Origin of the sequence: Variovorax sp. E3 (genome assembly GCF_016082275.1) — a bacterium.
GTDB lineage: Bacteria > Pseudomonadota > Gammaproteobacteria > Burkholderiales > Burkholderiaceae_C > Variovorax.
On sequence record NZ_MOWM01000044.1, the window covers coordinates 1 to 50,174 of the forward strand.

Genomic DNA, 50,174 nt, shown 5'->3' on the forward strand with positions numbered 1-50,174 from the left:
GGTGCTGGTGCTGGCGCCGGGGCGGGTGCGGGTGCAGGAATCGGCGCGGGCGCCGCAACGGCAGGCGCTTCCTCGACCGCCGGCTTCGAGCCGAACCAGCTCGAAGGCGAGAACACCGAGCGCGTCGGCGCGGGCTCCGGGGCGGGCGCTGGCGCAGCCGCCGGAGGGGGCGCCGGCGCGACCGGGGCATCGGCAGGCGGTTTTTTCTTGAAGAAACTGAACATCAGGAGCTTTTTACAATCCGACCCATTCTATGAAACACCTCCCGCCACGCCGTGCTGCGTCTGGTGCGGTGCTGGCGATGGCGCTTCTGGCGCCGTGGGCCATGCCTGCGCAGGCCCAGACCACCCCGCCTTCCGCCGCCGCAGCCGCGGCGCCCGGCCCCCAGCAATTCACGTTGGCCAACGGCATGACGCTGATCGTCCAGCCCGACCGGCGCTCGCCCACGGCGGTGCAGATGGTCTGGGTCCGGGTCGGCTCCATGGACGAGGTCGACGGCACGTCCGGTGTCGCACATGCGCTCGAACACATGATGTTCAAGGGCACCAAGGACATCAAGCCCGGCGAGTTCTCGCGCCGCGTGGCGGCGCTGGGCGGCCAGGAAAACGCCTTCACCACCCGCGACTACACCGGCTACTACCAGCAGATTCCGGTCGGCAGCCTCGAGCAGGTGATGAAGCTCGAGTCCGACCGCTTCGCCAACAACCAGTGGCCCGACGACGAGTTCAAGCGCGAGATCGAGGTCGTCAAGGAAGAGCGCCGCCTGCGCACCGAAGACCAGCCGCGCGCGCTGCTCGGCGAGCAGCAGAATGCCGCCGTCTTCATCGCCTCGCCCTACCACCGCCCCGTGGTCGGCTGGATGAGCGACCTCGACGCCATGACCCCCGGCGACGTGCGCGACTTCCACCAGCGCTGGTACGTGCCCGCCAACGCCGTGCTGGTGGTGGCCGGCGACGTCGACGTGGCCCAGGTCCGCGCGATGGCCGAGAAGTACTACGGCCGCATCCCCTCGCGCGCCGTGCCCGTGCGCAAGCCGCGCGTGGAGCCGGTGCAGCGCGGCATCCGCCGCCTCGAATTCAAGGCGCCCGCCGAGCAGGCCTATGTGTCGCTGGCCTACCGCGTGCCGCAGATCGCCAGCATCGACGACGTGAGCAGCGACGCCTGGGCGCTGGTGGTGCTGTCCGCCGTGCTCGACGGCTATGCCGGCGCCCGGCTCGACCGCGCGCTCACCCAAGGCCCCGACCGCGTCGCCGATTCGGCCGGCGCCTACGCGGGCTTCATCGGCCGCGGCCCGCAGCTCTTCGTGCTCGAAGGCGTGCCGGCGGCCGGCAAGAGCGCCGAGGTGGTCGAGGCCGCCCTGCGCGCCCAGGTCGCGCGCATCGCCAAGGACGGCGTGGGCGAGGCCGAACTGGCCCGCGTGAAGACGCAATGGGTGGCCAGCGAAACCTACAAGCGCGACTCGGTGATGGCGCAGGCGCGCGAACTCGGCAGCAACTGGATCGAGGGCCTGCCGCTGGACGCCAGCGAACGCATCGTCGCCCGGCTGCAATCCGTCACGGCCGCGCAGGTGCAGGCCGTGGCCGCCAGGTATTTCGGCGACGACCAGCTCACGGTCGCCACGCTGCGGCCCCTGCCGCCTGAAGCCAAGCGCGGTCGCGGCTTCGCGGCACCCGCGGGCGAGCTGCGCTGAAAGGTCCTGATTCCATGACGAACACTCTCAAGAAAACCGCGCAGTCCCTTCTGCTTGCAGGCGCCACGGTCCTCGCGGGCATGACCACCGCGCACGCCGCGCTGCCCATCCAGCACTGGACGCTGGCCAACGGCGCCAAGATCTACCTGGTGTCGACCAACGCGCTGCCCATCGTCGACGTGCAGGTCGACTTCGACGCCGGCAGCCGCCGCGACCCCGCGCCGCAGGCCGGGCTGGCCAGCACCACCTCGGCCATGGTCGAGAAGGGCGTGCGCGCCGGCAAGAACGGCGAGCCCGCGCTCGACCAGAACGCCCTGGGCGAAGCCTGGGCCGACCTGGGCGCCAGCTTCGACGTGAGCGCCGGCACCGACCGCACCAGCTACTCGCTGCGCACGCTGTCCGACCCGGCGCTGCTGAACAAGGCGGTGGCGCTGGCCTCGCGCGAGATCGGCGAGCCGGCCTTCCCCGACGACGTGTGGCAGCGCGAGCGCGAGCGCATCAACGCCGCCATCAAGGAGGCCAACACCAAGCCCGCGACCATCGCGGGCCGCGCCTTCGCGCAGGCGGTGTACGGCACGCACCCCTACGGCCAGGAAGTGACCGAGGAAACGCTGGCGCGCATCGACACCGCCACCATGCGCCAGCGCTACCAGCAGTTGATCGTGCCGTGCCGCGCCAAGCTCAGCATCGTGGGCGCCGTCACGCGCGCCGAGGCCGAGTCGCTGGCCACCACGCTGCTGTCGCGCCTGCCCGGCCCCGAGGCCTGCACGCCGCTGCCTGCCGTCGCCCCCGTGGCGGCGCTGACGGCAGCCAAGGACGAGCGCATTGCGTTCGACTCGGCGCAGGCCCACGTCTTCATCGGCCAGCCCGGCTACCCGCGCAAGGACCCCGACCACTTCGCGCTCACGCTGGGCAACTACGTGCTGGGCGGCGGCGGCTTCGTGTCGCGCCTGACCGACCAGGTGCGCGAGAAGCGCGGGCTCACCTACAGCATCTACAGCGGCTTTGCGCCGGGGCTCGAGGCGGGCGCGTTCCGCATCGGCTTCCAGACCCGGCCCGACCAGGCCGAGGACGCGGTGAAGGTGTCGCGCGAAGTGCTCGCGAAGTTCGTGGCCGAAGGCCCGACCGCCAGCGAGCTCAAGGCCGCGAAGGACAACGTGATCGGCGGCTTCCCGCTGCTGCTGGACAGCAACCGCAAGCTGATCGGCAACGTGGCCAACATCGCGTGGCACGACCTGCCGCTGGACTACCTCGACACCTGGACCGCGCGCATGAACGCGGTCACCACCGCCGAGATCAAGGCCGCGTTCCAACGCAAGCTGCAGCCCGAGCGCATGGTGACGGTGGTGGTGGGCGGCAAGCCGGCACAGGCCCAGGCTGCCGCGGCCAAGGCGCCGCAGTAGGCACGGGCGCCGCCGTCCTGGCTCAGTCCAGGGCGTGCGGTCCCTGGCTGGCGGCGGCACGCACCGCGGCCCCCAGCCTTTCGAGCAGTCGCGGCGCCGCGCGCGCCTGCTGCCAGTAAAGCGGCACCGGCAGCGTCGAGCCGGACACGAGCTCCACCAGCCGCCCTTCGCGCAGTGCATCGGCCACCATGCTGGTCGGGTGCATGCCCCAGCCCATGCCCGCGCACGCCGCCTCGACGAAGGCGGTGGGCGAGGGCACCCAGTGCCTCGGCGTCTCGACATTGCGGTGGCAGATGCGCCGCACCCAGCGCGCCTGCAGCCGGTCTTTGCGGTCGAACACCAGGCTGGGCGCGTTCGCCAGCGTGCGCGCGCCCACGCCCTTGGCGAAATGGTCGCGCACGAACGCGGGGCTCGCGGCCGCCACGTAGTGCATCGTGCCCAGCGCTTCGCTGTTGCAGCCCGCCACCGGCTGCGCGAGCGCGGTCACGGCCGCCAGCACCGCGCCGCTGCGCAGCCGCTCGGCCGTGTGGTCCTGGTCGTCCACCGTGAGGTCGAGCAGCACCGCCTGCTCCTGCGTCGCGAAGGCCGCCGCCGCGCCGATGAACCAGGTCACCAGGCTGTCGGCATTGACGGCCACGCGCACCGTGAGGCGCTCGTCGCCGGCCTCTCCGCTGCCCATGCCGAGGGCGGGCAGGGCGTCGCGCAGCTCGTGCTCCAGCATGCCGACGCGCTCGACGTGCCGGCACAGCTGCAGCCCCGCCTCCGTGGCCACGCAGGGCTGGCCGCGCACCAGCAGGGCGCCGCCGGTGCGCTCTTCCAGTTGCTTGATGCGTTGCGACACCGCCGACGGCGTGACGTGGAGCGCGCGCGCCGCGCGTTCGAAGCTGCCTTCGCGCACCACGGCGGCAAGGGCGTTCAGGGCGGCGTAGTCGAGCATGGTGTCAATGAAGTAAAACTGAATTTGCGTTAGGAAGTTTAGTTTGAATTAATCGCGTGCAGACGGCAAGCTCGCAGCCATGCAAGCCGTACACGTCACCCCCGCCTTCCTCAACGGGCTCTTCATGAGCCTGGTCCTCATCGTTGCCATCGGCGCGCAGAACGCCTATGTGCTGCGCCAGGGCCTGCGGCGCGAGCACGTGGGCGCGGTGGTGCTGTTCTGCGCCGCCAGCGACGCGGTGCTGATCGGCGCCGGCGTGGCCGGCATGGCGCAGGCGCTGAAGGGCCGGCCGATGCTGGCGACGGTGCTCGCGGCGTTCGGCGCGGCCTTTCTGTGCATCTACGGCCTGAAGGCGCTGTGGCGCTCGCGCCAGCCCGCCGCGTTGCAGGCCTCGGCGCAGGGCACGTCGCTGTCGCGCGTGGCCGTGGTCGCGCAGGCGGCCGGCTTCACGCTGCTGAACCCGCATGTCTACCTGGACACCGTGCTGCTCGTGGGCAGCGCCGGCGCGCAGTACGCGGGCATGCTCAAGCTGTGGTTCGTGGCGGGCGCCACCACGGCCAGCGCGCTGTGGTTCACCTCGTTGGGCTTCGGCGCGCGGCTGCTCGCACCGGTGTTCGCGCGGCCGCGCGCCTGGCAGATGCTCGACGGGCTCATCGGCGGCACCATGCTGCTGCTGGCGGCATGCTGGCGCACCGCGCCTTCACCGGGTTCAGCGCGCTCTGAGGGGGCGAAGGCGGCGGCGTTAAGCTCGCCGCATGCCCCAGAAGAAAGCCGTTCCGGCCCCCCGTCCCGCCGCGCCCAAGCGCCCCTCGAAGCCCAGCGAGGTCCGCATCATCGGCGGCGAATGGAAGCGCACCCGCCTGGCCGTGGCCGACAAGCCCGGCCTGCGCCCCACGCCCGACCGCGTGCGCGAAACCCTCTTCAACTGGCTCGCGAGCCTGGCCGGTGCCGGCGGCGGTGATCTGCCGGGCTGGCACTGCGTCGATGCCTTCGCGGGCACCGGCGCGCTCGGCCTCGAAGCCGCCTCGCGCGGTGCCGCCAACGTGCTGCTGTGCGAGCAGGACGCCGCGCTGGTCGCGCAGCTGCAGGCCGCCAAGGCCAAGCTGTCGGCCGAGGCTGTGCGCATCGAGCGCGGCAACGGCGTGACCGCGCTCGAGCGCACGCCCGCCGGCAGCCTCGACGCCGTGTTCCTGGACCCGCCTTTCGACAGCACCGCGCTCTACGAACCGGCCCTGCGCGCCGCCGCCCGCGCGCTGCGCGCCGGGGGCTCGGTGTACCTGGAGGCGCCGCGCCGCTGGAGCGACGAAGAGCTCGCCGCCTTCGGCCTCGTCGGCTTCCGCTATCTGAAGGCCGGCGCCGTGCATGCCCATCTGCTGCGGCAGGCCTCGGAGGGGGCTGCATAATCCGCCGAACAAGCCGCATCGGCAGCATGAGGAAGAAGCAACCATGGCCAGCAACGTGATCGCGGTTTATCCCGGCACTTTCGACCCCATCACCCTCGGTCACGAGGACGTGGTGCGGCGTGCAACCCAGCTCTTTTCCAAGGTGATCGTCGCCGTCGCGGCGGGCCACCACAAGAAGGCGCTCTTCACGCTCTCCGAACGCATGGACATGGCCCGCGAGGCCGTGAAGCCCTACAGCGACCAGGTCACTGTCGAGAGCTTCTCGGGCCTGCTGCGCGACTTCGTCGTCGCGCGCGGCGGCAAGGCCATGGTGCGCGGCCTGCGCGCCGTGACCGACTTCGACTACGAGTTCCAGCTCGCGGGCATGAACCGCTCGCTGATGCCCGACGTCGAGACCGTGTTCCTGACCCCCAGCGACAAGTACCAGTTCATCTCCAGCACCTTCGTGCGCGAGATCGCCATGCTCGGCGGCGAAGTCCACAAGTTCGTCTCGCCCAACGTGGAGCAGCAACTGGCCGCCAAAGTCCGCAGCCTCGGCCGTGAATAAGCCGCGATGAGCGGCATCCCGCCGCCCCGGCTGCATCTTCTGGGCGATGCGGCGCTCTTGTGCGAGCTGCCCGCGCCCGCCACGCTGGCGCAGCAGCAGCGCATCTGGGCGCTCGCCGAGCGCGCGCGCGAGTGGCCCGGCGTCGGCGAAACGCTGCCGGGCATGAACAACCTCACGCTCACCTTCGACCCCACCGCGATCGACCTGGACACCCTCACGGCGCAGGTGCTGCAGGCCTGGCCGAAGCTGCCGTCCGGTGGCGTCACGGGCCGGCTGGTCGAGATTCCGGTGCACTACGGCGGCGAATACGGCCCCGACCTGGCCGACGTCGCCGCCCACACCGGGCTCACGCCGGCCGAAGTGGTGCGCCGCCACACCGCCGCCGATTACGTCGTCTACCTGCTCGGCTTCCTGCCGGGCTTCAGCTTCATGGGCGGGCTGCCGCCCGAACTCGCCACGCCGCGCCGGGCCGAACCGCGCCTGGCCGTGCCCGCGCGCTCGGTCGGCATCGGCGGTGAGCAGACCGGCATCTATCCGTTGGTGTCGCCGGGGGGCTGGCAGCTGATCGGGCAGACGCCGCTCGCGCTGTTCGACCCCCTGGCTGAGTCGCCCACGCTGCTGCGTCCCGGCGACCGCGTGCGCTTTGTTGCGCAGAGCGTGCAGGCATGATCGTCATCCGCAAACCTGGCGTGCTCGCTTCGGTGCAAGACCTGGGCCGCCACGGCCTGCGCCAGCTCGGCGTGTGCCCCGGCGGCGCGCTCGACGTGCTGTCGCTCACGCTGGCCAACCGCCTCGCGGGCAATGCCGACGGCGCGGCGGGCCTCGAACTCACCATGGGCGGCTGCGAGCTGCAGTTCGAAGCCGACACGCGCATCGCCCTGACCGGCGACGACTTCGGCGCCACCCTCGACGGCACGCCGCTCTGGCCCTGCTGGAGCGTGCCGGTCGCGGCCGGCCAGACGCTCCGGCTGGCCGGCGCCAACGCACCCGGCGTGAAGAGGGCCGGCCTGCGCAGCTGGCTCGCAGTGGCGGGCGGCATCGACGTGCAGCAGATCCTCGGCTCGCGCAGCACCGACCTCAAGGCCGGCTTCGGCGGCCACGAAGGCCGTCCGCTGCGCAAGGGCGACCGGCTCCCGACGGGCGTTTCGCCGCTCGACGCCGCGCAGCGCGAGCGCCGCGCCTTCGGCGTGCGCGGCCCCGACTGGGGCGCGCACGAAGACGACGGCGCCATTGCCCTGCGCGTGCTGCCCGGCCCCGAGTTCGAACTGTTCACGCTGGCCGCGCGCGACCTGCTGTGGGGCGAACGCTGGCGCATCACGCCGCAGAGCAACCGCATGGGCAGCCGCCTCGCGGGCGCCGAACTCAAGCGCAAGCGCAGCGGCGACATGCTTTCGTCGGGCGTCATTCCCGGCACGATCCAGGTGCCGCCTTCGGGCCAGCCGATCATCCTGATGGGCGACGCACAGACCACCGGCGGCTACCCGCGCATCGGCGTGGTCATTCGCGCTGACCTCTGGAAGCTCGCGCAGGCGCCGCTCAACGGCAAGCTGCGGCTCGTGCAGGTGGACCAGCCGCAGGCGCTGGCCGCCTGGGCGGCGCAGCAGCGCTACCTGTCGCAGGTGGCGCAGGGGCTGGCGGCTGCAGGCTGGCCGGCCAAGGCATAGACTTTGCAAAAAGGAAACGCCCCATGCACATCGACCTCAATGCGGACCTCGGCGAAGGCGCCGGCAGCGACGAAGAACTGCTCGCGCTCGTGAGCTCCGCCAACATCGCCTGCGGCTGGCACGCGGGCGATGCCAAGACCATGCAGCAGTGCGTGCGCTGGGCCCTGCGGCACGGCGTGGCCATCGGCGCGCACCCGAGCTTTCCCGACCGCGAGAACTTCGGCCGCAGCACCATGCACCTGCCGCCCGACGAGATCGTGGCCAACGTGCTCTACCAGGTCGGCGCGCTGGCGGCCATCGTCAAGGCCGAGGGCGGCAAGCTGGTGCACGTGAAGGCCCATGGCCAGCTCTACAACCAGGCCGTGAAGGAGCCCGAACTCGCCGCCGCGCTGTGCGAGGCCGTGCGCCGCTTCGACCCCACGCTCAAGTTCTTCGGCCTCGCGGGCAGCCGCATGATCGACGCGGCCCGCCACGCGGGGCTCGAGCCCGTGGAAGAGGTGTTCGCCGATCGCGGCTACATGCCCGACGGCAGCCTCGTGCCGCGCAGCCAGCCCGGCGCGCTCATCGAGAGCGAAGAGCAATCGATCGCGCAAACGCTCTCGCTGGTGCGCGACCACCGCGTGACGGCCATCGACGGCAGCGTCGTGCCCGTGAATGCGCAGACCGTGTGCCTGCACGGCGACGGCGCGCACGCGCTGGCCTTTGCGCGGCGCATTCGCGAGCGGTTGCAGGCCGAAGGCATCGCGGTCCGGGCCTGAGCCTGCGCTATAGCGCGCTGACCCAGCGGTCTCCCGCCTCGGCGCAATAGTCCGCCACGATGGCCCGCGTCAGCTTGGCGACCGCGTGCACGGCCGGCGCCGTGTCGCGCAGGTGGGCCACCGTGATCACCATCGGCGGCAGCGCCGGCCCGTCGCGCACTTCGAGGTAACCCTCCGACAGCTCGCCGCGCACGAAGATCGGCGGGATCGCCGCCACGCCGAAGCCGCCCTTCGTCAGCTGGATGATCGACTGCACCGACGGAAAGCTGCACACGCGCGGCTCCTCGGGGCGGCCCGCGAACAGCGCGCGAACATGCGCGCGCGGCCCCGACGTGCGCGAGAACGTGAGCACCGGCACGCGCTCCAGATCCTCCAGCCGCAGCGTGCGTCCGGTGGGCAGCATCGCGGGGCGGGCGATCCATTGCATCGGAAAGCGGCACAGTGGCGTCACTGTGGAGTCGCCGTTGCTGGCCACCTCGGTGATGTCGTCGTTCTGCACCAGCAGGTCGAACTTGCGGTGCTGGAACTGATCGCGCAGGTTGTGCGCCGTGTCGACCGTGATGTCGGGCTCGATGGCCGGCAGCCGCTCGCTCAGCGTGTGGATCAGCTGCGTGAGCCAGGTGTGGACCACGGTCTCGATGACGCCGATGCGCACCCGCCCCGAAGGCGGCGCATCGGGGTGCACCGACAGCTTCAGCTGGCGCTCCAACGTGAGCATTTGCTCGGCCTGCGCCACCACCCGCTCTCCGATGATGGTGAGCTTGAAGACGCGCTGCGTGCGGTCGACGAGCAGCACGCCCAGCTCTTCTTCGAGCGCCTCGATGCGCTTGGAAACCGCGGCCTGCGTGGTGCACAGCGCCTGCGCCGCCTGGCGAAAGCTCTTGAGACGGTCGAGCATGACCAGCGTCTCGAGGAATCGTGTGTTCATTGGATCTGCCTCTCCCTGGACTCCGGCGGCACTTGAATTTTTGTTATCGGCTTCTCCAACAAAAACTCGTTCGACAGCCGCCGGAGGCCCATGTTTTCATAAAGCCGTCACACACGCACAGAGGTGCAACCCGACCCAGACACCGTCTGCAGGAGTCGTGCCAGGACGCGGGCGCACCGAGGCTTTCATGTCACCCACAGGAGAAGGAGCAAGGATGAAACGTATGACGGCAACGCGGCGATTCAAGCGTGGCGCGGCGCTCGGTGTCTGCACGCTGGCGCTCGCCGGCTGCGGCGGCGGGGGAGGCGGCGGCGGGGTCGATCCCGCCACCGCGGCGGCCATTGCAGCGGCTCTGGCAGGCCCTTCAGGCGGTACGGCCCCGCCGACCGCGGCGCAGCCACCCGTGACTCCCGCGCCGCCCGCCATCCAGGCCAAGTGCGCCATGGACACGACCGTGGCCGCCTCGTACGAGGAGCAGCGGCTGCCCAACAAGCTCTCGGGCAGCGATGCGCTGAGCTTCTCGCAGCAGCTGTTGCAGGCCAGCGGCTTCGACCACTTCGGCCCCGACTTCGCCGCCACGCTGTGCAGCAACGGCCTGGCCGGCGCATCGACCTACGACGACGCGGTGACGCTGCTGCACACCGAAGGCCGGAAGCTCTGGCAAGCCGCGCTGGACCGTGTGCAGGGGCGCGTGGTGCAGGGCAGCCTGCCCAGGAGCGACGACCGCATGCTCTATTGGGCCCGCCTCACGATGACGCTGGCGCTGCGCCAGTGGAAGCCCGACTTTCCGCTCACGGACGACCAGCGCGCGGCGCTGCAGAACGAGTTCGAGCGTGCCTCGCGCGGGCAGTACGCCATCGATTTTCCGGAAGGGCCGAAGTACAAGCGTGTGCTGGTGAGCGGCTTCGATCCGTTCACGCTGGGGCAGGCGGGCCGGGACGGCGACCCCAGCATCCGCATCGGCAATCCCTCGGGCGCGACCATTCTTTCGCTGGACGGCAACACCGTGGCGCTGGACGACGGCACCACCGCCGTGATTCGCACCTTCATCCTGCCGGTCAACTACGGGCCATTCATCCAGGGCATGCAGGAAGACACGCTCGGCCCGTGGTTCAAGCCCGGCACCAAGCGCGTCGATGCGTCCGTGAGCATGAGCCAGGGCGCCGGAGAGTTCGACCTGGAGCACTACAACGGCCGCTACCACTTCGCGAACTTCCCGGGCAACGACAACCTGAATCCACCGTGCGCCGACGGTGGGAGCTTTCCCGCGTCGCTCGACTGCGACATCTCTCCGCCGGAGCGCTGGCTGGGCTATGCGGCCAAGCCGTGGATGCGCGACACCCCGCCACAGTTCACGGTGGCGACGCTTCCGTTCCAGAAGCTGATCGACGCCAACACGGGTGTCGGCGTCATCAACAGCGACACGGGTGCCACCGGTGGCTGGGCCGTCGTGCGGCACGACACCTATTCGGTCATGCCGTGCACCAAGGAGGCTGGCGATACCGCAGCGGCCCAGAAGACGGCCCAGGCGGCGGTCGATGCCGCGTTCGCTGCGTACCAGGCGGCTGCCGCCGCGGACAAGGCGGCGGCGGCTCAGAAGTATTTCGACGCGATCACTGCCCTCAATGCCGCGGGCACGCCAAGTCCGATCGAGACCAACTGCGCCCAGACGGGCGGCGGCGGCAACTATCTCTCGAACGCCAGCGCGTACCGCAACACCTTGATGCGCGACACGTTCAAGCTGGGCATTCCGGCGGGCCATATCCACACGCCGGTCATGACGCAATTCGGCAGCGGCAGCGACGCAAAGATCACCGACGCAACCTTCGAGGGGCGGCGCGACGCCATCGTGGCGCAGGCCCGCAACCTGGTGATCGCACTGGCGAAGAGCCTGTCGGCGTCATCCGCGCTTTAATCGTTCAGTCAGGATCCAGACCATGAAATTCAAGTTCTTCCTGCTCGCCGTCGGCGTGGCGCTCTGCGGGGTCGCCGCGGCGCAGCCCAGCGGCGGCTTCCATCTGTTCAAGAACAAGGTGAGCGGCCAGCAGGTCTGTGCGCAGAACCCCATCAGCCCCGACTGGGTGAAGCAGACGGGCCCGTTCAAGGACGCCGATTGCAAGATCGTGCAGAAGCCCGAGCCCGTGCGCACCGACCTGCCCGCCAGCCCGCTCGACCTGGCGCCCAGGAAGTAGCCGCCGGCAGGGAGTCTCGTCTTGCGGTAACTTCGGGTTTCTGCCCGAAGTTGCCATGACGAAGCCCACGCCAAAGCCCAAGTCGCCATCGCCCCGCGTGCCGTTGCGCGTGCTGCTGACCGGCTTCGACCCGTTCGAGGGCGAAGTCCTCAACCCTTCATGGGAGGCCGTGCGCTCGCTCGACGGCTGGGAGGTCGGCCGCGCCACCGTGCATGCGCGCCAGGTGCCATGCGTGCTCGGCGAGGCCATCGATGCACTGGCCCATGCGATGGACGAGCTTCAGCCGCAGCTCGTGCTGTGCATCGGCCAGGCCGGCGGCCGCGCCGAGTTCACGCCGGAGCGCATCGCGATCAACGTCGACGACTTCCGCGTGCCCGACAACGCGGGCCATCAGCCGATCGACGTGCCAGTGGTGCGCGGCGGGCCCGACGCGTACTTCTCGACCTTGCCCGTCAAGGCCATCGTGCGCGAGCTGCGCGCGGCCGGCGTGCCGGCCTCGGTGTCGAACAGCGCGGGCACCTTCGTGTGCAACCACATCTTCTACGGCCTGATGCACCGCATCGCGACGCACCCGCTGCCGGGCGTGCGCGGCGGCTTCATCCACATTCCGTACCTGCCCGAACAGGCGGCGCGCTTCGCGGGCGCGCCGAGCATGTCGCTCGAGACGCTGGTCAAGGCCTTGCGCATCAGCGTGAGCACCGCGCTCGCGGTGACGCACGACATCGCCGAAACGGGCGGCCAATTGCACTGAGCCGCGCCGCCGGGCCGCTCAGAACCGCTCCCACTCGCCTTCGGTGATCGCCAGCCTGGGCGCGGCCGCGACGGTCTTCGTGCGCGGGCGCACGGGAAGGGGGGCGGACACCGCCACCGCCTTGACCTTCGTGGCCCTGGCCGGCGCCGCGATCACCGTGGCCTGCCGGCCTTGCGCCAGCTTGAACACGCTCACGGCCTGCAGCAGGCCGCCCGCCTGGTCCCGCAGCGATGCAGCGGCGGCAGCGGCTTCTTCCACCAGCGCCGCGTTTTGTTGCGTGACCTGGTCCATCTGTGAAATAGCCTGGTTGATCTGCTCGATGCCCGAGGTCTGCTCCTGGCTCGCGGCCGTGATCTCGCCCATGATGTCCGTCACGCGGCGCACGCTGCCCACGATGTCGTCCATGGTGCGGCCCGCTTCGCCGACGAGCGTGGTGCCCGCGTCCACCTTGCTCACCGAGTCGCCGATCAGGTCCTTGATCTCCTTGGCCGCCGCGGCCGAGCGCTGCGCCAGATTGCGCACCTCGGCCGCCACCACCGCGAAGCCGCGGCCCTGCTCGCCCGCGCGCGCGGCTTCCACCGCCGCGTTGAGCGCCAGGATGTTGGTCTGGAACGCGATGCCGTCGATGACGCCGATGATCTCGACGATCTTGCGCGACGATGCATCGATCGAGGCCATGGTCTCGACCACCTTGCCCACCACCTGGCCGCCCTTGAGCGCCACGTCCGAGGCCGACACCGCCAGCTGGTTGGCCTGGCGCGCGTTGTCCGCGTTCTGCTTGACCGTGGAGGTCAGCTCTTCCATCGACGCCGCGGTCTGCTCGAGCGAACTGGCCTGCTCCTCGGTGCGCGAGGACAGATCTTCGTTGCCCTGCGAGATCTGCGCGCTGGCGGTGGCCACGCCTTCCGCGTTGCCGCGCACCAGGCCCACGGTGCGCGCCAGGCTTTCCTGCATGCGCTGCAGCGCCGTGAGCATGCGGCCGGTCTCGTCGGTCGACTTCACCTCGATCGCTTCGGCAAGGTCGCCCCGCGCCACGCGATCGGCCGCCACGATGGCGTCGTTGAGCGGCCGCGTGATGGAACGCGTGATCAGCCACGCGGACGCCACGCCCAGCACCACGGCCAGCAACGCGGCGGTCATCATGATCTCGATGGCCGTGGTCGCGGCCTCGTGCGCCGCCACCGCCGCCTCGCGCATCTGCTGGCTCATGAACTCGACCAGCTCCCTCAAGGTGGCCAGGTAGGCGGCCTGGGTCTTGTTGCGTTCGCCGAAGAGCGTCTGCGTGGCCTCTTCCGGGTGGTTGCTCATGGCGAACTCCGCCACGGCGTTGGTGAAGCCCCGGTAGTCCGCCAGCGCGCCTTCGACGCGGCCAGCAGGACGCGCTCGCGGTCGGAGTCGACCAGCCTGTCGAGTACGGCCATCTGCTTGTCGGTGCCGGCCCTGGACTGCTCCAGGTTGGCGCGATGGGTCTTCCGGATGGCGTCGTCGCGCTCCAGGATGAGGTTGCGCGTCAGCCGCGTGGCATCGACCGCCTGGTAGGACATCTCGCGCGCGGCCTCGATCTTGGGCGAGGTGTTGGCGGTGATGCGCGTGGTCGTTGCGTCCAGCGAGTGCAGGCGGTTGATGCCCACGAGGGAAATGACGGCCAGCAGGAGCAGCAGCAGCCCGAACACGAGGCTCAGTCGCGCACTGATTTTGAGATTTTTCACGTTAGCGGAGAGAGGTTGACGATGAAGGTTTTCCAGCGCGCTGGAAGGCTCTCGCCTTCGGGTACAGCGCATGACCTGTTTCCTATCGGCAACAGCGGGCCCGCGGATTAGAGGATCTTTTGCATGGCTGACTTCCACAAAGACTGTGAATGTCCGGCGTTGCAGGGCGGGCGATCCGCCGAAGATCGAGGGCGGGTCGCCCGTGCTCCGCTGGACGCGCAAGCCGTTCTGTCGATGATGTCGGCCCTTTGTCGTTCTTTCCGGAAATTCGAAATTGAGCTTGCTGAGTTTTGGCAGACGGTCGTTCGTGGACCTCAACGAGTTGGCTCTTTTTCTGCAGGTGGCCCGCCTCGGGAGCTTTGCCCAGGCGGGCAAGGCGCTGGGCATGCCCGCCAGCACCGTGAGCCGCCAGGTCCAGAACATCGAGCACCAGCTCGGCGTGCGGCTCATGCAGCGCTCCACGCGGCGCCTCGTGCTGACGGAGGCCGGCAAGCTGCTGGTGCAGCGCTGCGAGGCGCACTTCAGCGCCATCGGCGACGTCACGCGCGAGGTGCTGGACGGCGTGGGCGTAGTGAGCGGCACCTTGCGCATCGCCACGCCCTCCGACTTCTTCGACTGGTTCCCGCTGAGCTGGATCCGGGAGTTCCGTGCCATGCACCCGAAGGTGCGGCTGGAAATCTTCGCGCAGGACACGCTGGTCGACGTGATCGGCGACGGCATCGACATCGCCTTTCGCGCCGGCAAGCTCGAGAACTCGCGCCTGATCGCGATCCTGCTGACGACGACCTCGGTGTTCCTGGTGGCGAGCGCGGCCTACCTGTCGCTGCGCGGCACGCCGCGCAGCCCGGAAGACCTGGCCCTGCACGACGGCCTCACGCTGCGCTGCTCGCCGGGCCAGAGCCATCGCGAATGGCGCGTCGAGGGCCCGGACGGCGAGGTCCGGCTGGAAGTGCAGAGCCGCTTCAGCGCGAGCGCCATGGGGCTGCTGCGCGACGCGGCGGTCGAAGGGCTGGGCATTGCGCTGCTGCCCGAGATGCTGATCCGCGACGAGCTGGACGCGGGGCTGCTGCAGCGCGTGCTGCCCGCGTACGGTCAGCCTTCGGTCAGCGTGTCGCTGCTGTATCCGAGCCGCCAGCAGGTGCAGAAGTCGGTCTCGGCGTTCGTCGAGTTCGCCGTTGCCAAGTTCGGCGGCAGGGCCACCCGGCGCTAGGGCGGCCCGCCGCTTGCGCGGTCAGGCGAACTGCCTGGCCAGCCAGTCGTTCAGCGTGGTGTTGACGAAGCCAGGCTTTTCCATCGTCAGCATGTGGCCGCATGCCGGCACCCACACCACCTCGGCCTGCGGCAGCAGCGCGGCCATCTCGCGCGTGTGCTCGGGCGGCGCGAGCTTGTCGTCGTCGCCGCACACCAGCAGCACCGGCGCGCGCACCGAGGCCAGGTGCAGCCGCGCATCGGGCCGGCGCATCACCGCGCGGTTCTGGCTGATGAGCTGCTGCGCGCCCGCGCCGAGCACGATGTCCAGGTAGCGCTGCACCAGCACCGAGTCGGCCGCCTGCGCGGGGTGGAAGGCGAAGTAGACGTTGGGCTCGATCACGTCGCGCAGCTCGCCGCGCTCGAAGTATTCGATGGCGCCCTCGCGCAGCGTGAACATCTCGGGCGTCTCGGGCCGCGCGCTGGTGCCCAGCAGGGCCAGGCCGGCGATGCGCTCGGGGGCCTGGCGGGCCGCTTCCATGGCGACCATGCCGCCCATCGAGGCGCCGCACAGCACCAGCGGCCCGTCGTTGTCGCGCAGCACGGCGGCGGCCATGCCTCGATGGTGGGGTTGTGGCGCTGGGCGTCGCTCACGCGGACGTGAAGGCGCGGGGGAGGGCGGGCAATTGGGCTTCCCAGATGCGCTCGTCGCAGGCGAGGCCGGGCAGCAGGACTAGATTGGGCATGAGCGGATTTTGCGCGATCGCGGCAACCTGCGTAATGTCATAGGCCTCCTGGCCAGCATCCATTGCGAGGCGCTGCCGACATACTTCGCGGACCATGTCTGGAACCCTCTCAATGAACCTGGTCGAACGCGTGCAGGCCATCCTGCTCAAGCCCAGGGCGACCTGGCCGGTGATCGATGCCGAGCCGGCCGACCCCGCATCGCTCTACAAGAATTACGTGATGATCCTCGCGCTGATTCCGGCGGTGGCGAGCTTCGTCGGCCTGTCGCTGATCGGCATCGGCGTCTTCGGCATGCGCTTTCGCGTGCCCATCGTCTCGGGCTTCGCGCACATGGTGGTGGGCTATGTGCTGTCGCTGGTGATGGTGTTCGTGCTCGCGCTCATCATCGACGCCATGGCGCCGACCTTCGAGGGCACGCGCAGCCAGATCGGCGCGCTCAAGCTGTCGGCCTATGCCAGCACGGCGGCCTTCGTCGGCGGCGTCTTCAGCCTGGTGCCTTCGCTGTCGGTGGTGGGCGCGCTGGCGGCGCTGTACGGCGTCTACCTGCTCTACACCGGGCTGCCGGTGCTCATGCGCTGTCCGCCCGACAAGGCCGTGCCGTACACGGCCGTGGTGGTGGTCTGCGCCATCGTGGGCGGCTTCATCATCGGGTGGGTGCTGGCGCTGCTCACGCCGTCGCCGGTGCGCCTGGGCATGGCCTTGCCGGCCGACGCGGTGGCGGTCTTGCAACAACTGGTTGCGGCAAAAACCTGAGCGTCATGCCCAGCGTGGAAAATGGGCGGCAATGCCAACGCCCAAACCCGACTCCACCACCGACCTGATCCTCATCCGCCACGGCGAAACCGCCTGGAACCGCGAGCTGCGCTTCCAGGGCCATGCCGACGTGCCGCTCAACGACATCGGGCACGAGCAGGCCCGCCGCCTCGGCCTGCGCCTGGCCAGCGAAACCGCGGTGCAGCACATCCTGAGCAGCGACCTCATGCGCGCGCAGCAGACCGCCGCGCCGGGCGCGCAGCAGCTGTCGCTGCCGGTGGTCACGTCGCGTCGTTGCGCGAGCAGTTCTTCGGTGTGGCCGAGGGCCTGCGTTCCGACGAAATCCAGAGCCAGCACCCGCGTGCGTGGGAAGAGTGGCTGGAGTTCCGCGAAGACCACGCCATGCCCGAAGGCGAAACGGCGCGCGAGTTCCACACCCGCATCATTGCTGCGCTGGGCGTCATCGCGGCCGCGCACCAGGGGCAGCACCTGATCGTGGTCACGCATGGCGGCGTGCTCGACATGGTGTGGCGCACCGCCAGGGGCCTGAGCCTGAGCGGCCCGCGCCGCAGCGACATTCCGAATGCGGGCTTCAACCGCATCCGCATCGCCGATCCGGCCAAGCCCGAAGACATCGAGATCGTCGACTGGGCCGACACGCGGCACCTGGCCGACCTGCCGCCGCAGCCGACCTACGACCAGACGCGGCACCTGAAGAACAAGGACTGAGCTCGCTACGGGTTCAGCCGCGCGGCAGCGCGCCCAGCCCCAGCCGCTCGTAGACCGCGGCCGCCTGCCGGCGCAGCCGCAGCGACTCGGGCTGAGCGTTGAGCTGCTGCTGCAGGATGCCCTGCGCGCCCGTCAGCGAAGCCTCGGTGCCGGTGCGCACCAGCGCGGCCAGGTACAGCTGCTCGAACAGGTCGCGTTGCGCGTGGCTGCCGCCGATTTCGATCATGCGCGGCAGGGCCGTGCCCAGTCCCTCGATGGCCGCCGCGAGCTCGCCGCGCGCATGCGCCACCAGCCCGTGCGCGGCCGGCACGCACACACGCTGCCAGGCGGCGCGCGTCGACGGCGGCGCGTTCGGCGCAAAGGCCTCGATGTTGCGCAGCAGCGCGTCGGCCTCGGGCCGGCCGCGCGCGCCAGGCCGTAGAGGTACTGCAGGTCGAGAAAGGGCAGCACGTGGTCGGCCTGCCGCTGCAGCAGGTAGCCCGCCACGTCGTTCCAGCGCGCGCCGACGTCGATGCCCGCCAGCTCCAGCCGCGCCAGCAACGAGACGGCGCCGATCTGGTCCTGCGAATAGTCCTTCACCACGCCCCAGGCGTGTTCGTCGTACACCGCGAGCGCCTCGGCGTCATGGCCCAGGTCGATCAGGAACAGCGCCACGTGCCACCAGTTGTGCGTGACCATGAACGAGTTGAGTCCGGTCCAGGTGTCGCTCACGCCCCGCATGAAATCCAGCCCTTCGGCGAGCCGGCCTTCGGTGAGCATCACGTGCGCCAGCGCGTGGTGCGCCCACGGCTCCTTGCGGCACATGCCGATGGCGCGGCGCGCGCTGGCCTCGGCCTCGCGCATCAGGTGGCACTGCTCGTAGCCGAAGGCGGCCATGCCGTGCACATAGGGCACGTCGGCCGCGTGCGGCAGCACGGCCAGCGCCAGCCGCAGCATGCCCGGGCAGTCGCCGGTGTTGAAACAGTGGTACTGGCCCAGCTTGACCGACACCAGGTCGCGCGGATGCTCGTGCGCCTGCTCGGCGTGCAGCGCGATGGCGCGGGCGATGTCGCCCTGCGCCCAGGCCTCGATGGCCGCGATGTAGCGCTGCTCGCGCGGCGTGGCGCGCGCGGCGCCGGCCAGCGCCTTGTCGAGGAAGGGCCGCGCATTGGCCACGGCCTCGCGCGACTCGGCGAACAGGTGCAGCGTGGCGCAATACGCTTGCACGATGGGGCTCGCATCGGTCCCGGCCAGCGCAATGAGGTTGACCGCGCGCGCCTCGGTCGAGATGAAGCCCATCACGAAGTCGTCGACCAGCGGCAGGCTGGCGGCGTCGTCCAGGGTGAGCGGGTTGCCGAGGCTGTCGGCCGGGCGTGGGGTGTTGTTCGGGGAAGCGGTTCCGGAAGGCATGGCACATGGTGCCACGCCCCCGGCGTCGCTTCAACGACCCGGCACCTTGCCCCGGCTCAGACGCCGGCCTGCTGGTGGCGGTACTCCTGCGTCTTGCCGCCGTAGCCGTAGGCCGCGCCGCGCGCGTCGATCACGTGGATGTAGGACACCTCGTGCAGGTCGGGCCGGATCTTCGCCATGGCCGCATGCACCTCGCGCAGGTAGCGTGCCTTCTCGGCCTTGGTGTTGGTCTCGTCGGTGACGCTGATGTCCAGGTGGAACGCCGACTTGCCGAGCGCCGCCAGCGACTGCCCGCCGATGAACCAGGCGTCGGCGGCGATGTACTGCACCGTGATGGCGATGACCGGCAATTGCTTGCCCAGCACGCTCTGCGTGAGCTCGGCGACCACGTCGACGGTCTTGCGGGTGAGGGCGGCGTCGGGTTCGCCGGAGAGGTGGACAACGATGTGGGGCATGGTGGACTCCTGTGTGGATGCGTGGTCGATGGGGTGATTGTGGGATCCGGCTAGCCATCGGAAAAGCGGGAAGATATGATGAAATCCATCGGATAAACGGATGGATTGACCATGCAAGGCTTCGACCTCGAACAGCTTCGCACCCTGGCCGCGGTGATCGACGCGGGCAGCCTCACCGCCGCGGCACCGCGCGTGTTTCTTTCGCAGTCGTCGGTCAGCGAGCAGATCCGCAAGCTGGAGGAGCGGGCGGGGCAGTCGCTGCTCATGCGCAGCAAGGCCGGCGTGGCGCCGACCGAGGCGGGCACGCGGCTGCTGGCCTATGCAAGGCGCATCCTGGCACTCAGTGACGAGGCCTTTCGCGACCTGCACGGCGAGACGCTGCAGGGGGAACTGCGCCTGGCTGTCACCGACTATTTCCGGCCCGCCGACCTGACGCGGCTGCTGGGGCGCCTCGGCGAGAGCTACCCGCGGGTGCGCCTGCACGTCAGCATCCTGAAGAGCGACGATCTGCGTGCCGCCTATGCGCGCGGAGATTTCGACGTGGCGCTGGGGATGAACATCACCGGCGTTTCGGCCGCGCAGCCGCGCGCATCGGTGCTGCGGCGCGAGTCGCTGGTGTGGCTGGGCGCCACAGGCATGCGGCTTGCGCGCGGCGAGCCGGTGCGGCTGCTGGTGCTGCCGGACACCTGCTCGCTGCACCAGTTCACCGTCGCGCTGCTCCGCCGTCGCCGCGTGGCCTACACGCTCGCGCATGTGGCGTCGGGCGTGGCGGGGCTGCAGTCGGCGCTGGCGGCGGGGCTGGGGGTGGCCTGCCTCAACGAGTCCGCGATCAGCGAGGGCGTGTCGCGGCTTGCGACGCCGCACGGGCTGCCGGCGCTGCCACGGGTCGTGTTCCAGTTCCTGCCGGCGCGACGGGGAGAAACCGCGTTCGTGACCCGGGCCCGCGAGCTGCTGGCTTCCCACCTCGTGTGAGGCGCTATCGTTCACGCGAAGGAGCAGCCGCAGCCATGACCACGACCGACCTCGCCAGCGTCTACCGGAACTACATCGCCTGTCTCAATGCGCAGGACTGGTCGAGCCTGGGCAGGTTCGTGCATGACGAGGTGAAGCACAACGGCCGGCCGCTCGGCTTGTCGGGCTACCGAGAAATGCTGGTGCAGGACTTCGAGGCGATTCCGGACCTCTTCTTCCGTATCGAGCTGCTCGTCGCCGAGCCGCCCCGCGTGGCCAGCCGGCTGCAGTTCGACTGCACGCCCAAAGACAGCTTTCTCGGACTGCAGGTGAACGGACAAAGGGTCTCGTTCGCCGAGAACGTGTTCTACGAATTCAAGGGCGGAAAGATCGTGGCGGTGTGGTCCGTCATCGACAAGGCTGCCATCGAGCAACAGCTTCAGAAAAACGACGACGCGGCGGCAGGCTGAAAGCCGGGCTCACGCCAAGCTCATTGGCACCCTTCGGCCACCACACGAAACACATCGATCGTTTCCGCCTCGTCCTGCTGCGAGCCGTAGTCGCTGAGCTTCACCACGACGGTGTGGTGCCGGGGGTTGACGTAGACGTACTGGCCGTACACCCCGATCGCGCTGTAGTCGCCATGCCTTTCGTGGCCGGGCGGGTGCCACCACAGCGCGGCATACATCCAGCCCGGTTCCGCCTCGGCCACCGGCGTGGTGATGCGGGCCATCCACGCGGGCGAGATCAGTGTGCGCTCGCCCACCTTGCCGCCGGCCAGCGCCAGCAGGCCGAGCTTGGCGAAGTCGCGCGGCGTGGCGTTCAGGTTGCCGAAGCCGCGCTCCAGGCCGTCCGCGTGGTCGAGGTTCCAGGTCGCGATGTCCTCGGCGCCGAGCGGGCCCCACAGCCGGCGTTGCAATACCTTCGCCAGCGGCTCGCCTTCCACGCGCGCCACGATCATCGACAGGTACTGCGCGTCGATGCTCCGGTAGTCCGAGCGCGTGCCCGGTGCGAAGGCGAGCGCGCGGTTCTTCATCATGTAGCCGGGCAGGTCGGTCGTCACCTGCATGCCGGCGACGCCGGTGAAGGGCTTGTATTCCGAGTAGTCCTCGGTCACGTCGATGCCGCTCTTCATGTCGAGCAGGTCGCGCACGGTGATGTCGTCGAACTTGCCGCCCGCGGAAAACTCGGGCAGCACCGCGACGAGCTTCGTGTCCTCGGACAGCTTGCCCTCGTCGATCAGTTGCCCGACGAGCACGCCCACGACGGACTTGGCAATGGACCACGAGGACTCGCGCGCCGTCTTCTTGCCGGCGTCGCGGTACCACGCGTTCACCAGGGTTCCGCGGCACATGACCAGGAGCACGTGGGTCTCGGTCTGCTGCAGCACGCGCACGATGTCTTCGCTCCTGCCCTTCCAGGGGACGGTCCTCGAAAGGGGCCGCAGCTGTTCGGGAATGGGCCGGGGCAGGGACGAGGCCGCGACCATGCGGGTGTCGTAGAGCGTCTCTACTTCGGACCTGGGCGTGAACAGAAAGCGCAGCAGGAACAGCGGATTCTTCATGCGGATCGCCGCGGTGAACGCGAAGCTGCCGGCGATCAGGAGCAGGAGGGCGGCCGCGACGATGAGCCCGGCCTTCCGGCGCCGGGAGCGGCGGCCCCGAAGCGCGGGCGCCTGCATCGGCATGCTCATGCCCGGCGCCGTGCCCGTGCGATGTCGACCGCCAGTTCCGGCGCCTGGGCCCGGATCGCCGCGACCGGGGCGGCGTTCCAGCTTTTCGCCGCGGCAGGACGGGGTGTGCTTAACGGCTGGCGCATGCATGTCTCCCTGGCCTGGTTGCTATCGACGGACATCGCCCCGACCCGAGTGGCCTCGCGTCCGGGTGGATGTCCGAACTGGCCGGATGCTGCCACAGAAGCGGCAGTTGCTGCTGTGAAGGCGATCAGCGCGCCGCCAGGCGATGGTCCTGCGGCAGCGCCGTCGGCCCGTCCGGCAGCACGGCCAGCGACGCGGCCACGGCCAGCGCCTGGTCGCGGCGCAGCGCGTCCTCGGGGTCGTGCGACCTTTCCGCCTTCTCGACGGTGGCCAGCAACTGGCGCACGTCCGACACACGCTTGCGCTCCAGCGGCGTGGTGGTGTCGGACTCCAGCTTGCCCATGAGGTAGCGCTCCACGCGCGTCGACTGATGCGCGGACTGCTCGACCGATGCCTCGGTGCGCACGCCGTCCTTGTAGCTGATGTTCGCGGACGCCTTGGCCTCGTCGTCGACCCGCACGTATTCGTAGAACTGCGACTCCTTCGCCGCCGTGAGAAAGAGCGACACCCCCGGCGACAGCGCGCGGTGGAAGCTGGCGCTCAGTTGCGCCTGCTGGTCCTGGTGGATGTTGCGGTTCAGCGGGTCCTTGCCCGTCACGCTGGTGTCCTGCGAGAGCCTGTACGAGAAGCTGTCGACTTCCTCGGGCCGCATCGGGTTCGAGGAGCTTGGGGTCTGCACCATCGACGCCTTGAAGTCGGCCAGGCCGCTCAGCAGGCTGTGGTCCCCGGCGTTCAGCGCGATCACGCCCGGCGCCTCGCGGCCCGCGATGGGCGCGGTCACGCCGTAGTTGCTGTTCAACTGAGAGAAGGCGTCCTTGAACATCGACACCAGCGCGGCGTCGCCCTGGCCCTTGCTGCCCGCCGCATCGACCTGCCGCAGGTAGCGCGCCATGGCCTGCGCCTGCTGCGCGGAATTTCCGAGGATGGCTGGGTTCGACAGGTCGACGTCGACCTTCACCGCGCCGGACGGCCCGCTTGCGTTCACGGAGCGCGACTTGGCGTCGGCATGGAACTCGAGCGTGTTGATGGCGCCCTTGCCGTCGGACTTGATGGCGGCCTTGAGATCGACCGACGACAGCACCGACGAATCGAAGTTCGCGAGGCCGCCGAGCGCCAGGGTCGGCGGCACCGCGCTCAGGCCGTCGATGGCGTCCTGGAACGCGCCCGAAAGCTGCACCAGCGCCTTGCGCTCGGCGTCGTTGAGCTCGCCGCCCGACACCTTGACCTGCACCGCCAGTCCGTCGTTCTGGCTGCCCAGGCTCAGCGCGACGGTGGCGCCGCTGGCGGTGCGGACCGACAGCGTGATCTGGTTGTCGGCGCCGCCATGCAGGCCCGTTGCGCTCGCGCCCTGCACGCCGATCGCCACCGACTGCGAGAAGTCGCCGGCGTTCGTGGCGAACTGCTTGAGCATGGCCGCGCCCAGTCCGTTGAACCGCGTTGCCAGCGAGGTGTAGACGAGGTTGCCCGCCATGCGCGAGGAGACCGCGTCGTCGGGGCTCTGCTCCCACGTCGATGCCGCGACCGCGCGGCCGGGCATGGCGTAGGTCTGGGCGTTGGCCGATGGGGTGGCCTGCCCGAGGCTCACTGAAACGGCCGTCGTGGCCGTGGTGGCGGTGTCCGTGGAGGTGGCTGGGCTGTTCGTGCGCCAGGCGGTCGTGCCGCCGGACGTACGAGGGGGCTGGCAGTGGTCGGGTTGACGATCAATCCGGGCTCCTGTTGAGAAAGAAGACGCCCGATGTCCGGGCAATCTTCTTTATCGGCAGGTTCGCCCGTTCTTGAAGGCCCTGGCCGCTTACTTGCTGCTCGCGCGAGGCACGACGGGCCAGGGCCGCTGCACTTCGCGAATCTGCTCGAACGCGCGCGAGACGCGCAGCACGCCCAGATCGTCGAAGCGCTGCCCCGCGATCTGCAGCCCGATCGGCAGTCCGCCCGCCGAGTAGCCGCAGTTCACCGACGAAGCCGGCTGCTCCGACATGTTGAACGGCACGGTGAACCCGATGTGCTCCAGCGGGCGCAAGGGGTCGTTGGTCGGCGAAGGAAGTTCGGCCGCGGCCGGCATGTTCGGCGACACCGGCGAGATCACGTAGTCGAAGCGTGCGCACGCATTGACGGCCGCCACGCGCGTGGCGTGGAACTGGCTGAAGCTGCGGAACACATGCTCGCCGCTGAACTCGGCCGCGCTCTCGGCCCACTCGCGGATGTAGGGCAGCACCTTCGAGCGCTGGTCCGCGCGCAGCCCCTTCATGTCCACCAGCGAGCGCATGCGCCACAGGTGGTCCATGCCGTCGAGCATGGCCTGCGACATGAACGGCTGCATGACCTCGACGACCGCGCCGGCCTTCTCGAACAGGCGGGCCGCGTGCTCGACCGCCGTCTGGATCTCGGGCTCGACCGCCAGGCCGCAGCCCGCGTCGAGCAGCAGCCCGATGCGCAGGCCGCGCAAGTGGTCGGGCGACACGTCGAAGGCGGCCCAGTCGATGTCTTGCGCGGGCAGCGCCATGCTGTCGCGCGCATCGGGCTTGGCCAGCGCCTGCATCACCAGCGCGGCATCGCCGACGGTGCGCGTCATCGGGCCCGCGGCGCGGCCCATATAAGGCGGATCGATCGGAATGCGCCCCAGGCTCGGCTTGAGCGTGAAGACGCCGCACCAGCTCGCGGGCAGGCGCAGCGAGCCGCCGATGTCGGTGCCCAGATGCAGCGGGCCGTAGCCTGCCGCAGCGGCGGCGCCCGCACCCGCGCTGGAGCCGCCCGGCGTGAGCCGCAGGTCCCACGGGTTGCGCGCGAGCGTGTGAAAACTCGACAGGCCCGACGACAACATGCCGTAGTCGGGCATGGTGGTCTTGCTGACGATCACCGCGCCGGCTTCCTTCAGGCGCGCGGCCGGCGGTGCGTCGGCGGTGGCGGGCTTGAGGTCGACGGCGGCGGTGCCCGCGGGCAGCGGGTCGCCGCGCGTGGCGATGTTTTCCTTGATGGTCGCGGGCACGCCGTCGAGCGGGCCGCGTGCGTCGCCGCGCTGCCAGCGCGCCTCCGATGCACGCGCCTGCTCGAGCGCGGCCTCGGGCCTGAAGAGCCAGGTGGCCTGCAGGTGCGGCTCCCAGCTTTCGATCTGCGCGATGACCGCTTGCGTGACCTCCACCGGCGAGAGCTTGCGGTCGCGGTAGGCCGCGGCAAGCTCCTGCGCGCTCAGTTCGTTCAGCCCCACGAGAGCGCCGACAGGTCGTTCACGAAGATCGGGTTCTCTTTCCAGATGCCCTTGACGTTCTTCTTGGCCACGGTCGGGAACTGCGGCTGGTACAGGAAGCCGTTGGCCGCGTCGGTGGCCAGCATCTTCTGCGCGTCGCCGAGCAGCTTGTTGCGCTCGGCGGCGTTGGCGGTGCTCTTGATCTTGTCGAACAGCGTGTCGAAGGGCTTGGACTGGTAGCCCCAGTAGTAGTCCGACTTGGCGTAGTTGCCCAGGTCGAAGGGCTCGACGTGCGAGACGATCGACAGGTCGTAGTCCTTGTTGCCGTAGGTGCCGCTGAGCCACTGCGCCCACTCGACGTTCTGCACCTTCACCACGATGCCGATCTTGGCCAGCTCGGCCACGATCACCTCGCCGCCCTGGCGCGCGTACGGCGGCGGGGGCAAGGTCATCTTGAGCTCGAGCGGCGTCTTCACGCCGGCTTCGGCCAGCAGCTTCTTGGCCTTCTCGATGTCGAAGGGGTTGATGGCGGTGGTGTCGACATAGCCCGCCGCGCCCGGCACGTAGTGGCTGCCGATGGGCACGCCGAAGCCGTCGGCCGCGCCTTCGATCACGGCCTTGCGGTCGATGGCCGCGAGGATGGCGCGGCGCACGCGCACGTCGTCCAGCGGTTTCTTGCGGTTGTTGATCGCCAGGATGGTCTTGGCGCGCGAGCCGGCCAGGATCACCTGGAACTGCGGGTTCATCTTGAACTGCGGCACCACGCGCGTGCCGATGCGCGGGAACACGTCGATGTCGCCCGACAGCACGGCCGCGGCCTGCGCGGCGGTGTCGGAGATGAAGCGGAACGTGACCTTGTTGATCTTCGCGGTGGCGGGGCTGCGAAAGCCCTCCCACTTGCTCAGCGTGATCGACGAGCCCTTGGCCCAGTTGTCCAGCTTGTAGGGGCCGGTGCCCACCGGCTTGGTGGCGTTGCCCTCGGCGCTCTTGGGCTCGACGATCACGGCCGTGGCCTGGCCCAGCACGAAGGGCAGGTCGGGGTCGATCTCCTTGTTGATGACCACCACGGTGTAGTCGTCGACCACCTGCGTGCTGAGGGCGGAGAAGGTGCGCTTGTCCTTGTTGGTGCTCTTCTCGCCGCCGGCGCGGTCGAACGAGAACTTGACGGCGGCCGCGTTGAAGGGCTCGCCGTTCTGGTACTTCACGCCGCGCCGGAGCTTGAAGGTGTAGGTCTTCAGGTCGGGCGAGATTTCCCAGGACTCGGCCAGCAAGGGCGTGACGCTGCCGTCGGAATTGATCTTGGTGAGCGTCTCCAGGATGTTGTACTGCACCACTTCCGCGATGGCGGCGGCGGCGCCGCTGGTCGGGTCGAGCCCCGGCGGCTCCAGCGCCATGCCGATCACGATGGCGTCCTTCCTGCCCTGCGCCATGCCGGCGAGCGGGGTGGCCAGCGCGACAGTGGCGCCAGCGGTGGTAAGGAGGGTGCGGCGGTTCAACATACGTGTGATCTCCGGAAAAACAAGCCAGGTTCGAATGACTGCTTCGGCGTGCGCCATGCCCCGAAGGGAGGCGCGACGCCGCGAAAGACACGACACGCAGCACGAAAGATGCCACGTGCGCAGCCGGTCATTCTCTCGCAGCGGGAACGTCGGTGCGCGGCCCGCGGGGCGGTTTTTCCTCGGGACGTTCCCGTATGCCGGGGGCCTTGTCGCGCCTGCCGGCTCAGGCCCAGGACAGCGCCGCGATGTCGTTCACGAAGATCGGCGCGTCCTTCCACAGCCCACGCAGGTTGCGCGAGGCAACGGTGATGAACTGCGGCTGGAACAGGAACACGTTGGCCGCGTCTTCCGCCAGCAGCCGCTGCGCGTCGCCGAGGTAGCGCAGGCGGTCGGCGGGGCGCGCGGCGTTGCGCGCCTTGTCGAAGGTCTCGTTGAACCTGGCCGACTGGTAGCCCCAGTAGTACTCCGGCTTGGTGTAGTTCACCAGGTCGAAGGGCTCGACGTGCAGGATCAGCGAGAGGTCGTAGTTCTTGTTGCCGTAGGTGCCGCTGATCCACTGCGCCCACTCGACGTTCTGGATCTTCGCGACGATGCCGACCTTGGCCAGCTGCGCCGCGATCAGCTCGCCGCCTTGCCGCGCATAGGGCGGGGGCGGCAGCACCAGCTCGAGTTCGAGCGGCGTCTTCACGCCGGCCTCGGCCAGCAGCTTCTTCGCCTTCTCGATGTTGTACGGGTTGACGCCGGTGGTGTCGACATAGCCCGGCAAGCCCGGCACGTAGTGGCTGCCGATGGGCACGCCGCGCCCGTCCACCGCGGCCTCGATCACGGCCTTGCGGTCGATGGCCGCCGAGATGGCGCGGCGCACGCGCACGTCGTCCAGCGGCTTGCGCTTGTTGTTGATGGCCAGGATGGTCTTGCCGAGCGAGGCGTTGAACACGATCTGGAAGCGCTTGTCGTTCTGGAACTGCGACAGGCTGCGCGACACCGAGGCGTGCGGGAACAGGTCGATGTCGTTCGACAGCAGCGCGGCGGTCTGCGCGGCCGGCTCCGAGATGAAGCGGAAGCTGGCCTTGCGGATCTGCACCGCGTCGGCATTGCGAAAGCCGTCCCACTTGGCCAGAACGATGCTCGAGCCTTGGCCCAGTTGTCGAGCCTGTAGGGGCCGGTGCCCACGGGTTTGGTGGCATTGGTCTCGACGGTCTTCGGCTCGACCAGGATCGCGGAGGCCTGGCCCAGCAGGAACAGCAGGTCGGGCTCGACCTCCTTGTTGATGAGCACCACGGTGTGATCGTCGAGCACCTGCACCGCGATGTTGGTGAAGGTGCGCTTGTCCTTGTTGGTGCTGTTGGCCGCGGCCGCGCGCTCGAACGAGAACTTCACGCTCTGCGCGTTGAAGGGCTCGCCGTTCTGGAACTTGACGCCGCGCTTGAGCCTGAAGGTGTAGGTCTTCAGGTCGGGAGAGATCTCCCAGCTCTCGGCCAGCAAGGGCGTGACGCTGCTGTCGGCGTTGATCTTGGTGAGCGTTTCGAACACCGTGTAGAGCACCACCTCGGCAATCTCGGCGCCGGCCTTGGCCGTGGGGTCCAGGCCCGTGGGCTCGAGGGTGAGGCCGATCACCAGTGCGTCTTTTTTTCTTTGCGCAAGCGCATGGGTCGGCAGCACCAGCGGTGCGAGGGCGGCGGCGCCGGTGGCGAGCAGGGTGCGTCGTTTGAGCATGAAGCAAAGTCCACGGAACAAGGGGCAAGCATCATCCGCGAGGTGATGGCCTTGGCGCAACCAGATGCTTATGACCTACTCATCCTAGGCGCGGCCCGCGCACGCCGATGTCAGGCCGGCAGCAGCGTGCCGCCGGCGGGCGTGCGCGGCACGGCTTCGAGCAGCGTGCGCGTGTAGGGGTGCCGCGCGTGCTGGAAGAGTTCGGCCGGCGGGCCCTGCTCGACGATCTTGCCCTTCCACACCACGCACACGTCGTCGCACAGGTGGTTGACCACCGCGAGGTCGTGGCTGATGAGCAGGTAGCTGATGCCGAACTGCTGCTGCAGGTCTTGCATGAGGTTGAGCACCTGGGCCTGCACCGACACGTCGAGCGCGCTCACGGGCTCGTCGGCCACGATGAGCTTGGGGCGCGTGATGAGCGCGCGCGCAATGGCGATGCGCTGGCGCTGCCCGCCCGAGAACTCGTGCGGGTACTTGTCCATGTCGGTGGTGCGCAGGCCGACGGCGGCGAGCGCTTCGGATGCGCGCTCGCGCTGCTCGGCGCGGCTGGTTTCGGCCAGCGCTTCGAGCGGCTCGGCGACGATGCGCGCCACGGTCTGGCGCGGGTCGAGCGAACCGTAGGGGTCCTGGAACACCATCTGGAAGTCGCGCCGCGCATTGCGCAGTTCGGCCCTGGGCAGCGTGTGCAGGTCGCGGCCTTCGAGGCGCACGCTGCCCGAAGTCGGCACGTCGAGCGCCATCACCAGGCGCGCGATGGTCGACTTGCCCGAGCCCGATTCACCGACGATGCCCATGCTCTGGCCGGCCTGCACCTCGAAGCTCACGCCGTTGAGCGCCTTCACCGTCGGCGGAGGGCCGAAGAGTTTTTCGCGCGGCAACGCGTAGTGCCGCACGAGGTCGGTGACCTGCAGCAGCGGCGCGGCGGTGGTGTTCTCGCTCATGAGGCCGTAGCGACTTCGGTCGCGATGTCTTCGAGCCGGATGCAGCGCACCGCGTGGTCGTGCGGCAGCATCGTGGCCGGTGGCCGCGTGGTGTGGCAGGCGTCGACGGTGTAGCTGCAGCGGCCCGCGAACGGGCACCCCTTGGGCAGGTCGACCAGCTCGGGCACGCTGCCCTTGATCGTGGCCAGGCGCAGGCCGCGCGGCGCGCCGATGGCGGGGCGCGCGGCGAACAGGCCCTGCGTGTAGGGGTGGGCGCGGCGCGCGAACACGGCCTCGGTCGGCCCGCTCTCGACCACGCTGCCGCCGTACATCACGAGCATCTTCGAGACGGTCTGCGCAATCACGCCCAGGTCGTGCGAGATCAAGATCAGCGCCATGCCGCGCTCGGCCACGAGGCCCTGGATGAGTTCGAGGATCTGCTTCTGGATGGTGACATCGAGCGCGGTGGTGGGCTCGTCGGCAATCAGCAGGTCGGGGCCGCAAGCCAGCGCCATGGCGATGCCGATGCGCTGGCGCTGGCCGCCGGAGAACTGGTGCGGGTACGCGTCCAGGCGCGATGCGGCGTCGGGAATGCCCACGCGCTCCAGCAGCGCGAGCACTTCCTTGCGCGCTTCGGCCTTCGACAGGCCGCGATGCAGCCGCAGCGGTTCGCCGACCTGGCGCGCGATGGTATGCACCGGGTTCAGCGCCGTCATCGGCTCCTGGAAGATCATGCCGATGCGGTTGCCGCGGATCTGGCACATGGATTTTTCGTCGCGGCCGACCAGCTCGGTGCCATCGAACTTGATGCTGCCCGTGACGTCGGCGCTGGCGGGCAGCAGGCCCATCAGCGACATCACGGTGATCGATTTGCCGCAACCCGACTCGCCGACGATGCCCAGCGTTTCGCCGCGCTCCAGCGAGAACGACACGCCGCGCACGGCCTGCGCCGGCCCGCGCTGGGTCTGCAGGCCGATGTGGAGGTTGTTGACTTCGAGAAGGGGCATGGGCTTACCTTGCGCGCGCAAGGCGCGGGTCGAGCAAGTCGCGCAGGCCGTCGCCCAGCAGGTTCAGGCCGAGCACCGCGAACGCGATCGCCATGCCGGGGAACACCGCGAGCAGGGGCGACTGGAACATCATCGTCTGCGCTTCGCTGAGCATGCGGCCCCACGACGGCTGCGGCGGCTGCGTGCCCAGGCCGAGGTACGAGAGGGCGGCTTCCGCGAGGATGGCGATGGCGAAGCGGATGGTGATCTGCACGATCAGCACGGCCGAGATGTTCGGCAGCACGTGCTGCATGGTGATGGCGAACTGGCCCTTGCCGCAGCGCGCGCGGCGGCCACGTACTCGCGCGACCAGATGGCATTGGCCGATGCGCGCGTGATGCGCGCGAACGTGGGAATGTTGTAGATGCCGATCGCGATGATCGCGTTGACGATGCCCGCGCCGAACACGGCCGTCATCATGATGGCCGACAGGATGGCAGGGAACGCGAGCGAGAAGTCGGTGAGCCGCATGATGGCTTCCTCGACCCAGCCGCGCCTGGCGGCCGCGAGCAGGCCCAGCGCGGTGCCGACCACGAGGCCGATGCCCACGGCAATGACGCCCACGAGGATCGACGCGCGCGCGCCCACCAGCAGCAGCGAGGCCACGTCACGCCCGTAGGTGTCGGTGCCCAGCCAATGCGCGCCCGACGGCGGCTTGAGCTTGTTGGCCATGTCCATGTCGTAGGGCGACCAGGGCGTCCACACGAGCGAGACGGCAGCGGCCAGCAACAGCAGCAGCGTCAGCACGCCGCCCAGCACGAAGCTGCGGTGGTGCAGCGCGCGGCGCCAGAAGCCCGGCACCGTGAGCGCGGCGGCGCTGGGGGCGGTGACGGTGCTCATATGTCGCTCGCCTTGATGCGCGGGTCGATCACGGCATAGAGCACATCGACCACGAAGTTCACGATGACCACGAGCGCGGCGAGCAGCATCACGCAGTTGCGCACCACGATCAGGTCGCGGTTGCTGATGGCCTGGAAGATGAGGCGGCCGAGGCCGGGAAGATAGAACACGTTCTCGACCACGATGGTGCCGGCCAGCAGTTCGGAGAACTGCATGCCCATCACGGTGATGACGGGGATCATGGCGTTGCGCAGCACGTGGGTCCACAGCACCATGCGCTGCGACACGCCCTTGGCGCGCGCGGTGCGCACGAAGTCTTCGCGCATCACCTCGAGCACGGCCGAGCGCGTGATGCGCGCCAGGATCGCGGCCTGCACCACGGCCAGCGAAAGGGCGGGCAGCAGCAGCGACTTGATGCCCGCGAAGAAGCCGTCGCCCCAGCCCTCGAAGCCGCCGGCCGAGAACCACTGCAGCTGCACCGAGAACACCAGGATCAGCAGAATCGCGAACCAGAAATTCGGAATGGCGATACCGACCTGGGCCATGCCCATGAGGCCCACGTCGCCGAGCTTGTTGTGGCGCGCGGCCGCCGTCACGCCCACCAGCAGCGCGAGCACGGTCGTGATGGCCATGGCGAGCAGGGCCAGCGGTACGGTCAGCGCGAGGCGTTCGAGGATCAGGTCGAGCACGGGCGAGCTATAGGCGTAGCTGTCGCCGAGGTTGCCGGTGAGCAGGCCGCCGATCCAGTGCCAGTAGCGGGTCCACGCGGGCTGGTCGAGGCCCAGCTTGGTGGCAAGGGCGGCCACCGCGTCGGGCGAGGCATCGGGGCCCATGAGCATCTGCGCGGCGTTGCCGGGCAGGATCTCCAGGACGAGGAAGACGATGACCGAGGCGCCGATCAAGGTGCCGATCAGCGTGGCAAGGCGCTTTAGTAGAAACAGGCTCATGGGGCGGGGCGCAGCATAACTGACTCCTGCAACAAGTGTGCCCTGAATGTGGCCTTTGTCATTCACCGGCGGCTTGCCCGCGCGGTCCCGCGATAATCGGGGGATGGCCCTCATGATCACCGACGAATGCATCAACTGCGATGTCTGCGAGCCCGAGTGCCCGAACGATGCGATCTACATGGGCGAGGCGTTCTACGAGATCGACCCGCACAAGTGCACCGAATGCGTCGGCCACTTCGACGAGCCGCAGTGCGTGCAGATCTGCCCGGTGGCCTGCATTCCGCTGAACCCCGAGCATGTGGAAAGCCGCGAGACGCTGATGCAGAAGTACCAGCGTCTCACGGCCATCAAGGTGACGACGGCCGCTGCTGCATCAAGCGGCGTCTGAGCCGGCGGACTTTCGCTTCTTTCTCTTCTTGGGCGCGTCGCTGGCCAGCTTGTCGGCCGGGGCGCCCTTGAAACTCGCGCTGGGCTTGCGCGGCTCGGCGGCCGACTTGCGGGCGTGCTCCCGTTCTCTTTGCTCGGCCAACGCGAGCCGCCGTTCGGCAAGGGCGGCGCTTCGGCCTTCGCGCGCCGCCCGCTGGTCGCGGTCGTAGGCGGCTTTTTCCTGCGCCAGGCGGCTGCGCTCCATCTGGTCGGCCTGGGTTCTGACGCTGCGCGTGGCGGCGTCGGCGGCCTGCCGGTCCTGCGTGCTGCGGTTGTCGTCCACCCGCACCGTCTTGCCGCCTTCGCAGGGGCGGTCGGCGTAGCTGTTGCCGCAACGCCAGGTCTTGCCTGAGCCTTCCTGCGCGAGAACGCCTGTGGAATGGATGCAGGTTGCTATTGAAAATATAGCAATCCCGATCTTCCAGGCGCCTGTTCTTGTTCTCGTCTTTCTCATTTTTGTTTCTCTCCCTCCCTGCGCTCCGGTGGCCGGCTAGGTGGCGGCAGGCGTGCCCTCGTCGCCGGGCTCCCGCCGCGGCGGTTTGGGCCGGGGCGGTTTGCTCGTGTGAATCAGCAGCGTTGCCTTTTCCATCTCGCCCGCGACCAGCGCGGGTGTCGCATGCAGCGTGCGGACGATCGCGTCCTCGATGGCTTCGCGTTGTTCCTTCAGCGGCTTCTTGAGCACCCAGTTGACCACCTCCGACTTCACGCCGGGGTGGCCGATGCCCAGGCGCAGTCGCCAGTAGTCGCCGGTGCCGAGTTGCGCGTGGATGTCGCGCAGGCCGTTGTGGCCGGCATGGCTGCCGCCGAACTTGAGCTTGGCCTGGCCGGGCACCACGTCGAGTTCGTCGTGCACTACGAGGATTTCTTCGGGCGCGATCTTGAAGAAGCGCGCGAGCGCGGCCACCGACTTGCCCGACAGGTTCATGAAGGTCTGCGGCTCCAGCAGCCAGATGCTCTGGCCGCCGATGCTCGCGCGCGCCGCGAGGCCGTGGTAGCCGCGCTCGGGCACGAGGTTGAGTTTCCAGTCGCGCGCCAGGGCGTCGATCCACCAGAAGCCCGCGTTGTGCCGCGTGGCTTCGTACTCTGGGCCCGGGTTTCCGAGGCCGACGAACAGCTTGATCATGGTTGGGATTATCTCGCCCCGAAAAAGCAGAAGGCCCGCACGGGGCGGGCCTTCTGCAGCAGCGGATGCGAAAGAAGATTACTTCTTGGCAGTCTTCGCGGCGGGGGTCTTGGCAGCCGGAGCAGCCTTGCCACCCTTGCCGGCCGGTGCGGCGGCGGCTGCATCGGCAGCGCCTTCGGCGGGAGCGTCGACTTCTTCAGCCGCCGGCGACACGGCCGAAGCCAGCACCGGGTTGACCTTGCCGTGGCTGACCCACTTCACGCCCTTGGGCAGCTTGATGTCCTTCAGCGTGACGGTGCCGTTCTTCTTCAGGCCCGACAGGTCGACTTCGATGAACTCGGGCAGATCGCTCGGCAGGCAGTTCAGTTCGAGTTCGGTCGTCACGTGGTTGACCAGGTTCAGGTCGATCTTGACGGCTTCGGATTCTTCTTCACCCTTGAAGTGCAGCGGCACCTTCATGGTCATGCGGGTCTTGGCATCGACGCGTTGGAAGTCGATGTGTTGCACCAGCTGGCGGAACGGGTGGTATTGCACGTCGCGCAGCAGGACCTTGCTGACAGCGCCGTCGATTTCCATCTCGAGCACGCTCGCGTGGAAGGCTTCCTTCTTCAGGGCGTGCCACAGCGCGTTGTGATCGATCTCGATCAGTTGCGGCTGGGTGTCGCCACCGTAGACGATACCGGGGGTCTTGCCCGAGATGCGGAGACGGCGGCTCGCACCCGTGCCCTGCTTTGCGCGCTCAAAAGCGACGAATTTCATAGTTAGCTCCTGTGAGAGTCCACCGCGACCAGTGAGACTCCGGTTCAACAAGGGCGCCTGTCCGAAATTGGAGAGGCGCCCGCTTTTTGCTCAGATCAGAACAGGTTGTCCTGGTCCGAGAACAAACTCATCACCGACTCGCCCTTGGCAATGCGCTGGATCGTTTCGGCGATCAGCGGTGCCACGGAGAGCTGGCGGATCTTTCCGCAGGCCAGGGCCGCGTCGGAAAGGGGAATGGTGTTGGTCACGACCACTTCGTCCAGGGCCGAGCCCTGCGTGATGCGCTCGATGGCCGGGCCCGAGAAGATCGGGTGCGTGCAGTAGGCGTAGACGCTCTTGGCGCCGCGCTCTTTCAGCACTTCGGCCGCTTTGACCAGCGTGCCGGCCGTGTCGATCATGTCGTCCATGATCACGCAGTTGCGGCCGTCGATTTCGCCGATGACGTTCATGACTTCGCTGACGTTGGCCTTCGGCCGGCGCTTGTCGATGATGGCGAGGTCGCAGTTCAGTTGCTTGGCCAGCGCGCGGGCACGGACCACGCCGCCGACGTCGGGCGAGACCACGATCAGGTCTTCGTAGTTCTTGGCGCGCAGGTCGCCCAGCAGAACCGGCGAGGCGTAGATGTTGTCGACCGGAATGTCGAAGAAGCCCTGGATCTGGTCGGCGTGCAGGTCCATCGTGAGCACGCGCTCGACGCCGACGGTTTCCAGCAGGTTGGCCACGACCTTGGCCGAGATCGGCACGCGGCTGGAGCGCGGGCGGCGGTCCTGGCGGGCATAGCCGAAGTAGGGGATCACGGCGCTGATGCGTTCGGCCGAAGCGCGCTTGAGCGCGTCGACCATGATCAGCAGTTCCATCAGGTTTTCGTTGGTCGGCGCGCAGGTCGACTGCACGACGAACACATCGCGGGCCCGGACGTTCTGGTTGATCTCGACGGTGACTTCACCATCGGAGAAACGGCCGACGCGGGCGGCGCCCAGCGACGTGCCGAGGTTGTGCGCGATTTCCGCGGCAAGGCCAGGATTGGCGTTGCCGGTGAAAACCATGAAATCAGGGTGGTTGGCCTGCATGAGCGCGTCCCGGCAGTGCGAATTGGCTGAGAAAGCCGCCAAAAGGTTTGTGATGCGTGGCGACCGGTGGGTCGCCGATTATTGCAGCGGGTGGGCTGCAAACGAAGACTGCGGCCGTTGGGCCGCAGTCTTTGAAGATTTGGCAGGGGAGAAAGGATTCGAACCTTTGCATGCTGGAATCAAAATCCAGTGCCTTAACCAGCTTGGCGACTCCCCTACACAGGTCGATGGTTTTCACCATCAACCGATATATGTCGCGTCGAACCGAATGAACGATCCGACTATCTTCAGGTTGCCCACCCACACAGTGGATGAACTTCCAGGTTGCCGCATTGACGAACCTGCCAGCCCTCGGGGGCTTGCGGCAGTTCCGCTTCGTGCGGCGCTTGCGGCAGTTTCGCGAACACCGAACTTCCGGAGCCGGTCATTCGTGCCTTCAACCCTTGGGCGCCGAGCCATTCGATGGCGTCGGTGACCGCGGGGCAAAGCCGCTGTGCAACCGGCTGCAGGTCGTTGCGACCGAAGTCGAAAACCGAGTCGCTCAAAACCGAGATTCTCTGGCTTGTCGCTTCGAGCGATTCGCTCTGTGCAGCAAAGCCTGTGATTATAGCAACAGGAGTTGAACGTTCAAGATCTGTTGCTGAAAAAATTAATCGGGTATCGAGCCCCTCGGGTGGTTTGACCACCGCGAAATGCGCGGGAGGGAGTGTAACCGGTGTCAGCAGCTCCCCGACGCCCTCGACCCACGCATTGTGGCCACCGAGGAAGAAAGGAACGTCGGCGCCGAGCTTCAGCCCGATGTGGGCCAGGCGCGACAGCGGCAGGTTCAGCCCCCACAGGCGGTTCAGCGCGAGCAGGCAGGTGGCGGCGTCCGATGAGCCGCCGCCCATGCCCGCCTGCGCCGGCACGTGCTTGGCCACGCCGATGTGCGCGCCCTGGCCCGGAGCCGCGAATGCCTGCAGGGCGCGCGCGGCGCGAATGACCAGGTCGTCGGCCGGCAGTTCGGTCGTCAGGTCTTCGCGGCTCAGTTGGCCGTCGCGGCGCAACTCGACATGCAATGTGTCGCACCAGTCGATCAGCATGAAGACCGATTGCAGCAGGTGGTAGCCGTCGTCGCGGCGGCCGGTGATGTGCAGGAAGAGGTTGAGCTTGGCCGGCGCGGGAAGGTCGTAGATCGCCTTCATGACCGTTCGAACACGATGCGCAGGTCGGCCCGCGGGCTCGGCGATTCGCGAACCGCCGCCAGCCGGCCGTTGGCGAGCTGCCCGAGGTCGGGCTTCCAGCCGGGCACGGACTCGTTGCGGCCCGCCAGCCAGCCGAACAACGCGCCCACCGGAATGGCGGCGCCCGTGGCCGCTTCGATCAACGCATCGACCGAGTCGAAGCGCCGTGTGTGGCTGCCGTCTTTCAGCAGCGCTTCGCCCGGTGCCCAGTGAAGCTGCGCGAGCGTGCTGCCGATGGGCGTGGTCAAGGTGAGGTCGCCGGCTTCGGCGGAGCCGCGCAACTCGAACAGCGCGGCAAAGGTCTGCACCGGCTCGCTCTCGATGCGAAGCGACATGCGGCCGTTCCAGCTGTCCGAGGTCGCGGGCGCCTTGGCGCCGCCGCCCGACAGCTGCGCGCAGCCCGCCAGGACAAGCAGCGCGGCGCCGCCCGCCGCCAGGAGCGTGCGACGGCCGAGGTCGATGTGTTGCGGCGAAAGCGCCCGTGCCAGCGCCATGTTCAGGGCTTCACGCGCAGGCGCTTGAGCGTCTCCTGCAGCGTTTCGTTCTCGGCGTCGCTCAGCAGGGCTTCCTTCCAGATCGTGATCGCGCGGTCTTTCTGGCCGGTGCTCCACAGCACTTCGCCGAAGTGCGCGCCGATCTCGGGATCGGGGCGCGTCTTGTAGGCCGCTTCGAGGATGCGGATCGCCTCGTTCGTGTTGCCGAGGCGGAACTCGACCCAGCCCAGGCTGTCGGCAATGAACGGATCGTCCGGCGCCAGCTGCACCGCCTTCTGGATCAGCGTGCGCGCCTCGTCGAGCCGGATCTTGCGATCGGCGAACGAATAGCCCAGTGCGTTGTAGGCGTTCTGGTTGTCGGGCTTGAGCTCGATGAGCCGGCGCAGCAGGCGCTCCATGTCGTCGAGGCGGTTGAGCTTCTCGGCGACCATCGACTGGTCATAGACGAGGTCGGCGTCGTCCGGCGCGGCGGCCGAGGCCTGCGCCAGCATGTCGTAGGCGGCCTGGTACTGCTTGGCGTCGCGCAGCAACTGCACCTCGGCGAGGAACTTCTGCTTCTTGTCGTCGGCGGTGCGCTCGGGCAGGGCGCGGATGAGTTCGCGCGCCTGCGGCAGCTTGCCCTGGCGTGCGAGCAGGGCCGCGCGGCGGGTCTGCGCGGCCACGATTTCATCGGCGCCGTCGACGCGCGAGAGCCAGCGCTCGGCGGCCGTGAAGTCCTTGCGGCGCTCCGCCAGTTGCGACAGCGCGAAGTAGGCCTGCGACACCGTGCGCTTGCGGTCGACCGCATCGCCGGCGTCCTTGGCCGGGCTGGCCGTGAGTTCGATGAAGCGCTTGAGCGAAGTCTCGGCGGCCGCGTCCTGCTTGGCCTGCATCTGCAGGCTGCCGAGCAGCAGCCACGGCTCGGGCAGTTCGGGGCGCTGCGTGGTCAGCGCCTGCAGCTGCGTGGCCGCGTCGGCAAAACGCCGGTTCTCGACCAGCACGCGCGCATAGGCGATGCGCAGGTCGGGCGCGGCCTTGGGGTTGTTGTTCAGGAAGCGCGTGACGATGGGCTCGGCCAGCGGCTGGCCGGGGTCGATCATCTCGAGCGCCAGCGCGGCCGGGGCATCGGACGCCGGATCGATGTCCTGGCCCTTGCGCGCGGCTTCCAGCGCGCCGGAGGCATCGCCCGCGTTCAGGCGCAGCCGGCCGGCGGTGGCCCATGCCAGGCCGCCGGTGACCGGGTTCTTCAGTTCGTCGGACAGCGCCTGCTCGACCACCGACGCGGCCAGCTTCTTGTCCGTGGCGCGCGAGTAGTTGCGCGCGATCACGGCCATCAGCAGCGGGCGTTCGATCTGCGAGGTGGCCGCGACTTCGGCGCGCAGCGGCTCGACCGTTTCACCGATGCGGTTGAGCGCGATCAGGATCTGCAGTTCGATGCGCCGCGCGTCGCGCGAGGCGGGCAGCGTTTCCTGCCAGGCACGGGCTGCCGCCAGCGCCGCGTCGCCGGAGCGCGATTGCAGCGCGATCTCGACCGCGCGCTGGAACAGCTTGCCGTCGCGCAGGCGGCGTGCGGCGTCGAGCACCAGCGCGTAGCCGGAGCCGGGGTCGCCGGAGCGAGTGGTCATCTCGCCCATCAGGATTTCGTAGAACAGGTCGGCGGTGAGCGCCGACGGCTGCGGCGCGGGCTCGGCGGCGGCCTTGGCGGCCACGGCGCGCGGCCGGATTGCGGGCTTGGCCGGGGCGGACCGTTCGATGACGGGCGCGGGGCTGGTGGGCGCTGCGGGATCGGTGGTTTGCGCGTGAACCGCGCAGGCCAGCAAGACTAAAGACGCGGCCGCCGCAAGGCGGTGTCGGCGGGGCGGAAGGTTCATCCGACCATAATAATCCAGCTTTTGAACGTGCGCCGCGTGGGGCTTCGTCGCCGTTCGCATTTGCCGGAGATTTACTTTTCATGCCCGAATTACCCGAAGTCGAAGTCACCCGGCGCGGCATTGCCGACCGCATCGCGGGCGCGCGCATCGACGCGGTGCGCATCGGCAAACCCTTGCGCTGGGCCCTGATGGTGCTGCCCGAAGCGCTGGTGGGCAGGCGCGTGCTGCAGGTGCGCCGGCGCGGCAAATACCTGCTGATCGACCTGGACCGCGGCATCCTGCTGCTGCACCTGGGCATGTCGGGCAGCCTGCGTTTCGACAAGGTGCTGCCGCCGCCCGACGCGCACGACCACTTCGACCTCGCGACCGACCTCGGCACCCTGCGGCTGAACGACCCGAGGCGCTTCGGCGCCGTGGTCTATGTGGAGAACGAAGACGCGCCCTGGGCCATCAAGCTGCTCGGCGGCCTGGGCATGGAGCCGCTGGGCGAGGACTTCGACCTCGACGTCTTTCATGCCGGCCTCAAGAAGCGCAAGACGGCCGTCAAGCAGGTGCTGCTGGCGGGCGACGTGGTGGTGGGCGTGGGCAACATCTATGCGTCGGAGGCGCTGTTCCAGGCCGGCATCCGGCCCACGCTGTCGGCGGCGCGCATCAGCCGGCCGCGCGCGGCCAAGCTGCATGCGGCGGTGCGCGAGATCCTGGCGCGCGCGGTCGAGAAGGGCGGCAGCACGCTGCGCGACTTCTCGAACATCGACGGCCAGAACGGTTATTTCCAGCTCGAGGCGACCGTCTACGGCCGGGCCGGCGAGCCTTGTCGGGTTTGTGCAACGCCGATTCGCCTGCTCAAGCAGGGCCAGCGCTCCACCTACTACTGCCCCAATTGCCAGAAGTAGCCGTCCCGCGCCGCGAATGGAATGCCCCGGAAACGGTTGTTGCACGCCTCCCGATGCTATATTTGTAAGCTAATCCTTACATATTTCCCTTGAGCCGCTCTTTCAACCAACAACTCGATCAGCACGGTGCCTGGCGGAGCAACTTCGCCCGCCGGCTGCAGTGGCTGTCCCGCTGGCTGACAGAGAACGAGCTGCTCGACCAGGCGGTGGCCGAGCGCCTGCGCGGCCTCGAAACGCAGATCCGCACCAGCAAGGTCATGGTCGCCTTCGTCGCGGAGTTCTCGCGCGGCAAGTCGGAGCTGATCAACGCCATCTTCTTTGCCGGCTACGGGCGGCGCATCATGCCCGCGAGCGCGGGCCGCACGACGATGTGCCCGACCGAGCTGGGCTACGACCCCGCCCTGTCGCCGAAGCTGCGCCTGCTGCCCATCGAGACCCGCCTGGAGCCGCACTCGCTCGCCCACTGGCGCGAGAAGCCTTCGCGCTGGACCGAGATCGCCATCGACGTGAGCAACGCCGAGCAACTGGCGCAGGCCATGGGCAAGGTGGCCGAGGTGCGCTGGGTCGCCAAGGACGAAGCCCGCACGCTGGGTTTCTGGAACGACGAAACGCCCGACGACAACCCGGTGCAGGACACCGAGGGCCGCGTCGAGATTCCGCGCTGGCGCCATGCGGTGCTGAACATGCCGCACCCGCTGCTGGAGCAGGGGCTGGTGATTCTCGACACCCCGGGCCTGAACGCGATTGGCGCCGAGCCCGAGCTCACGGTGAGCCTGATTCCGCAGGCGCACGCGGTCGTCTTCATCCTGGGCGCCGAAACCGGCGTCACGCGCTCCGACCTGTCGATCTGGCGCGAACACCTCATTACCGAGGACGAGGGCAACAACACGCGCTTCGTGGTGCTCAACAAGATTGACACCATGTGGGACACGCTGAGCACGCCCGCGCAGATCGCACAGCAGATCGAGCGCCAGCGCGACAGCGCGGCCCGCCTGCTCGAAGTGCCGCTGGCGCAGGTGCTGCCGGTGTCGGCGCAGAAGGGCCTGCAGGCCAAGATCCAGCGCGACGTGCCGCTGCTCGAGGCCAGCCGCCTGCCGGCGCTCGAAGCCCTGCTGGGCGAAGGCGTGCTCGGCAAGCGCGAAACCATGCTGCGGCTCGCGGTCGATGCCGGCATGACCTCGCTGCGCACCGAGGCCGAACGCATCCTCAAAGTGCGGCAGCGCGACCTGTCCGAGCAGGCGCTCGAGCTGCAGGGGCTGCGCGGCAAGAACGTTTCGGTGATCCGCCACATGCGCGCGCGCATCGACCAGGAGCACGCCGAGTTCGAAGGCAGCAACACGCGCATCCTGGCGCTGCGTTCGGTGCAGGGCAAGCTGCTGCGCGAGGTGTATGCCGTGCTCGGGCGCACCGCGCTCAAGGCCGACATGGTGCGGCTGTCGGCGGCGCTCAAGCGCCCCGGCGTCAAGTTCAATGTGCGCAAGGTGTACGCCGAGACCTTCGACTCGCTGCGCAACAACCTGCGCGAAGTGCAGGCGACCACGGCCGAGATCCAGTCGATGCTGCACGCCACCTTCCGCCAGCTCAACGCCGAGCAGGGCTTTACCTTGCAGGCGCCGGCCGAGCCTGACCTCACGGGCTTCGAGCAGGAGCTGAGCCAGATCGAACGCAGCCACATCCACTACCTGGGCGTGGGCAACCTGCTGAAGCTTGCGCAGGCCGACTTCTGCGACAAGCTGGTGCGCGCGCTGGCCAGCCGGCTTCGGCTCGTCAACGAAGCCGCCATGACCGAGGTCGAGCGCTGGAGCAAGGGCGCGAGCGCGCAGATCGATGCGCAGCTGAAGGAGCGGCGTCGCAATTTCAGCAAGCGCATCGAAGCGATCGAGCGCATCCAGAGCGCGGCGGGCAACCTCGACGAGCGGCTGCTCGAGCTGGCCGCGCAAGAGAGCAACCTGGCCGAGCTGCATCTGCGCCTGCGCGAGTTCACCACGCTCATCACGCAGCAAGGCAAGCCGCAGGACGCTGCTGCGGCTGTCGGCGAACTGCGTGCGGCCTGAGCGTTCCGCCTCCACGGCGGCGGCGACCCTTCGATTGCCCCCCGACTTCGCCGCGCAGGTCGTGGCCTGGCAACGCAGCCACGGCCGCAGCCAGCTGCCGTGGCAGAACACGCGCGACCCGTACCGCGTGTGGCTGTCGGAGGTGATGCTCCAGCAGACGCAAGTGACGACGTGCTCGGCTACTTCGCGCGCTTTCTCGAACGATTTCCGGATGTGAAGGCGCTGGCCGCCGGCACCGAAGACGAGGTGTTCGGCCTCTGGAGCGGCCTGGGCTACTACAGCCGCGCGCGCAACATGCACCGCTGCGCGCAGGACGTGGTCGCGCGCTTCGGCGGCGAGTTTCCGCGCACGGCCGAAGAGCTGGTGACCTTGCCCGGCATCGGGCGCTCCACGGCCGCCGCGATTGCCGCCTTCTGCTTCGGCGAACGCGTCGCCATCCTCGACGGCAACGTCAAGCGCGTGCTGACGCGCGTGCTCGGCTTTGCCGGCGACATGTCGTCGTCGGCGCAGGAGCGCGCGCTGTGGGACCTGGCAACGCAATTGCTGCCGCCCGCCGAGCAGCGCGAAGCCATCGCGCACTACACGCAGGGGCTCATGGACCTGGGGGCCACGGTCTGCCTGCCGCGCAAGCCGAGCTGCATGATCTGCCCGGTCGACAAGACCTGCGTGGGCTTGCGCGAAGGCGCGCCCGAGCGTTACCCCGTCAAGACTCGCAAGCTCAAGCGCAGCGCGCAGTCGCTCTGGCTGCTGCTGGCGCGCGATGCGCAAGGCCGTGTGTGGCTGGAGAAGCGGCCGGCCAAGGGCATCTGGGCGGGGCTCTATTGCCTGCCGGTGTTCGACAGCCGCGACGACCTGCTCGCCGCGCTGCCGCCGAAGGCGCAACGCGGCGTGAAAGACCTGCCGGCTTTCGTGCATGTGCTGACCCACAAGGATCTGCACCTGCACCCGGTGCTGCTCGAAGGCGCGCAGCCGCAAGGCGAGGGGGCGCGCTGGGTCGAGGCGCAGGAATGGGGCCGGCTGGGCCTGCCGGCGCCGGTGCGCAAGCTGCTGGAGAGCAGCGAGGCGCCGTAAGTCTCGTCAGGTCGCGTCGAGCTCGCGGTGCCGCTTGAGCGCACCCCAGCGGGCGCCGAACAACCGCGCCAGCTGCTCGACCAGGAACACCGAACGGTGCTGCCCGCCGGTGCAGCCGATGGCCACCGTCACGTAGCTGCGATGGTCGCGCGCCAGCGCGTCGAGCCAGTGCGACAGGAACTGTTCGATGTCGTCGTACATGCGCGCCACATCGTCGTGTTCGCGCAGCCATTCGATCACCGGTTCGTCGCGGCCCGTGAGCGGGCGCAGCGCGGGCACGTAGTGCGGGTTGGGCAGCATGCGCACGTCGAACACGTAGTCGGCATCGAGCGGCACGCCGCGCTTGAACGCGAACGACTCGAACACCAGCGTCAGCGCGCTCTGCGGCGCCGAGATCAGCGACTTGATGTAGCTCTGCAGCTGCGCCGGCCGGATCAGGCTGGTGTCGATCACGTCGGCGCCGTCGCGCAGGTCGGCCAGCAACTCGCGCTCCAGCTCGATGGCCTGCATCAGCACCCGGTGCTGCTCGGGCACGTCGGTGCGGCCCTCCTGGCGCGACAGCGGATGGCGGCGGCGCGTTTCAGAGTAGCGGCGCAGCAGCGCGTCGGTGGTCGCGTCGAGGAACAGCGAGCGCAGAGAAATGTCGCCGTCGCGCCGCAGCGCCTCCAGCTGCTGCGGGACGATCGGTAGCGACACACCGCTGCGCACGTCCATCGCAATGGCCACGCGCGTGGCCTGCTGCTCGTGCTGCAGGGCGATGAACGACGTCAGCAGCTCGGGCGGCAGGTTGTCGACGCAGTAGTAGCCCGCGTCTTCCAGCGCGTGCAGGGCCACCGACTTGCCGGAACCCGACATGCCCGTGATGAGTACGAGGTCCAGGCTCATGGCGCGGTCGCCGAAGCGGTCTGGTGGCCGAGCATCTCGCGTGCGTGCGCAAGCGAAGTCTGCGAGACCTTTTCGCCGCCCAGCATGCGGGCGATTTCCCGGGCGCGGTTGTCGTCGTCCAGGCGCGACACGCCGCTCTCGGTGCGTGGGCCTTCCTTGCCGGCCGCCGCGGTCTGGCGCTTGGCCACCACGAGGTGGTGGTCGGCACACGCGGCCACCTGGGGCAGGTGGGTCACGGCCAGCACCTGGCGGTCGCGGCCGAGTTGCTTCATCAGGCGGCCGACCGTTTCGGCGACGGCGCCGCCGACACCGGCGTCCACCTCGTCGAAGATCAGCGTCTGCGCGGCGCCGAGCTGGCTGGTCGTCACGGCGATGGCCAGCGCGATGCGCGATAGCTCGCCGCCCGACGCCACCTTGCCGATGGCGCGCGGCGTGCTGCCCGTGTGGCCAGCCACGAGGAAGGCCACGTCTTCGAGGCCGGCGCGGCCGGGCTGTGCCAGCGGCTGCAGTTCGACTTCGAAGCGGCCGCCCTGCATGCCCAGGCCCTGCATCGCTTCAGTGACGGCTTGGGCCAGGCGCGGCGCCGCCTGCTTGCGCGACTTGCCGAGCGCCTTCGCTTCCTTCATGTAGGCCTGCTGCGCGTTCTGTTCGGCGCGCTCCAGGCCTTCGAGGTCGCTTTGCGCGTCGAGTGCCTGCAGCTCGGCCTGCCAGCCGGCCAGCAGCGCCGGCAGGTCGGCCGGCGTGCGCTTGTAGCGGCGCGCGAGCGACATCCACGAACCCATGCGCTCGTCGAGTTCGGCCAGGCTTTGCGGATCGGCTTCGGCGTCGCGCAGGTAGCCGTGCAGCGAATGGGCCGCGTCGGAGGCCTGCGCCACGCAGGACGCGAGCACTTCGCCCAGGTTGCGGAACTCGGGCTCGATGTGCTCGCAGTTCTGCAGCAGCGTGGCCGCGCGCGTGAGCGCGGACAGCGCGCCGTTGTCGTCGTCCTCGAGCGCCTGGCTGGCGCCTTGCGCGGCATCGATCAGCGCCTGTGCGTTGGAGATGCGCGAGTGGTTGGTCGACAGTTCTTCCCACTCGTCGCGCCCGGTGCGAGCTTGGCGACTTCGGAAATCTGCCACTGCAGCCGCTCGCGTTCGCGCTGCAGCGAGTCTTGCGCCGAGCGCGCATGTTCGAGCGCGGAAAGCGCCTGCCGCCAGCCTTGCCAGGCGGCGTCGAGTGCGTCGGTGCGCACGCCCGCATAGGCGTCGAGCAGGCCGCGCACGGCCTCGGGCCGGGTCAGGCTCTGCCAGGCGTGCTGGCCGTGGATGTCGAGCAGGCGGTCGCCGAGTTCGCGCAGTTGCGTGGCCGTGGCGGGGCTGCCGTTGATCCAGCCGCGGCTGCGGCCCTGCAGGTCGACGGTGCGGCGCAGCAGCAGCGCGTCGCCGGGCTCGAAGCCGCCTTCGTCGAGCCAGCTTTCCAGCGCCGGGTCGGCATCGAACTCGGCGCTCACGTCCAGCCGCTCGGCGCCTTCGCGCACCGCGCCCGCGTCGCGCGGTTGCCCAGCGCCAGTTGCAGCGCGTCGATCAATATGGATTTGCCCGCGCCGGTTTCGCCGGTGAGTACCGTGAAGCCGCCGGACAGGTCGAGTTCGAGTGATCGCACGATCACGAAGTCGCGCAGTGCGATGCGTCGCAGCGCCATTTCAGGAGCCCCCTTCGTTCCAGTGAAGTTTCTTGCGCAGCGTGTCGAAATAGCTCCAGCCGCGCGGATGCAAAAAGCGCACGCGAAAGTCGGAGCGGCGCACCACCACGCGATCGCCGATCGCGAGCGTGGCCAGTGACTGCATGTCGAAATTGGCGCTGGCGTCGCGCCCGCCCACCAGCTCGATGACGATCTCGTCGGCATCGGGCAGCAGCACCGGGCGGTTCGACAGCGTGTGCGGCGCGATCGGCACCAGCACCCAGCCCGGCACCGCCGGGTGGAGCAGCGGCCCGCCGGCCGACAGCGCGTAGGCGGTCGAGCCCGTGGGCGTGGCGATGATCAGGCCGTCGGCGCGCTGGTTGGCCACGAAGTGGCGGCCCACCGATACGCGCAGCTCGACCATGCCCGAGGTGGCGCCGCGGTTGACCACCACGTCGTTCATGGCCAGCGCGTCGAACACCGAGGCGCCGTCGCGCATGACCTGCGCGTGCATCAGGCTGCGGTGGTCTTCCTCGTATTCGCCGGCCAGCATCGGAATCAGCGTGGCCTGGTAGTTGTCCAGCGGGATGTCGGTGATGAAGCCGAGCCGGCCGCGGTTGATGCCGATCAGCGGAATGCCGTAGCTTGCGAGTTGCCGGCCGATGCCCAGCATGGTGCCGTCGCCGCCGACCACCAGGCCGAGGTCGCAGCGCTGGCCGATTTCCTCGACCGACAGGGCTTCGTAGCGCGAATTGGCGCCGGCGTCGGCCTCTTCGTCTTCGCAAGTCGAGCGCTCGACAAATACCGTGCAGCCCTGCGATTCGAGGAAGGTGCCGATGCCTTCCATCACGCCGTCGCGCGCATCCGCCTGCGCGCGGGCGCCGGAAGCCTGGTATTTGCCAATCAAGGCGACGTGACGGAAGCGAGAGGTCATATCTCACAAATTACAACACTAAAATCTTGCAATGCTGGACGACCGTGCCAAGTTGCTGCTCAAGACGCTCGTCGAGCGCTACATCGCCGACGGGCAACCCGTCGGCTCCCGCACGCTCTCGCGTTCTTCGGGGCTGGATCTGTCGCCCGCGACCATCCGCAACGTCATGTCCGACCTCGAGGCGCTGGGGCTGATTGCCAGCCCGCACACCTCGGCCGGCCGCATCCCCACGCACCGCGGCTACCGCCTGTTCGTCGACACCATGCTGACCGCCCAGCGCGAGCAGATGAGCCCGCCGGCGCTGGCGCACGACCAGCCGCAAAAGGTGATTGCCAACGCGGCGAACCTGCTGTCGAACCTGTCGCAGTTCGTGGGCGTGGTGATGGCGCCGCGCCGCGCGTCGGTGTTCAAGCAGATCGAGTTCCTGCGGCTGTCCGACCGGCGGCTGCTGGTGATCATCGTGTCGCCCGACGGCGATGTGCAGAACCGGGTGATCTTTCCGGAGGCCGACTACTCGCAGTCGCAACTGGTCGAGGCGTCGAACTACATCAACGCCAACTACGCGGGCCTGACCATCGAGCAGGTGCGCGACCGGTTGCAGTCCGAGGTCGAAAAACTGCGCGGCGAGATCGCGGCGCTGATGCAGGCCGCGGTGAACGTCAGCTCCGAGGTGCTGACCGAGGCGCAGGAAGACGACGTCGTGATTTCCGGCGAGCGCAACCTGCTGGCCGTGACCGATTTCTCCAGCGACATGGGGCAACTGCGCCGGGCCTTCGAGCTCTTCGAGCAGAAGGCGCAACTGATGCGGCTGCTCGACGTGTCGAGCAAGGCCGAGGGCGTGCGCATCTTCATCGGCGGCGAAAGCCAGGTGGTGCCGTTCGAGGAGCTGTCGATCGTCAGCGCCAACTACGAGGTCGACGGGCAGGTCGTGGGCACGCTGGGCGTGATCGGGCCGACGCGCATGCCCTACGACCGCATGATCCAGATCGTCGACATCACGTCGCGCCTGGTGAGCAATGCCCTGAGCCATCGCAAATAGGCGGCGCCGCGCGAATATAGAATCGTGCCGCGTGGGCCGTTAGCTCAGTTGGTTAGAGCAGCGGACTCATAATCCGTTGGTCGATGGTTCAAGCCCATCACGGCCTACCACAATCCCCGTATTTGCTGGATGTAGTGCTACATATCTTGTAGCACTGCTCCGTAATTCCTAAGCGAGGCAAAACTACGCGAGGCTGTCAAAGCTGTCGGCGTTATGGTTGTTGATGTGCGGCGCTATCTGGGAAAGTAGCGCCTTCTAATGAAAGGTGTGCCGGTTCGGTGCCGACCCCGGGAATGAAAAAGCCCGCGCGAGGCGGGATTCAGAACGGGCTTTTTTACTCGGTTCACCGGAAGTCTAGCGAGGGCGAGGAGGGCGCATGGCGATCTCAGAGCTTGGATGCATCGGAACGGTCGCGTTTGACGTCGTCTTCAATCTTCTTTTGACCAAGCGGGCGATACGAGAACGCAACCCTCGACTGATCGGTGTAGCCGGCGCGCTCAGATAGCAAGATCAAGACTTTCGGCCCTCGCCACATGCTCTCTTCGGAATCGAGCACGGCACCGCCGTTCGTCACCACGCTTTTCACTTCGACCTCATGCGGTTCTCCATATCGTTCTACGAGAATCGCCTTGAGGCGTCGGTAGCTGTCATCGCGGTCAACCGCCATGGCGATGAGTTGTACGCGCCCATCAATAAAGCGCACGCGTCCGCCCCCAAGAAGGAAGTTCAGGGGTAGGCCCCACAGTGTGCCGGTCGACCGGTCTGCGCTGTCGGCTTCGAGACAGGGCGTTCTGGCCTGGCGCGCAGCGTCACCCGGTGGGCAGCGCGGAATCGCATCCCTCCGCCCACCAAATTCGATCCCCATGATTGAGGCTGGTTCTTGAGCCCACTGGGCATTCGCGAGCGTACTGATAGCCAAGAGTCCGGCCGCAATGAAGTTTCGCATTTCTTCGCTCCTCGAGAGTTTTCTTTTGCGGGTCAGCACTCAGCGCGATGTCCGCGATGCGCGAGTTCAATTCCGGCCTCAGGCGTCTGCTTACCCCCCGACTTTCGAGGTGGTCGCTCCAAACTGTTGGAGACATGCCGTCACTGCTTTGATCTCTGGTTCAAGCGTGGTTATGGTCCTTCGCTCCTTCATGCGTGACACGGTGTACGTTCCGTCGTCGCGAAGTTCGGCCGTCATGAGCTTGTTGGTGAGCGATATGGCGTCCACCCTGTAACCCCACGCTCGCTTTATGAGCCTCGCCTGTGATGGCGCGGCGTAGTTCATCACGGTGTCCCAGCCGTCGAAGATGCAATCGGCCAAGAGCGCCTGCTTGGAGGGCTCATACCGCCCCTGTGCGATCGGCTCGAAAGTCTCGGGAGAGATCTCAATCGGGATTTGTGAGCATCCCGAGATTGCGAGCAGCCCGACCGCTGAGGCGCAGATACCCAAACGAAATTTCATCCTCTTTTCACTCCTGTTTGTTGGTCGTAAGCATAGCGAAGGATTGGTGGCGCTCGCCTTCATTGATCACGACCGAAAAGCCCGTGTTCAAGCTTTCCGAGGATCCGCGCTAGAAAAGCGCATGCCTGAACCTCGCGGCCGTCGCCACCCTCTGTTTCTTCGGCTGCTCAAGCCGGTCGATGCTGTCTATCTCGACGCGGTCACGCCCGTAGCTTGAGACGATGACGAATGTTATGAGAACGTTGAGGGCGTGGCCTACATCGTCACTCGGCAGTGCGCAAGGATGCGCGCCTGGGCGCAGCAGCTACGCAAGCTGCATAACGCCGACGAGACCTACAAGACGGAAGAGGGCATGGGCGTTCGCATCGAGGTCGATGCGGCATCGCCGGGCGTGATGGTGGCCGCCGACGGCGCCGAGGTCGCGCTGCAGTAATGTCAGACTACTTTCGCCCGCTGCCTCGATACTGCTCGATGAGCACGGTCGCAAAGGTGTCTGCGGCTACGTAGATCTTCCAATTTGGATTGTCCCCACAGATCTTGTCCATGACCAACTCGATTGAGGTAGGAGGCGGCACATCTAGGACCGAGTTGCCTTTTGCCCCGGCAGCGTTCTTGCTCGAAAGAAAGCCTTGAACCCAGGCGACCACCAGTCCTTCGATGACAGCTTCTCTATCCTGTTGCGGCTTTTTCCTTGCGTCGAGCCAAACGTCGCAGGTGGCTACTCCTATGCCGGCCATGGCTTGCTCCGCCTGAGCAAGGCCAGTCGCCGCGAACATCAGAGTCGAGAGGATGTATCGGATTGGTTTCATGAGCCCATTGTCCATGAGCCATTTGGCGTCAAAGGCAGCTCGCAGTTACCCAGTAAGCGCCCTGCGTGACCGCGAGTCCACTTCGACGGACTTTCTCGTGCCTATGGCTTTTAGGGTGAGCGATCAGGAGCACGCAAACATGGGATGCTGAACCGTCCCCAGCCCTTGGCACAATTCAGAAAAGCTGAGGAGAAGAGACGAGGGAGAAGAGACTGATAGTGGGCTTTGCTATTTCGGCCGGATGGATTGCGCTCGCCGTCAAGCCAACTTACGACTTGA

43 protein-coding genes, 2 tRNA genes and 10 pseudogenes are annotated in these 50,174 nt (G+C 68.3%); 25 read left to right on the top strand and 30 right to left on the bottom strand.

The features are described from left to right. Positions 1–224: pseudogene (locus BMG07_RS42290) on the bottom strand (signal recognition particle-docking protein FtsY); the annotation flags it as partial. 29 nt (positions 225–253) lie between these two features. Here BMG07_RS42290 and BMG07_RS17055 point away from each other — a divergent pair. Continuing rightward, a complete protein-coding gene (locus tag BMG07_RS17055) occupies positions 254–1,690 on the top strand; it encodes an insulinase family protein (RefSeq protein WP_198085574.1) in 1,437 nt (478 codons plus the stop codon). 14 nt (positions 1,691–1,704) lie between these two features. Further along, entirely contained in the window at positions 1,705–3,093 is a 1,389-nt protein-coding gene (locus BMG07_RS17060) for a pitrilysin family protein (RefSeq protein WP_198085575.1), read from the top strand. Positions 3,094–3,115: 22 nt separating this feature from the next. On the opposite strand, the gene BMG07_RS17065 is transcribed toward BMG07_RS17060, so the two are convergent. Further along, on the bottom strand, positions 3,116–4,030 hold the full coding sequence (locus tag BMG07_RS17065) for a LysR family transcriptional regulator ArgP (RefSeq protein WP_198085576.1): 915 nt from the start codon (positions 4,028–4,030) through the stop codon (positions 3,116–3,118). A gap of 79 nt (positions 4,031–4,109) precedes the next feature. On the opposite strand from BMG07_RS17065, the pseudogene BMG07_RS17070 reads away from it, so the two are divergent. The 6 genes and pseudogenes from BMG07_RS17070 (at position 4,110) to pxpA (ending at position 8,402) form a co-directional block, all read left to right on the top strand. Continuing rightward, a pseudogene (locus BMG07_RS17070) lies at positions 4,110–4,753 on the top strand (LysE/ArgO family amino acid transporter). Positions 4,754–4,785: 32 nt separating this feature from the next. Then, a complete protein-coding gene (locus BMG07_RS17075; protein ID WP_198085577.1) occupies positions 4,786–5,433 on the top strand; it encodes an RsmD family RNA methyltransferase in 648 nt (215 codons plus the stop codon). A 43-nt stretch (positions 5,434–5,476) separates the two neighbouring features. After that, a complete protein-coding gene (gene coaD / locus BMG07_RS17080; protein ID WP_081269908.1) occupies positions 5,477–5,980 on the top strand; it encodes a pantetheine-phosphate adenylyltransferase in 504 nt (167 codons plus the stop codon). Positions 5,981–5,986: 6 nt separating this feature from the next. Further along, positions 5,987–6,649: a 5-oxoprolinase subunit PxpB gene (gene pxpB / locus BMG07_RS17085; RefSeq protein WP_198085578.1), complete on the top strand. Its 663-nt coding sequence runs from the start codon at positions 5,987–5,989 to the stop codon at positions 6,647–6,649. Continuing rightward, positions 6,646–7,644, top strand: a complete 999-nt coding sequence (locus BMG07_RS17090) for a biotin-dependent carboxyltransferase family protein (RefSeq protein WP_198085579.1) — start codon at positions 6,646–6,648, stop codon at positions 7,642–7,644. Before pxpB ends, BMG07_RS17090 begins: the two co-directional genes overlap by 4 nt. Positions 7,645–7,667: 23 nt before the next feature. After that, the gene (gene pxpA, locus BMG07_RS17095) at positions 7,668–8,402 is read left to right on the top strand and encodes a 5-oxoprolinase subunit PxpA (protein WP_198085580.1); all 735 of its coding nucleotides are present in this window, start codon (positions 7,668–7,670) and stop codon (positions 8,400–8,402) included. 7 nt (positions 8,403–8,409) lie between these two features. On the opposite strand, the gene BMG07_RS17100 is transcribed toward pxpA, so the two are convergent. Further along, a complete protein-coding gene (locus tag BMG07_RS17100; RefSeq protein ID WP_198085581.1) occupies positions 8,410–9,330 on the bottom strand; it encodes a LysR family transcriptional regulator in 921 nt (306 codons plus the stop codon). A gap of 214 nt (positions 9,331–9,544) precedes the next feature. On the opposite strand from BMG07_RS17100, the gene BMG07_RS17105 reads away from it, so the two are divergent. Genes BMG07_RS17105 through pcp form a run of 3 tightly spaced genes read left to right on the top strand, consistent with a single transcriptional unit; the run spans position 9,545 to position 12,273 of the window. Continuing rightward, positions 9,545–11,245 carry a hypothetical protein gene (locus BMG07_RS17105; protein ID WP_269759088.1) on the top strand — a complete coding sequence of 567 codons (1,701 nt, stop codon included), beginning with the start codon at positions 9,545–9,547 and terminating at the stop codon, positions 11,243–11,245. A 22-nt stretch (positions 11,246–11,267) separates the two neighbouring features. Beyond that, a complete protein-coding gene (locus tag BMG07_RS17110; protein ID WP_198085582.1) occupies positions 11,268–11,522 on the top strand; it encodes a hypothetical protein in 255 nt (84 codons plus the stop codon). A 55-nt stretch (positions 11,523–11,577) separates the two neighbouring features. Continuing rightward, complete coding sequence (gene pcp / locus BMG07_RS17115; RefSeq protein ID WP_198085583.1) at positions 11,578–12,273, top strand: pyroglutamyl-peptidase I; 696 nt, start codon at positions 11,578–11,580, stop codon at positions 12,271–12,273. A gap of 18 nt (positions 12,274–12,291) precedes the next feature. Here pcp and BMG07_RS44130 read toward each other — a convergent pair. Next, positions 12,292–13,982: pseudogene (locus tag BMG07_RS44130) on the bottom strand (methyl-accepting chemotaxis protein). Positions 13,983–14,289: 307 nt separating this feature from the next. Between BMG07_RS44130 and BMG07_RS17130 the strand changes: the two are divergent. Next, positions 14,290–15,192, top strand: coding sequence for a LysR family transcriptional regulator (locus BMG07_RS17130; RefSeq protein WP_198085586.1), 903 nt, complete (start codon positions 14,290–14,292; stop codon positions 15,190–15,192). Positions 15,193–15,213: 21 nt separating this feature from the next. On the opposite strand, the gene BMG07_RS17135 is transcribed toward BMG07_RS17130, so the two are convergent. Beyond that, complete coding sequence (locus BMG07_RS17135; RefSeq protein ID WP_269759091.1) at positions 15,214–15,786, bottom strand: alpha/beta fold hydrolase; 573 nt, start codon at positions 15,784–15,786, stop codon at positions 15,214–15,216. Positions 15,787–15,820: 34 nt separating this feature from the next. Continuing rightward, a complete protein-coding gene (locus BMG07_RS42295) occupies positions 15,821–16,012 on the bottom strand; it encodes a hypothetical protein (protein ID WP_269759092.1) in 192 nt (63 codons plus the stop codon). A gap of 16 nt (positions 16,013–16,028) precedes the next feature. On the opposite strand from BMG07_RS42295, the gene BMG07_RS17140 reads away from it, so the two are divergent. Together BMG07_RS17140 and BMG07_RS17145 are read left to right on the top strand one after the other, a co-directional pair. Beyond that, the gene (locus BMG07_RS17140) at positions 16,029–16,670 is read left to right on the top strand and encodes a Yip1 family protein (protein ID WP_198085587.1); all 642 of its coding nucleotides are present in this window, start codon (positions 16,029–16,031) and stop codon (positions 16,668–16,670) included. A 31-nt stretch (positions 16,671–16,701) separates the two neighbouring features. After that, positions 16,702–17,399 (top strand): annotated as a pseudogene (locus BMG07_RS17145) (histidine phosphatase family protein). A 13-nt stretch (positions 17,400–17,412) separates the two neighbouring features. On the opposite strand, the pseudogene BMG07_RS17150 reads toward BMG07_RS17145, so the two are convergent. After that, positions 17,413–18,788 (bottom strand): annotated as a pseudogene (locus BMG07_RS17150) (tetratricopeptide repeat protein). A gap of 56 nt (positions 18,789–18,844) precedes the next feature. After that, on the bottom strand, positions 18,845–19,243 hold the full coding sequence (locus BMG07_RS17155; protein ID WP_198085588.1) for a tautomerase family protein: 399 nt from the start codon (positions 19,241–19,243) through the stop codon (positions 18,845–18,847). Positions 19,244–19,354: 111 nt separating this feature from the next. Here BMG07_RS17155 and BMG07_RS17160 point away from each other — a divergent pair, with 111 nt between their 5' ends. Together BMG07_RS17160 and BMG07_RS17165 are read left to right on the top strand one after the other, a co-directional pair. Next, positions 19,355–20,215 carry a LysR family transcriptional regulator gene (locus BMG07_RS17160; protein WP_198085589.1) on the top strand — a complete coding sequence of 287 codons (861 nt, stop codon included), beginning with the start codon at positions 19,355–19,357 and terminating at the stop codon, positions 20,213–20,215. Positions 20,216–20,250: 35 nt separating this feature from the next. After that, entirely contained in the window at positions 20,251–20,664 is a 414-nt protein-coding gene (locus BMG07_RS17165) for an ester cyclase (protein WP_198085590.1), read from the top strand. A 20-nt stretch (positions 20,665–20,684) separates the two neighbouring features. On the opposite strand, the gene BMG07_RS17170 is transcribed toward BMG07_RS17165, so the two are convergent. The 9 genes and pseudogenes from BMG07_RS17170 to BMG07_RS17210 all read right to left on the bottom strand — a co-directional run bounded on the left by BMG07_RS17170 (position 20,685) and on the right by BMG07_RS17210 (position 32,159). Continuing rightward, a complete protein-coding gene (locus BMG07_RS17170) occupies positions 20,685–21,887 on the bottom strand; it encodes a serine hydrolase (RefSeq protein ID WP_198085591.1) in 1,203 nt (400 codons plus the stop codon). Positions 21,888–22,137: 250 nt separating this feature from the next. Further along, complete coding sequence (locus BMG07_RS17175; RefSeq protein WP_198085592.1) at positions 22,138–23,595, bottom strand: hypothetical protein; 1,458 nt, start codon at positions 23,593–23,595, stop codon at positions 22,138–22,140. Positions 23,596–23,802: 207 nt separating this feature from the next. Beyond that, positions 23,803–25,212, bottom strand: coding sequence for an amidase (locus tag BMG07_RS17180; protein ID WP_198085593.1), 1,410 nt, complete (start codon positions 25,210–25,212; stop codon positions 23,803–23,805). After that, a complete protein-coding gene (locus tag BMG07_RS17185; protein WP_198085594.1) occupies positions 25,203–26,690 on the bottom strand; it encodes an ABC transporter substrate-binding protein in 1,488 nt (495 codons plus the stop codon). The genes BMG07_RS17180 and BMG07_RS17185 overlap by 10 nt, the downstream gene beginning before the upstream one ends. Positions 26,691–26,913: 223 nt before the next feature. Beyond that, positions 26,914–28,406 (bottom strand): annotated as a pseudogene (locus tag BMG07_RS17190) (ABC transporter substrate-binding protein). A gap of 110 nt (positions 28,407–28,516) precedes the next feature. After that, complete coding sequence (locus tag BMG07_RS17195) at positions 28,517–29,347, bottom strand: ATP-binding cassette domain-containing protein (RefSeq protein WP_198085595.1); 831 nt, start codon at positions 29,345–29,347, stop codon at positions 28,517–28,519. Beyond that, on the bottom strand, positions 29,344–30,333 hold the full coding sequence (locus tag BMG07_RS17200; protein ID WP_198085596.1) for an ABC transporter ATP-binding protein: 990 nt from the start codon (positions 30,331–30,333) through the stop codon (positions 29,344–29,346). Before BMG07_RS17200 ends, BMG07_RS17195 begins: the two co-directional genes overlap by 4 nt. Before the next feature lie 4 nt (positions 30,334–30,337). Further along, positions 30,338–31,212, bottom strand: a pseudogene (locus BMG07_RS17205) (ABC transporter permease). After that, positions 31,209–32,159 (bottom strand): ABC transporter permease, encoded by a 951-nt coding sequence (locus BMG07_RS17210; protein ID WP_198085597.1) that lies wholly within the window; start codon positions 32,157–32,159, stop codon positions 31,209–31,211. Before BMG07_RS17210 ends, BMG07_RS17205 begins: the two are co-directional and overlap by 4 nt. A 103-nt stretch (positions 32,160–32,262) precedes the next feature. Here BMG07_RS17210 and BMG07_RS17215 point away from each other — a divergent pair, with 103 nt between their 5' ends. After that, the gene (locus BMG07_RS17215) at positions 32,263–32,547 is read left to right on the top strand and encodes a YfhL family 4Fe-4S dicluster ferredoxin (protein ID WP_198085598.1); all 285 of its coding nucleotides are present in this window, start codon (positions 32,263–32,265) and stop codon (positions 32,545–32,547) included. On the opposite strand, the gene BMG07_RS17220 is transcribed toward BMG07_RS17215, so the two are convergent. From BMG07_RS17220 to BMG07_RS17255, 8 genes are all read right to left on the bottom strand, one after another. Continuing rightward, on the bottom strand, positions 32,533–33,039 hold the full coding sequence (locus tag BMG07_RS17220; protein WP_198085599.1) for a hypothetical protein: 507 nt from the start codon (positions 33,037–33,039) through the stop codon (positions 32,533–32,535). The two genes, BMG07_RS17215 and BMG07_RS17220, sit on opposite strands and share 15 nt — an antisense overlap. Positions 33,040–33,075: 36 nt before the next feature. Continuing rightward, entirely contained in the window at positions 33,076–33,708 is a 633-nt protein-coding gene (gene pth, locus BMG07_RS17225; RefSeq protein WP_198085600.1) for an aminoacyl-tRNA hydrolase, read from the bottom strand. 78 nt (positions 33,709–33,786) lie between these two features. Further along, a complete protein-coding gene (locus tag BMG07_RS17230; protein WP_198085601.1) occupies positions 33,787–34,467 on the bottom strand; it encodes a 50S ribosomal protein L25/general stress protein Ctc in 681 nt (226 codons plus the stop codon). 95 nt (positions 34,468–34,562) lie between these two features. Beyond that, positions 34,563–35,537: a ribose-phosphate pyrophosphokinase gene (locus BMG07_RS17235; protein ID WP_093247318.1), complete on the bottom strand. Its 975-nt coding sequence runs from the start codon at positions 35,535–35,537 to the stop codon at positions 34,563–34,565. A 140-nt stretch (positions 35,538–35,677) separates the two neighbouring features. Continuing rightward, positions 35,678–35,754, bottom strand: a tRNA-Gln gene (locus BMG07_RS17240). Between the two features lie 70 nt (positions 35,755–35,824). After that, a complete protein-coding gene (gene ispE, locus BMG07_RS17245; protein ID WP_198085602.1) occupies positions 35,825–36,721 on the bottom strand; it encodes a 4-(cytidine 5'-diphospho)-2-C-methyl-D-erythritol kinase in 897 nt (298 codons plus the stop codon). Next, positions 36,718–37,254, bottom strand: coding sequence for a lipoprotein insertase outer membrane protein LolB (locus BMG07_RS17250; RefSeq protein WP_198085603.1), 537 nt, complete (start codon positions 37,252–37,254; stop codon positions 36,718–36,720). Before BMG07_RS17250 ends, ispE begins: the two co-directional genes overlap by 4 nt. A 2-nt stretch (positions 37,255–37,256) precedes the next feature. After that, positions 37,257–39,104: a tetratricopeptide repeat protein gene (locus BMG07_RS17255; protein WP_198085604.1), complete on the bottom strand. Its 1,848-nt coding sequence runs from the start codon at positions 39,102–39,104 to the stop codon at positions 37,257–37,259. 80 nt (positions 39,105–39,184) lie between these two features. Here BMG07_RS17255 and mutM point away from each other — a divergent pair, with 80 nt between their 5' ends. From mutM to mutY, 3 genes and pseudogenes are all read left to right on the top strand, one after another. Further along, positions 39,185–39,997: a bifunctional DNA-formamidopyrimidine glycosylase/DNA-(apurinic or apyrimidinic site) lyase gene (gene mutM / locus BMG07_RS17260; protein ID WP_198085605.1), complete on the top strand. Its 813-nt coding sequence runs from the start codon at positions 39,185–39,187 to the stop codon at positions 39,995–39,997. Positions 39,998–40,086: 89 nt separating this feature from the next. Then, positions 40,087–42,051 (top strand): dynamin family protein, encoded by a 1,965-nt coding sequence (locus BMG07_RS17265; protein WP_198085606.1) that lies wholly within the window; start codon positions 40,087–40,089, stop codon positions 42,049–42,051. 34 nt (positions 42,052–42,085) lie between these two features. Further along, positions 42,086–43,122, top strand: a pseudogene (mutY, locus tag BMG07_RS17270) (A/G-specific adenine glycosylase). A gap of 6 nt (positions 43,123–43,128) precedes the next feature. On the opposite strand, the gene rapZ reads toward mutY, so the two are convergent. The 3 genes and pseudogenes from rapZ to BMG07_RS17285 form a co-directional block, all read right to left on the bottom strand. Next, a complete protein-coding gene (gene rapZ / locus BMG07_RS17275) occupies positions 43,129–44,007 on the bottom strand; it encodes an RNase adapter RapZ (protein ID WP_198085607.1) in 879 nt (292 codons plus the stop codon). Next, positions 44,004–45,687 (bottom strand): annotated as a pseudogene (gene recN / locus BMG07_RS17280) (DNA repair protein RecN). The gene rapZ and the pseudogene recN overlap by 4 nt, the downstream one beginning before the upstream one ends. 1 nt (position 45,688) lies before the next feature. Next, positions 45,689–46,600 carry an NAD kinase gene (locus BMG07_RS17285; protein WP_198085608.1) on the bottom strand — a complete coding sequence of 304 codons (912 nt, stop codon included), beginning with the start codon at positions 46,598–46,600 and terminating at the stop codon, positions 45,689–45,691. Between the two features lie 31 nt (positions 46,601–46,631). Between BMG07_RS17285 and hrcA the strand changes: the two genes are divergently transcribed. The 3 genes and pseudogenes from hrcA to BMG07_RS44925 all read left to right on the top strand — a co-directional run. Beyond that, the gene (gene hrcA, locus BMG07_RS17290) at positions 46,632–47,639 is read left to right on the top strand and encodes a heat-inducible transcriptional repressor HrcA (RefSeq protein WP_198085609.1); all 1,008 of its coding nucleotides are present in this window, start codon (positions 46,632–46,634) and stop codon (positions 47,637–47,639) included. A gap of 33 nt (positions 47,640–47,672) precedes the next feature. Beyond that, positions 47,673–47,749, top strand: a tRNA-Ile gene (locus BMG07_RS17295). Positions 47,750–47,819: 70 nt separating this feature from the next. Beyond that, positions 47,820–47,888 (top strand): annotated as a pseudogene (locus BMG07_RS44925) (hypothetical protein); the annotation flags it as partial. A 136-nt stretch (positions 47,889–48,024) separates the two neighbouring features. Here BMG07_RS44925 and BMG07_RS17305 read toward each other — a convergent pair. Continuing rightward, positions 48,025–48,585 (bottom strand): hypothetical protein, encoded by a 561-nt coding sequence (locus tag BMG07_RS17305; RefSeq protein WP_198085610.1) that lies wholly within the window; start codon positions 48,583–48,585, stop codon positions 48,025–48,027. A gap of 346 nt (positions 48,586–48,931) precedes the next feature. Between BMG07_RS17305 and BMG07_RS17310 the strand changes: the two genes are divergently transcribed. After that, on the top strand, positions 48,932–49,303 hold the full coding sequence (locus BMG07_RS17310) for a hypothetical protein (protein ID WP_198085611.1): 372 nt from the start codon (positions 48,932–48,934) through the stop codon (positions 49,301–49,303). 33 nt (positions 49,304–49,336) lie between these two features. Continuing rightward, a complete protein-coding gene (locus BMG07_RS17315; protein ID WP_198085612.1) occupies positions 49,337–49,519 on the top strand; it encodes a hypothetical protein in 183 nt (60 codons plus the stop codon). A gap of 7 nt (positions 49,520–49,526) precedes the next feature. Here BMG07_RS17315 and BMG07_RS17320 read toward each other — a convergent pair whose 3' ends face one another. Continuing rightward, the gene (locus BMG07_RS17320) at positions 49,527–49,895 is read right to left on the bottom strand and encodes a hypothetical protein (protein WP_198085613.1); all 369 of its coding nucleotides are present in this window, start codon (positions 49,893–49,895) and stop codon (positions 49,527–49,529) included. Between the last annotated feature and the right edge of the window lie 279 nt (positions 49,896–50,174).

Excerpts from the sequence above, each read along its gene's own strand:
- pcp (WP_198085583.1), top strand. The coding sequence starts at position 11,578 with ATGACGAAGCCCACGCCAAAGCCCAAGTCGCCATCGCCCCGCGTGCCG.
- BMG07_RS17165 (WP_198085590.1), top strand. The coding sequence starts at position 20,251 with ATGACCACGACCGACCTCGCCAGCGTCTACCGGAACTACATCGCCTGT.
- BMG07_RS17305 (WP_198085610.1), bottom strand. The coding sequence starts at position 48,585 with ATGCGAAACTTCATTGCGGCCGGACTCTTGGCTATCAGTACGCTCGCG.
- BMG07_RS17220 (WP_198085599.1), bottom strand. The coding sequence starts at position 33,039 with ATGAGAAAGACGAGAACAAGAACAGGCGCCTGGAAGATCGGGATTGCT.
- pxpB (WP_198085578.1), top strand. The coding sequence starts at position 5,987 with ATGAGCGGCATCCCGCCGCCCCGGCTGCATCTTCTGGGCGATGCGGCG.
- BMG07_RS17140 (WP_198085587.1), top strand. The coding sequence starts at position 16,029 with ATGAACCTGGTCGAACGCGTGCAGGCCATCCTGCTCAAGCCCAGGGCG.
- coaD (WP_081269908.1), top strand. The coding sequence starts at position 5,477 with ATGGCCAGCAACGTGATCGCGGTTTATCCCGGCACTTTCGACCCCATC.
- pth (WP_198085600.1), bottom strand. The coding sequence starts at position 33,708 with ATGATCAAGCTGTTCGTCGGCCTCGGAAACCCGGGCCCAGAGTACGAA.
- BMG07_RS17155 (WP_198085588.1), bottom strand. The coding sequence starts at position 19,243 with ATGCCCCACATCGTTGTCCACCTCTCCGGCGAACCCGACGCCGCCCTC.
- BMG07_RS17215 (WP_198085598.1), top strand. The coding sequence starts at position 32,263 with ATGGCCCTCATGATCACCGACGAATGCATCAACTGCGATGTCTGCGAG.
- BMG07_RS17210 (WP_198085597.1), bottom strand. The coding sequence starts at position 32,159 with ATGAGCCTGTTTCTACTAAAGCGCCTTGCCACGCTGATCGGCACCTTG.
- BMG07_RS17170 (WP_198085591.1), bottom strand. The coding sequence starts at position 21,887 with ATGAGCATGCCGATGCAGGCGCCCGCGCTTCGGGGCCGCCGCTCCCGG.
- pxpA (WP_198085580.1), top strand. The coding sequence starts at position 7,668 with ATGCACATCGACCTCAATGCGGACCTCGGCGAAGGCGCCGGCAGCGAC.
- BMG07_RS17055 (WP_198085574.1), top strand. The coding sequence starts at position 254 with ATGAAACACCTCCCGCCACGCCGTGCTGCGTCTGGTGCGGTGCTGGCG.
- BMG07_RS17075 (WP_198085577.1), top strand. The coding sequence starts at position 4,786 with ATGCCCCAGAAGAAAGCCGTTCCGGCCCCCCGTCCCGCCGCGCCCAAG.
- BMG07_RS17235 (WP_093247318.1), bottom strand. The coding sequence starts at position 35,537 with ATGCAGGCCAACCACCCTGATTTCATGGTTTTCACCGGCAACGCCAAT.
- BMG07_RS17185 (WP_198085594.1), bottom strand. The coding sequence starts at position 26,690 with ATGTTGAACCGCCGCACCCTCCTTACCACCGCTGGCGCCACTGTCGCG.
- BMG07_RS17110 (WP_198085582.1), top strand. The coding sequence starts at position 11,268 with ATGAAATTCAAGTTCTTCCTGCTCGCCGTCGGCGTGGCGCTCTGCGGG.
- BMG07_RS17195 (WP_198085595.1), bottom strand. The coding sequence starts at position 29,347 with ATGAGCGAGAACACCACCGCCGCGCCGCTGCTGCAGGTCACCGACCTC.
- BMG07_RS17160 (WP_198085589.1), top strand. The coding sequence starts at position 19,355 with ATGCAAGGCTTCGACCTCGAACAGCTTCGCACCCTGGCCGCGGTGATC.
- BMG07_RS17285 (WP_198085608.1), bottom strand. The coding sequence starts at position 46,600 with ATGACCTCTCGCTTCCGTCACGTCGCCTTGATTGGCAAATACCAGGCT.
- BMG07_RS17060 (WP_198085575.1), top strand. The coding sequence starts at position 1,705 with ATGACGAACACTCTCAAGAAAACCGCGCAGTCCCTTCTGCTTGCAGGC.
- BMG07_RS17065 (WP_198085576.1), bottom strand. The coding sequence starts at position 4,030 with ATGCTCGACTACGCCGCCCTGAACGCCCTTGCCGCCGTGGTGCGCGAA.
- mutM (WP_198085605.1), top strand. The coding sequence starts at position 39,185 with ATGCCCGAATTACCCGAAGTCGAAGTCACCCGGCGCGGCATTGCCGAC.
- ispE (WP_198085602.1), bottom strand. The coding sequence starts at position 36,721 with ATGAAGGCGATCTACGACCTTCCCGCGCCGGCCAAGCTCAACCTCTTC.
- BMG07_RS17135 (WP_269759091.1), bottom strand. The coding sequence starts at position 15,786 with ATGGCCGCCGCCGTGCTGCGCGACAACGACGGGCCGCTGGTGCTGTGC.
- BMG07_RS17230 (WP_198085601.1), bottom strand. The coding sequence starts at position 34,467 with ATGAAATTCGTCGCTTTTGAGCGCGCAAAGCAGGGCACGGGTGCGAGC.
- BMG07_RS17255 (WP_198085604.1), bottom strand. The coding sequence starts at position 39,104 with ATGAACCTTCCGCCCCGCCGACACCGCCTTGCGGCGGCCGCGTCTTTA.
- BMG07_RS17310 (WP_198085611.1), top strand. The coding sequence starts at position 48,932 with ATGCAATCGGCCAAGAGCGCCTGCTTGGAGGGCTCATACCGCCCCTGT.
- BMG07_RS17090 (WP_198085579.1), top strand. The coding sequence starts at position 6,646 with ATGATCGTCATCCGCAAACCTGGCGTGCTCGCTTCGGTGCAAGACCTG.
- BMG07_RS17200 (WP_198085596.1), bottom strand. The coding sequence starts at position 30,333 with ATGCCCCTTCTCGAAGTCAACAACCTCCACATCGGCCTGCAGACCCAG.
- BMG07_RS17100 (WP_198085581.1), bottom strand. The coding sequence starts at position 9,330 with ATGAACACACGATTCCTCGAGACGCTGGTCATGCTCGACCGTCTCAAG.
- hrcA (WP_198085609.1), top strand. The coding sequence starts at position 46,632 with ATGCTGGACGACCGTGCCAAGTTGCTGCTCAAGACGCTCGTCGAGCGC.
- rapZ (WP_198085607.1), bottom strand. The coding sequence starts at position 44,007 with ATGAGCCTGGACCTCGTACTCATCACGGGCATGTCGGGTTCCGGCAAG.
- BMG07_RS17105 (WP_269759088.1), top strand. The coding sequence starts at position 9,545 with ATGAAACGTATGACGGCAACGCGGCGATTCAAGCGTGGCGCGGCGCTC.
- BMG07_RS17250 (WP_198085603.1), bottom strand. The coding sequence starts at position 37,254 with ATGGCGCTGGCACGGGCGCTTTCGCCGCAACACATCGACCTCGGCCGT.
- BMG07_RS17320 (WP_198085613.1), bottom strand. The coding sequence starts at position 49,895 with ATGAAACCAATCCGATACATCCTCTCGACTCTGATGTTCGCGGCGACT.
- BMG07_RS42295 (WP_269759092.1), bottom strand. The coding sequence starts at position 16,012 with ATGGTCCGCGAAGTATGTCGGCAGCGCCTCGCAATGGATGCTGGCCAG.